At 69.1% G+C, this 55,963-nt stretch carries 54 protein-coding genes and 1 pseudogene; 32 read left to right on the top strand and 23 right to left on the bottom strand.

All coding sequences use genetic code 11. The annotated features are described in order from the left end of the window. The first annotated feature begins 49 nt into the window (after positions 1-49). From OPU66_RS06065 to rsmA, 3 genes are read left to right on the top strand one after another with little or no spacing between them, the layout of a single operon-like run. Positions 50-1,396 carry a peptidylprolyl isomerase gene (locus tag OPU66_RS06065; protein WP_498552731.1) on the top strand — a complete coding sequence of 449 codons (1,347 nt, stop codon included), beginning with the start codon at positions 50-52 and terminating at the stop codon, positions 1,394-1,396. Between the two features lie 7 nt (positions 1,397-1,403). Next, the gene (pdxA, locus tag OPU66_RS06060; protein ID WP_498552712.1) at positions 1,404-2,408 is read left to right on the top strand and encodes a 4-hydroxythreonine-4-phosphate dehydrogenase PdxA; all 1,005 of its coding nucleotides are present in this window, start codon (positions 1,404-1,406) and stop codon (positions 2,406-2,408) included. Next, on the top strand, positions 2,405-3,226 hold the full coding sequence (gene rsmA, locus OPU66_RS06055; protein ID WP_498552711.1) for a 16S rRNA (adenine(1518)-N(6)/adenine(1519)-N(6))-dimethyltransferase RsmA: 822 nt from the start codon (positions 2,405-2,407) through the stop codon (positions 3,224-3,226). Before pdxA ends, rsmA begins: the two co-directional genes overlap by 4 nt. Before the next feature lie 85 nt (positions 3,227-3,311). Here rsmA and OPU66_RS06050 read toward each other — a convergent pair whose 3' ends face one another. The 3 genes from OPU66_RS06050 to dapA are packed head-to-tail and all read right to left on the bottom strand — an operon-like array spanning position 3,312 to position 5,239. Beyond that, positions 3,312-3,869, bottom strand: coding sequence for a DUF2062 domain-containing protein (locus OPU66_RS06050; RefSeq protein WP_498552710.1), 558 nt, complete (start codon positions 3,867-3,869; stop codon positions 3,312-3,314). Between the two features lie 6 nt (positions 3,870-3,875). After that, the gene (gene smpB, locus OPU66_RS06045; RefSeq protein WP_160593527.1) at positions 3,876-4,358 is read right to left on the bottom strand and encodes an SsrA-binding protein SmpB; all 483 of its coding nucleotides are present in this window, start codon (positions 4,356-4,358) and stop codon (positions 3,876-3,878) included. A 5-nt stretch (positions 4,359-4,363) separates the two neighbouring features. Beyond that, positions 4,364-5,239: a 4-hydroxy-tetrahydrodipicolinate synthase gene (dapA, locus tag OPU66_RS06040; RefSeq protein ID WP_498552709.1), complete on the bottom strand. Its 876-nt coding sequence runs from the start codon at positions 5,237-5,239 to the stop codon at positions 4,364-4,366. A 99-nt stretch (positions 5,240-5,338) separates the two neighbouring features. Here dapA and OPU66_RS06035 point away from each other — a divergent pair, with 99 nt between their 5' ends. Then, a complete protein-coding gene (locus tag OPU66_RS06035) occupies positions 5,339-7,321 on the top strand; it encodes a lytic transglycosylase domain-containing protein (protein WP_498552708.1) in 1,983 nt (660 codons plus the stop codon). Positions 7,322-7,392: 71 nt separating this feature from the next. Further along, positions 7,393-7,878: a GreA/GreB family elongation factor gene (locus OPU66_RS06030; protein ID WP_498552707.1), complete on the top strand. Its 486-nt coding sequence runs from the start codon at positions 7,393-7,395 to the stop codon at positions 7,876-7,878. Positions 7,879-8,126: 248 nt separating this feature from the next. On the opposite strand, the gene OPU66_RS06025 is transcribed toward OPU66_RS06030, so the two are convergent. Further along, positions 8,127-8,900, bottom strand: coding sequence for a polyphosphate kinase 2 family protein (locus OPU66_RS06025; RefSeq protein ID WP_498552706.1), 774 nt, complete (start codon positions 8,898-8,900; stop codon positions 8,127-8,129). 172 nt (positions 8,901-9,072) lie between these two features. After that, positions 9,073-10,872, bottom strand: a complete 1,800-nt coding sequence (aspS, locus tag OPU66_RS06020; protein ID WP_498552705.1) for an aspartate--tRNA ligase — start codon at positions 10,870-10,872, stop codon at positions 9,073-9,075. A 147-nt stretch (positions 10,873-11,019) separates the two neighbouring features. On the opposite strand from aspS, the gene rnd reads away from it, so the two are divergent. Beyond that, on the top strand, positions 11,020-12,207 hold the full coding sequence (gene rnd, locus OPU66_RS06015) for a ribonuclease D (protein ID WP_498552730.1): 1,188 nt from the start codon (positions 11,020-11,022) through the stop codon (positions 12,205-12,207). Beyond that, on the top strand, positions 12,204-12,521 hold the full coding sequence (locus OPU66_RS06010) for an I78 family peptidase inhibitor (protein ID WP_498552704.1): 318 nt from the start codon (positions 12,204-12,206) through the stop codon (positions 12,519-12,521). Before rnd ends, OPU66_RS06010 begins: the two co-directional genes overlap by 4 nt. 22 nt (positions 12,522-12,543) lie before the next feature. On the opposite strand, the gene OPU66_RS06005 is transcribed toward OPU66_RS06010, so the two are convergent. Genes OPU66_RS06005 through OPU66_RS05990 form a run of 4 tightly spaced genes read right to left on the bottom strand, consistent with a single transcriptional unit; the run spans position 12,544 to position 18,075 of the window. Next, complete coding sequence (locus OPU66_RS06005; protein WP_498552703.1) at positions 12,544-14,040, bottom strand: Ppx/GppA phosphatase family protein; 1,497 nt, start codon at positions 14,038-14,040, stop codon at positions 12,544-12,546. Beyond that, the gene (locus OPU66_RS06000) at positions 14,037-16,187 is read right to left on the bottom strand and encodes an RNA degradosome polyphosphate kinase (RefSeq protein WP_498552702.1); all 2,151 of its coding nucleotides are present in this window, start codon (positions 16,185-16,187) and stop codon (positions 14,037-14,039) included. The genes OPU66_RS06005 and OPU66_RS06000 overlap by 4 nt, the downstream gene beginning before the upstream one ends. Then, positions 16,187-16,792: a P-loop NTPase family protein gene (locus OPU66_RS05995; RefSeq protein ID WP_498552701.1), complete on the bottom strand. Its 606-nt coding sequence runs from the start codon at positions 16,790-16,792 to the stop codon at positions 16,187-16,189. Before OPU66_RS05995 ends, OPU66_RS06000 begins: the two co-directional genes overlap by 1 nt. Continuing rightward, positions 16,789-18,075: a heavy-metal-associated domain-containing protein gene (locus OPU66_RS05990; RefSeq protein ID WP_498552729.1), complete on the bottom strand. Its 1,287-nt coding sequence runs from the start codon at positions 18,073-18,075 to the stop codon at positions 16,789-16,791. The genes OPU66_RS05995 and OPU66_RS05990 overlap by 4 nt, the downstream gene beginning before the upstream one ends. A gap of 66 nt (positions 18,076-18,141) precedes the next feature. On the opposite strand from OPU66_RS05990, the gene purM reads away from it, so the two are divergent. Then, positions 18,142-19,236 (top strand): phosphoribosylformylglycinamidine cyclo-ligase, encoded by a 1,095-nt coding sequence (gene purM / locus OPU66_RS05985; RefSeq protein WP_498552700.1) that lies wholly within the window; start codon positions 18,142-18,144, stop codon positions 19,234-19,236. Positions 19,237-19,258: 22 nt separating this feature from the next. Beyond that, positions 19,259-19,831, top strand: a pseudogene (gene purN, locus OPU66_RS05980) (phosphoribosylglycinamide formyltransferase); the annotation flags it as partial. 63 nt (positions 19,832-19,894) lie between these two features. Here the strand turns inward: purN and OPU66_RS05975 are convergent. Continuing rightward, on the bottom strand, positions 19,895-22,876 hold the full coding sequence (locus OPU66_RS05975; RefSeq protein WP_498552699.1) for an L-glutamate gamma-semialdehyde dehydrogenase: 2,982 nt from the start codon (positions 22,874-22,876) through the stop codon (positions 19,895-19,897). A 129-nt stretch (positions 22,877-23,005) separates the two neighbouring features. On the opposite strand from OPU66_RS05975, the gene OPU66_RS05970 reads away from it, so the two are divergent. The 3 genes from OPU66_RS05970 to OPU66_RS05960 all read left to right on the top strand — a co-directional run bounded on the left by OPU66_RS05970 (position 23,006) and on the right by OPU66_RS05960 (position 25,694). Further along, positions 23,006-23,464, top strand: a complete 459-nt coding sequence (locus OPU66_RS05970; protein ID WP_498552698.1) for a MaoC family dehydratase — start codon at positions 23,006-23,008, stop codon at positions 23,462-23,464. A gap of 88 nt (positions 23,465-23,552) precedes the next feature. Further along, entirely contained in the window at positions 23,553-24,731 is a 1,179-nt protein-coding gene (locus tag OPU66_RS05965; protein ID WP_160593555.1) for an acetyl-CoA C-acyltransferase, read from the top strand. A gap of 141 nt (positions 24,732-24,872) precedes the next feature. Next, complete coding sequence (locus tag OPU66_RS05960; RefSeq protein ID WP_498552697.1) at positions 24,873-25,694, top strand: Rossmann-fold NAD(P)-binding domain-containing protein; 822 nt, start codon at positions 24,873-24,875, stop codon at positions 25,692-25,694. Here the strand turns inward: OPU66_RS05960 and OPU66_RS05955 are convergent. After that, positions 25,604-26,539, bottom strand: coding sequence for a DMT family transporter (locus OPU66_RS05955; protein ID WP_498552696.1), 936 nt, complete (start codon positions 26,537-26,539; stop codon positions 25,604-25,606). The genes OPU66_RS05960 and OPU66_RS05955 overlap by 91 nt on opposite strands. Beyond that, complete coding sequence (locus tag OPU66_RS05950) at positions 26,536-27,537, bottom strand: threonine aldolase family protein (RefSeq protein WP_498552695.1); 1,002 nt, start codon at positions 27,535-27,537, stop codon at positions 26,536-26,538. The genes OPU66_RS05955 and OPU66_RS05950 overlap by 4 nt, the downstream gene beginning before the upstream one ends. A gap of 144 nt (positions 27,538-27,681) precedes the next feature. Between OPU66_RS05950 and OPU66_RS05945 the strand changes: the two genes are divergently transcribed. From OPU66_RS05945 to cysN, 7 genes are all read left to right on the top strand, one after another. Next, positions 27,682-29,100 (top strand): circularly permuted type 2 ATP-grasp protein, encoded by a 1,419-nt coding sequence (locus tag OPU66_RS05945; protein ID WP_498552694.1) that lies wholly within the window; start codon positions 27,682-27,684, stop codon positions 29,098-29,100. A gap of 33 nt (positions 29,101-29,133) precedes the next feature. Next, the gene (locus tag OPU66_RS05940) at positions 29,134-30,075 is read left to right on the top strand and encodes an alpha-E domain-containing protein (RefSeq protein ID WP_498552693.1); all 942 of its coding nucleotides are present in this window, start codon (positions 29,134-29,136) and stop codon (positions 30,073-30,075) included. Further along, positions 30,075-30,887 carry a transglutaminase family protein gene (locus OPU66_RS05935; RefSeq protein ID WP_498552692.1) on the top strand — a complete coding sequence of 271 codons (813 nt, stop codon included), beginning with the start codon at positions 30,075-30,077 and terminating at the stop codon, positions 30,885-30,887. Before OPU66_RS05940 ends, OPU66_RS05935 begins: the two co-directional genes overlap by 1 nt. A 6-nt stretch (positions 30,888-30,893) precedes the next feature. Next, positions 30,894-31,625, top strand: coding sequence for a proteasome-type protease (locus tag OPU66_RS05930; protein WP_498552691.1), 732 nt, complete (start codon positions 30,894-30,896; stop codon positions 31,623-31,625). 49 nt (positions 31,626-31,674) lie between these two features. Further along, positions 31,675-32,559 carry an oxygenase MpaB family protein gene (locus tag OPU66_RS05925; RefSeq protein ID WP_498552690.1) on the top strand — a complete coding sequence of 295 codons (885 nt, stop codon included), beginning with the start codon at positions 31,675-31,677 and terminating at the stop codon, positions 32,557-32,559. Between the two features lie 97 nt (positions 32,560-32,656). Then, the gene (cysD, locus tag OPU66_RS05920; RefSeq protein WP_498552728.1) at positions 32,657-33,586 is read left to right on the top strand and encodes a sulfate adenylyltransferase subunit CysD; all 930 of its coding nucleotides are present in this window, start codon (positions 32,657-32,659) and stop codon (positions 33,584-33,586) included. Beyond that, positions 33,586-35,421, top strand: coding sequence for a sulfate adenylyltransferase subunit CysN (gene cysN / locus OPU66_RS05915; RefSeq protein WP_498552689.1), 1,836 nt, complete (start codon positions 33,586-33,588; stop codon positions 35,419-35,421). The genes cysD and cysN overlap by 1 nt, the downstream gene beginning before the upstream one ends. Before the next feature lie 48 nt (positions 35,422-35,469). Here cysN and OPU66_RS05910 read toward each other — a convergent pair whose 3' ends face one another. From OPU66_RS05910 to OPU66_RS05900, 3 genes are all read right to left on the bottom strand, one after another. Then, positions 35,470-35,619 (bottom strand): hypothetical protein, encoded by a 150-nt coding sequence (locus OPU66_RS05910; RefSeq protein ID WP_498552688.1) that lies wholly within the window; start codon positions 35,617-35,619, stop codon positions 35,470-35,472. A 91-nt stretch (positions 35,620-35,710) separates the two neighbouring features. After that, the gene (locus tag OPU66_RS05905; protein ID WP_498552687.1) at positions 35,711-36,025 is read right to left on the bottom strand and encodes a cytochrome c; all 315 of its coding nucleotides are present in this window, start codon (positions 36,023-36,025) and stop codon (positions 35,711-35,713) included. Further along, on the bottom strand, positions 36,022-37,242 hold the full coding sequence (locus OPU66_RS05900) for a molybdopterin-dependent oxidoreductase (RefSeq protein ID WP_498552686.1): 1,221 nt from the start codon (positions 37,240-37,242) through the stop codon (positions 36,022-36,024). Before OPU66_RS05900 ends, OPU66_RS05905 begins: the two co-directional genes overlap by 4 nt. A gap of 175 nt (positions 37,243-37,417) precedes the next feature. Between OPU66_RS05900 and OPU66_RS05895 the strand changes: the two genes are divergently transcribed. The 4 genes from OPU66_RS05895 (at position 37,418) to OPU66_RS05880 (ending at position 39,411) form a co-directional block, all read left to right on the top strand. Beyond that, entirely contained in the window at positions 37,418-37,987 is a 570-nt protein-coding gene (locus OPU66_RS05895; RefSeq protein WP_498552685.1) for a response regulator transcription factor, read from the top strand. A 62-nt stretch (positions 37,988-38,049) separates the two neighbouring features. After that, a complete protein-coding gene (locus tag OPU66_RS05890; RefSeq protein ID WP_498552684.1) occupies positions 38,050-38,406 on the top strand; it encodes a hypothetical protein in 357 nt (118 codons plus the stop codon). 51 nt (positions 38,407-38,457) lie between these two features. Continuing rightward, complete coding sequence (locus OPU66_RS05885) at positions 38,458-38,937, top strand: hypothetical protein (RefSeq protein WP_498552683.1); 480 nt, start codon at positions 38,458-38,460, stop codon at positions 38,935-38,937. Positions 38,938-38,976: 39 nt separating this feature from the next. Then, complete coding sequence (locus OPU66_RS05880) at positions 38,977-39,411, top strand: winged helix DNA-binding protein (RefSeq protein ID WP_498552682.1); 435 nt, start codon at positions 38,977-38,979, stop codon at positions 39,409-39,411. Here the strand turns inward: OPU66_RS05880 and OPU66_RS05875 are convergent. Next, the gene (locus tag OPU66_RS05875) at positions 39,362-39,559 is read right to left on the bottom strand and encodes a hypothetical protein (protein WP_498552681.1); all 198 of its coding nucleotides are present in this window, start codon (positions 39,557-39,559) and stop codon (positions 39,362-39,364) included. The genes OPU66_RS05880 and OPU66_RS05875 overlap by 50 nt on opposite strands. Before the next feature lie 257 nt (positions 39,560-39,816). Here OPU66_RS05875 and OPU66_RS05870 point away from each other — a divergent pair, with 257 nt between their 5' ends. Then, positions 39,817-41,325, top strand: coding sequence for a YifB family Mg chelatase-like AAA ATPase (locus OPU66_RS05870; protein ID WP_498552727.1), 1,509 nt, complete (start codon positions 39,817-39,819; stop codon positions 41,323-41,325). Between the two features lie 66 nt (positions 41,326-41,391). On the opposite strand, the gene ahpD is transcribed toward OPU66_RS05870, so the two are convergent. Both ahpD and OPU66_RS05860 read right to left on the bottom strand, forming a co-directional pair. Then, positions 41,392-41,913: an alkylhydroperoxidase, AhpD family gene (gene ahpD / locus OPU66_RS05865; RefSeq protein WP_498552680.1), complete on the bottom strand. Its 522-nt coding sequence runs from the start codon at positions 41,911-41,913 to the stop codon at positions 41,392-41,394. Positions 41,914-42,105: 192 nt separating this feature from the next. Further along, positions 42,106-42,648: a peroxiredoxin gene (locus tag OPU66_RS05860; RefSeq protein ID WP_498552679.1), complete on the bottom strand. Its 543-nt coding sequence runs from the start codon at positions 42,646-42,648 to the stop codon at positions 42,106-42,108. 156 nt (positions 42,649-42,804) lie between these two features. On the opposite strand from OPU66_RS05860, the gene OPU66_RS05855 reads away from it, so the two are divergent. Then, complete coding sequence (locus OPU66_RS05855; RefSeq protein WP_498552678.1) at positions 42,805-43,722, top strand: hydrogen peroxide-inducible genes activator; 918 nt, start codon at positions 42,805-42,807, stop codon at positions 43,720-43,722. On the opposite strand, the gene OPU66_RS05850 is transcribed toward OPU66_RS05855, so the two are convergent. The 3 genes from OPU66_RS05850 to pgsA are packed head-to-tail and all read right to left on the bottom strand — an operon-like array spanning position 43,698 to position 44,978. Continuing rightward, positions 43,698-44,138 (bottom strand): molybdenum cofactor biosynthesis protein MoaE, encoded by a 441-nt coding sequence (locus OPU66_RS05850; RefSeq protein WP_498552677.1) that lies wholly within the window; start codon positions 44,136-44,138, stop codon positions 43,698-43,700. The two genes, OPU66_RS05855 and OPU66_RS05850, sit on opposite strands and share 25 nt — an antisense overlap. Beyond that, positions 44,135-44,401, bottom strand: a complete 267-nt coding sequence (locus tag OPU66_RS05845) for a MoaD/ThiS family protein (protein ID WP_498552676.1) — start codon at positions 44,399-44,401, stop codon at positions 44,135-44,137. The genes OPU66_RS05850 and OPU66_RS05845 overlap by 4 nt, the downstream gene beginning before the upstream one ends. Before the next feature lie 4 nt (positions 44,402-44,405). Then, entirely contained in the window at positions 44,406-44,978 is a 573-nt protein-coding gene (pgsA, locus tag OPU66_RS05840; protein ID WP_498552726.1) for a CDP-diacylglycerol--glycerol-3-phosphate 3-phosphatidyltransferase, read from the bottom strand. 141 nt (positions 44,979-45,119) lie between these two features. On the opposite strand from pgsA, the gene OPU66_RS05835 reads away from it, so the two are divergent. Next, positions 45,120-46,385 (top strand): MFS transporter, encoded by a 1,266-nt coding sequence (locus tag OPU66_RS05835; RefSeq protein WP_498552675.1) that lies wholly within the window; start codon positions 45,120-45,122, stop codon positions 46,383-46,385. A 25-nt stretch (positions 46,386-46,410) separates the two neighbouring features. Here OPU66_RS05835 and OPU66_RS05830 read toward each other — a convergent pair whose 3' ends face one another. Further along, entirely contained in the window at positions 46,411-46,584 is a 174-nt protein-coding gene (locus tag OPU66_RS05830) for a hypothetical protein (RefSeq protein ID WP_498552674.1), read from the bottom strand. Positions 46,585-46,719: 135 nt separating this feature from the next. On the opposite strand from OPU66_RS05830, the gene OPU66_RS05825 reads away from it, so the two are divergent. Both OPU66_RS05825 and OPU66_RS05820 read left to right on the top strand, forming a co-directional pair. Beyond that, positions 46,720-47,820 carry a CaiB/BaiF CoA transferase family protein gene (locus OPU66_RS05825; RefSeq protein ID WP_498552673.1) on the top strand — a complete coding sequence of 367 codons (1,101 nt, stop codon included), beginning with the start codon at positions 46,720-46,722 and terminating at the stop codon, positions 47,818-47,820. Continuing rightward, entirely contained in the window at positions 47,817-48,578 is a 762-nt protein-coding gene (locus OPU66_RS05820) for an enoyl-CoA hydratase/isomerase family protein (protein WP_498552672.1), read from the top strand. Before OPU66_RS05825 ends, OPU66_RS05820 begins: the two co-directional genes overlap by 4 nt. Positions 48,579-48,591: 13 nt before the next feature. Here OPU66_RS05820 and OPU66_RS05815 read toward each other — a convergent pair whose 3' ends face one another. After that, complete coding sequence (locus OPU66_RS05815; protein WP_498552671.1) at positions 48,592-49,581, bottom strand: quinone oxidoreductase family protein; 990 nt, start codon at positions 49,579-49,581, stop codon at positions 48,592-48,594. Positions 49,582-49,673: 92 nt separating this feature from the next. On the opposite strand from OPU66_RS05815, the gene OPU66_RS05810 reads away from it, so the two are divergent. The 4 genes from OPU66_RS05810 to OPU66_RS05795 all read left to right on the top strand — a co-directional run bounded on the left by OPU66_RS05810 (position 49,674) and on the right by OPU66_RS05795 (position 55,872). Further along, positions 49,674-50,684: a LacI family DNA-binding transcriptional regulator gene (locus OPU66_RS05810; RefSeq protein ID WP_498552670.1), complete on the top strand. Its 1,011-nt coding sequence runs from the start codon at positions 49,674-49,676 to the stop codon at positions 50,682-50,684. A gap of 38 nt (positions 50,685-50,722) precedes the next feature. Beyond that, positions 50,723-51,940, top strand: a complete 1,218-nt coding sequence (locus tag OPU66_RS05805) for an MFS transporter (RefSeq protein WP_498552669.1) — start codon at positions 50,723-50,725, stop codon at positions 51,938-51,940. Between the two features lie 136 nt (positions 51,941-52,076). Beyond that, positions 52,077-54,413, top strand: coding sequence for a TonB-dependent receptor (locus OPU66_RS05800; protein ID WP_498552668.1), 2,337 nt, complete (start codon positions 52,077-52,079; stop codon positions 54,411-54,413). Between the two features lie 166 nt (positions 54,414-54,579). After that, complete coding sequence (locus tag OPU66_RS05795; protein WP_498552667.1) at positions 54,580-55,872, top strand: M24 family metallopeptidase; 1,293 nt, start codon at positions 54,580-54,582, stop codon at positions 55,870-55,872. Positions 55,873-55,963 lie beyond the last annotated feature (91 nt).

Genomic DNA, 55,963 nt, shown 5'->3' with positions numbered 1-55,963 from the left:
CGACGTGACTTTCTTCTCGACTGGATTTTCGCCGCTGAAACCCGCCCGCATGCTCGGCGGCGTCGCCCTGCTCGCGCTGGCGGCACTCGCCGCGCCGCTCGCCTGGGCGCAGGATGCGCAGGGCGATGCCGCCCAGCCCGCGTCGTCGGGCGCGGCGGGCCTCGACATTCCCGCCGATGTGATCGTGTTCGGCCGCAACGATCCGACCTTGCGCAAGCCGACCGCGATCGTGAACGGCGACATCATCACCCGCACCGATATCGAGCAGCGCCTTGCGCTGATCGTCGCGGCCAATGGCGCGGCCAATGTGCCGCCCGAAGAGCTGGAGCGGCTGCGCGCGCAGGTGCTGCGCAACCTGATCGACGAAACGCTGCAGATCCAGGAAGCCGCGGGCAACGAGATCAAGGTCGCCCAGAGCGAAATCCAGCAAAGCTATGAGCGGGTGGCGACCAACTTCAAGCGCAACCCGCAGCAGATGACTGAATATCTGGCGAGCATCGGCTCGTCCGAAGGGTCGATCAAGCGCCAGATCGAAGGCGAGCTGGCATGGAGCCGGCTGCTGCGCCGCCGGGTCGAGCCGTTCGTCAATGTCGGCCAGGAAGAGGTGCAGTCGATCATGGCCCGGCTGGAAGCGGCCAAGGGCGCGCAGGAAGTGCGCGTCGGCGAAATCTTCCTGTCGGCCACCCCCGAAACCGCGCAGGACGTGGCGCTCAACGCCCGGCGGATCATCGAACAGATCCGCCAGGGCGGCTCGTTCGCGGCCTATGCGCGGCAATTCTCGGAAGCCTCGACGGCGGCAGTCGGCGGCGATCTCGGCTGGCTGCGCCCCGAACAGCTGCCCGATGCGCTGGCCGATGCCGCGCGCGGGATGCAGATCGGCACGCTGGCCGGGCCGATCCAGATTCCGGGCGGCTTTTCGATCCTCTACATGACCGACAAGCGCCAGGTGCTGACCGCCGATCCGCGCGATGCGGTGCTGAGCCTGAGGCAGCTGGCCATCCGCTTCCCCGCCGGCCTGAGCGAAAGCCAGGCGGCGGCGCGCACCGCCGAGTTCGCGACCGCGACCCGCGCCATCCAGGGCTGCGGCGCGGCGCAGGAGGTCGCGCAGAAGCTCGGCGCCGAGGTGGTCGACAACGACCAGATCAAGGTGCGCGATCTGCCGCTCCAGCTGCAGGAGCTGATGATCAACCTGCAGATCGGCCAGGCGACGCCGCCCTTCGGATCGCGCACCGACGGGGTGCGCGTGCTGGTGCTGTGCGGGCGCGACGAAGCCGAAAGCGCGCAGGCCCCGTCGTTCGACCGCATCATGGCGCAGCTGGAAGAGCAGCGCGTCAATCTGCGCGCGCGCCGCTATCTGCGCGACCTGCGCCGCGACGCCATCATCGATTATCGCTGAGGCGCGGGTGACGGCTCCGCTTGCCATCGCGCTCGGCGATCCGGCCGGGATCGGCCCGGAAATCACCGCCAAAGCCTGGGCGCGGCGCGGCGACTATGCGCTGCCGCCCTTTTTCGCGGTTGGCGACATCCGCTCGGTCGCGGCGGTGTGGGACGGCCCGGTCGAACGGATCGCCGAGCCCGGCGATGCCGTGCGGGTGTTCGACCATGCGCTGCCGCTGATCATGGTCGACGATGCCGGCGACATCCGCCCCGGCGACCCCAATCTGGAAGGCGCGCGCTGCTCGCTCGATTCGCTCGAGGTGGCGACCGGCCTCACCCGCTCGGGCGCGGCGGCGGCGCTCGTCACCGGGCCGGTGTCCAAGGCGCAGCTTTACGCCATCGGCTTCACCCATCCGGGCCAGACCGAGTTCGTCGCCGAACGCTGCGGCGTGTCGCGCGAGAATGTGGCGATGATGCTTGCCGGGCCGGATCTGCGCGTCGTGCCCGTCACCACCCATATGGCGCTGGTCGATGTCGCCCCCCAGCTGTCGGTCGAGCTGATCGTCGCCAAGGCACGCACCACGGTCCGCGCGCTGCGGCGCAAATTCGGCATTGCCGAACCGCGCCTCGCCTTTGCCGGGTTCAACCCCCATGCCGGCGAGGATGGCGCGCTGGGGCGCGAGGAAATCGACATCATCCGCCCGGCCATCGCCCAGCTGCGCGACGAGGGCGTGGACGCCATCGGCCCTCTTGCCGCCGACACCATGTTCCATCCCCGCGCCCGCGCCCAATATGATGCGGCGATCTGCATGTATCATGATCAGGCGCTGATCCCGCTCAAGACGCTGTATTTCGATATCGGGGTCAACATCACCCTCGGCCTGCCCATCGTCCGCACCTCGCCCGATCACGGCACCGCCTTTGCGATTGCCGGGCAGGACCGGGCCGATCCGGGCGCGATGATCGCGGCGATCCGCATGGCGGGCGAAACGTCCGAACGCCGCCGCCGCTTCGAAGCGGAGAGCGCTTGAGCGACCTGCCGCCGCTGCGCGAGGTGATCGCGCGTCACGGGCTGAGCGCGTTGAAGGCGCTGGGCCAGAATTTCCTGTTCGACGAACAATTGCTCGACCGCATCGCGCGGGTGCCCGGCCCGCTTACCGGCGAGGCGGTGTTCGAAGTCGGCCCCGGTCCCGGCGGGCTGACCCGCGCCCTGCTGCGCGCCGGGGCCGAGGTGGTCGCGGTCGAACATGATGCGCGCTGCCTGCCGGCGCTCGAAGAGCTGGCGGCCTGGGCGCCCGGCCGGCTGCGGGTGATTGCCGGCGATGCGCTGCGCATCGATGGCGCGGCCGCGCTCGGCCGCCCCGGCCATGTCGTCGCCAACCTGCCCTATAATGTCGGCACCGCGCTGCTCGTCGGCTGGCTGACCCTGGCGGACTGGCCGCCCTGGTGGCGGTCGCTGACGCTGATGTTCCAGAAAGAGGTGGCCGAACGCATCGTCGCCCGGCCCGACACCGACGCCTATGGCCGGCTGGCGGTGCTTGCCCAGTGGCGGGCACAGGCGCGGATCGCGCTGCCGGTCCACCGGTCCGCTTTCACCCCGCCGCCCAAGGTGATGTCGGCAGTCGTCCATATCGTCCCCGGCGAGGCGCCGGCCGGGGTGTCGGTGCGGCGCATAGAGGCGCTGACCGCCGCCGCGTTCGGCCAGCGGCGCAAGATGCTGCGCCAGAGCCTGAAGGGCGTGCCGGGCGCGCTCGATGCGCTGGCGACGCTCGGCATCGATCCGACTCGCCGGGCGGAGACGGTGACGGTGGCGGAGTTCGTCGCGCTGGCGCGGGCGCTGGACAGCTAAAGCATTTTCGAGCCGGGTTGAAACACCCGGCGGCTCGGAAAATGCGGCAAATCAGAGACCTGGAGCACTTGTAAGCCGGGCCGGATCAGCCGGCGCGGCCGCGGCCATGCCCCCGGCCGCGCCATTTGCGCACCAGCACCAGCCGCCAGATCCACACTGCGAGCACATAGCCGATCAGCGCCGCGCCGACGGCGATCACCAGCAGCCCGACCAGCAGCGACGGCGCGGCATCCGAGGCCAGCCAGGCAAACCAGTCGCTGAGGCTGGCCCCCCGGTCATACAGCGCCCAGAAGGCGGGCAGATCGGCATGCCAGCCCAGCCGGTTGCCGATCATGATCGCGCCGATCAGGATGAACGGCGTGGTCGCGGGCATCGACAGGAACGTCATCGCGGCCGCCAGCGGGATGTTGCCGCGCACCGGCACGCACATCAGCGCCGCGCCGACGATCTGGAGGCCCGGGATCATCAGGAAAATGCCGACCAGCAGCCCGACGGCAACGCCGCGCGGCACCGACCGGCGGGTGAAGCGCCACAGTTCGGACCGCAGCACATGGCCGCCGAACGGCCCCAGCCAGCGGCTCGACGCCAGCGCCTCGCGGTCCGGGGTGTTGGCGCGCATCCATGCGCCCAGCCGCTTCACCACCCGATGCTATCCATGGTTGCGCAGCAGCCGCGACTGTTCGCGCTTCCAGTCCCGCTCGCGGATGGTGTCGCGCTTGTCATGCGCCTTCTTGCCGCGCGCGAGCGCCAGCTCGACCTTGGCCCGGCCCTTGCCGTTGAAATAGACCGACAGGGGGACAAGCGTCATCCCCTCGCGCGCCACCGCGCCGTGCATCTTGTTGATCTGCCGTTCCTTGAGCAGCAGCTTGCGCGGGCGTTTCGGCTCATGGTTGAAGCGGTTGCCATGGCTGAACTCGGGCACGTTGGAGTTGACCAGCCACACCTCGCCGTCCTTCACCTCGGCATAGCTCTCCGCGATCGATCCCTCGCCGAAGCGCAGCGACTTGACCTCGGTGCCGGTGAGCACGATGCCCGCCTCGAACACCTCATCGATGAAATAGTCGAAGCGCGCGCGCCGGTTCTCGGCGACGATCTTTTTCTTGTCGAACTCGGCGGGACGCGGACGGGCCATGATCGTCAGATAAGACCGGCATGGCTTAATGCCAGATCAACCGCGCGCCGCGACGCTTCGCCCGGCGGGGTCATCGGCAGGCGCAGCTCGGCCGACCAGTCGGGGCGCAGCCGCGCCAGCGCATATTTGACCGGCCCCGGCGACGCATCGCTGAACAGCGCGGCATGGAGCGGATAGAGCCGGTCCTGAAGCCGGAGCGCCTCGGCCCAGTCGCCGCGCAGGCAGGCATTCTGGAACTCAGCGCACAGCCGCGGCGCGACATTGGCGGTGACCGAGATGCAGCCGACGCCGCCCATCGCCATGAAGCCGAGCGCCATGTCGTCATTGCCCGACAGCTGGACGAAATCCGCCCCGCAGGCGAGCCGCTGGGCAGAGACACGGGCGACATTGCCGGTCGCATCCTTGATGCCGATGATGGTCGGGATCTCGGCCAGCCGCGCCATCGTTTCGACCGTCATGTCGGCAACGGTGCGGCCTGGCACGTTGTAAAGGATGATCGGCAGGTCGCTCGCCTCGGCCAGCGCGGCGAAATGGGCATAAAGCCCGTCCTGATTGGGCCGGTTGTAATAGGGCACGACGACGAGCGCGGCGGCCGCCCCGGCGGCCTTGGCATGGGCCATATGACGCCTGGCGGTCGCGGTGTCGTTGGAGCCGCAACCGGCAATCACCGGCACGCGGCCATCGGCGGCGGCGATGCACAGATCGATCACCCGGTAATGCTCGTCATGGTCGAGCGTGGCCGATTCGCCGGTCGTCCCGCAGGGCACCAGCGCGTGACTTCCCTCGCGCACCTGCCAGTCGACAAAGGCGCGATAGCCGGCCTCGTCGATCGATCCGTCGCGGAAAAGAGTCACCAAGGCCGGAATCGACCCTGAAAACATGGCTGTCTCCTTCACCTGAGCCCGGCAATGGGGCATATTGCCGCCAGTGGCGAGGTGCACATGGCGCGTTCACGGCCAGATAAGGATCAGGGGCCTAGCATGTCCAGCATGGTCTCACGCATTCTTCCCCTGATGCTGCTGTTCGGGGCATCGGCCTCGATCGCCGACCAGCGGCTGGTGCCCGCCGATCAGGGCGTGGCCCCCGCGCCCTATGACGCCAATGACCCGCTGCTGGGCGCGGTCGCGCAGTGGAATGCGCTGCGCCAGACGGTGGATCTGCCGTTCGACAGCTATGCCGGCTTCCTGATCGCCCATCCCGGCTGGCCGGGCGAGACGGCGCTGCGCTGCCGGGCCGAACAGGCGCTGGTTCCGGGGCGGGTGCCGCCGGCGCGGATCGCCGCCTATTTCGACCGGTTCCCGCCGCTCACCAACCAGGGTCAGGCGCGCCATGCCGAGGCGCTGGCCGCGCTCGGCCGCCGGGCCGAGGCGCTGGCCGTCGCGCGCAAGGCATGGACATCGGGATCGCTCAGCCCCGCCGACGAGGCGCTGGTGCTCGGCCAGTTCGGCGCATCCTTCACCGCCGCCGATCAGGACGAGCGGATGGACCGGCTGCTCTGGGGGGGCAAGACCAGCGCGGCGACCCGCCAGCTGGCGCTGACCAGCCCGGCGCGGCGCGCGCTGTTCACGGCGCGGCTGGCACTGCGCACCAACGCCGCCGATGCAGCGGCGCTGGCCGCGCAGATGGCGGGCGCGGGCAATGCCGATGCCGGCTTCGTCGCCGACATGGCGGTCTGGCGTCGTCACAATGGCGATCTGGCAGGGATGCGCGCGCTGCTCACCGAACAGCGCAGCTATCAGGCCCGGCCGGTGGATCCGGAAAAATGGCTGGAGTTCATGCTCGCCGCCGCCCGCACGGCAGCGGCCGAGGGTGACTGGGCCAGCGCGCACGCCATTGCCCGGCAGCTCGATCAGGCCTTTGCCCCCGGCACCGACGTGCAGGGCCGCAGCAATGGCGAGCGTGACGATTATACCAGCCTGGCCTGGCTGGCCGGGACGGCGGCGCTCAACCGGCTCGGGCGGCCCGCCGATGCGGTGCCGATGTTCGACCGTTATGCCCGTGCCGCCAAATCGCCCCAGACCCAGGCCAAGGGCCATTACTGGGCCGGCCGTGCCGCTCAGGCGGCGGGCCGCACCGCCGATGCCAGCCGCTATTTCGCGCTGTCCGCCGCCCATCCCGACCAATTTTACGGCCAGCTGGCGCTCGAACGGCTGGGCCGTCCGATCCCCGCCCCCGGCACGCCGGGCGCGACCCGCGTTCCCGCCGAAGAACGCGTCGCCTTCAACCGGCGCGAGATCGTGCGCGTGGCCCGGCTGCTGGGCGCGGCGGGCCGCTGGCAGGAACAGACCCAGTTTGTGCGCGCGATTTCGGCGGCCGTCGAAAGCGATGCCGAACATGCGCTGGCGGCCGAGCTGGCACAGGGCATTGGCCGCCCCGATCTGGCGGTGATGGTCGGCCGTTCGGCGCGGGTCAATGGCGCGAGCGACTATGTCCGCACCGGCTATCCGCTGGTCAAGGTGCCGGTCGGCCAGGAGGCATGGACGACGATCATCCACGCCATCGCCCGGCAGGAAAGCCAGTTCGACCGTGCCGCGATCAGCCATGCCGGCGCGCGCGGGCTGATGCAGCTGATGCCGCGCACAGCGGAGGAACAGGCCGGCAAGATCGGGCTGAGCTATGACGCGCCGGCGCTGACCGAGAATACCGATTACAACATCCAGCTCGGCTCATCCTATTTCCAGCGGATGCTGAGCTATTATGGCGGCAGCTATCCGCTGGCGATTGCGGCCTATAATGCCGGGCCGGGCAATGTGAACAAATGGCTGAAGGCCAATGGCGACCCGCGCCTGCCGGGGCAGGATATGATCCGCTGGATCGAGGACATTCCGGTGTTCGAAACGCGCAATTACGTCCAGCGGGTGCTGGAAAACGCCGTCGTCTATGACACGCTGCACCCGGCCCGGGCGCACAAAAGCGGCCCCAATCTGCTGAGCGCCTATCTGGGCAAGGCCATTCCGGGCTGATCTCCGTTTCGGCTTGCGCGGCGCGCCGGGGCCCCTCGACTTGCGCGGCGCGCCGGGGATAGACGGCGGCGGTGAGCACACGTCCCAATTACATCACCCCGGCCGGCTATGCCGCGCTCAAGGCCGAATATGACCGGCTGCTCGGCAGCGAGCGCCCGGCGCTGGTCGAAACGATCAGCTGGGCGGCGGGCAATGGCGACCGGTCCGAAAATGGCGACTATATCTATGGCCGCAAAAAGCTGCGCGAGATCGACCGCACGCTCGGGCGGCTGGCGGCGCGGATGAAGGCGGCCAAGGTCGTCGATCCGGCGCAGCAGCCCGACCGGTCGCGCGTCTATTTCGGCGCCACCGTGACCATCGCCGATGAAGACGACACGCAGCGCACCCTGACCATCATCGGCAATGACGAGGCCGATGCCGGGCGCGGCCGCGTGGGCTGGGACAGCCCCATCGCCCGCGCGCTGCGCGGCGCGGCGGTCGGCGATCTGCGGCGCATCGCCCTGCCCGGCGGCGAGGTGGAATATGAGGTGGTGGCGATCAGCTATCCCGGCGACTGACGCGGGGGAATGGCGCTGTCTGTGCTGCGCCTATCGGCGCAGGGGCGGGGTTGTCTGTTGCGCGCCTCGCGGCGCGGGGGCGGCGTTGTCTGTGCCGCGCCTCGCGGCGCGGGGGCGGCACCGGCCCGCACCCCCACCCGGCCTCCCAACGGCAGGGTACGCTATGGGAGGCCGGGTGGGGGTGCGGGCCGGTGCCGTTCTTCCCAAACAACAACCCCCGGTGCCGTTCTTCCCAACGAAATCTCCTCTCACCCGCCCAGATGCGTGCGCACCAGATTTTCCAGTTCGGGGTCGAGCGGCGGCGGCGTCATCGGGACGGCGGCTTCCAGCTGGTCGGCAATCGCGGTCAGCGCGTGGATGCGCGCCGCCGGCTTGTCATTGCCGTCGATCACCGTCCACGGTGCCCAGCGCGTGTCGGTGAGGCGGAACATGTCGGCAAGCGCGGCCAGATAATCGTCGCGGCGGGCGCGGTTGCGATAATCCTCGGCCCCGGTCTTCCACCTTTTCCACGGATCCTCGAACCGCCGCTTCAACCGCCGGTCCTGTTCCGCCTGCGTGACATGGACGAACAGCTTGACCAGCGTGGTGTTGCAGTCGCGCTGCTGCGCCTCGAACTCGTTGATCTCGTCATAGGCGCGCTTCCATTCGGCCTCGCGCGCAAAGCCCTCGACCCGCTCCACCAGCACACGGCCATACCAGCTGCGGTCGAACACCGCGATGTCGCCCGACAGCGGCAGGCGTGGCCAGAAACGCCACAGGAAATGCCGGTCCTTTTCCTCGGGCGTCGGCGCGGAAATCGGCCAGACGCTGAAATAGCGCGGGTCCCAGCGCGCGGTCAGCCGCTGGATGATCCCGCCCTTGCCGGCGGCGTCCCACCCCTCGAGCAGGATGATCGCCCGCCTTTTGTGCACGATATGCGCCACCTGGATCCGGGCCAGCCGCTCCTGCAGCGCGGCCAGAGCGGCGGCGGCGTCGCCGGCATAGGGCGTGCCCTGTTCATGATCCTGAAGGTCGATCCGCATGGCGCGGAGTTAAGCGCGCCCGGGCCGCCAAGTCGAGCCGGGCGAAGCCGATCCCCGCCCGACGCACGAAAATGGGACAGAGGCAGCGTTCACCGTGCCGCGACGCGCGCATGCGCCACAAACACTCGCGACCGCATCCGCGCGCCCCGCGCGCGGATGCGGTCCGAACGACTTACGCCTTGGGCGCGGCGTCCTTGGTGCCCGGCCCGTCGACCGTGCGGATGTGCAGTTCGCGCAGCTGCTTGGCGGTCACCGTGCTCGGCGCGCCCATCATCAGGTCTTCCGCCTTCTGGTTCATCGGGAACAGGATGACCTCGCGGATGTTCGGCTCGTCGGCCAGCAGCATGACGATGCGGTCGATGCCGGGGGCCGAGCCGCCATGCGGCGGCGCGCCATATTTGAACGCATTGATCATGCCGGCAAAGTTGGTGTCGACATCTTCTTTCGAATAGCCGGCGATTTCGAACGCCTTGTACATGATCTCCGGCCGGTGGTTCCGGATCGCGCCCGAGCTCAGCTCCACGCCGTTGCAGACGATGTCATACTGATAGGCAAGGATGTCGAGCGGATCCTTGGTCTCCAGCGCCTCCAGCTCGCCCTGCGGCATCGAGAACGGATTGTGCGAGAAATCGACCTTCTTCGCGTCCTCGTCATATTCATACATCGGGAAATCGACGATCCAGCAGAACTCGAACCGGTTGCGGTCGATCAGGTCCAGCTGCTCGCCCAGCCGGGTGCGCGCGGCCCCGGCGAGCTTGGCCGCCTGCCCTTCCTTGCCGGCGGCAAAGAAGATGCCGTCATCCGGGCCAAGGCCGAGCTCGGCGATCAGCTTGCGGGTCGCCTCTTCGCCATGGTTCTTGGCGATCGGACCGCCCAGCTCGCCGCCCTTCTGGGTGATATAGCCAAGGCCGGCATGGCCCTCGGCACGCGCCCAGTCGTTCATGTCGTCGAAGAATTTGCGGCTGTGGCCGGCGGTGTTCGGCGCCGGGATGGCGCGGACGACGCCGCCGCCCTCGACGATGCGCGCGAACAGGCCGAAGCCCGAGCCCCGGAAATGCGCCGACACGTCCGAAATCACGATCGGGTTGCGCAGATCGGGCTTGTCCGACCCGTATTTCAGCATCGATTCGCGGTAGGGGATGCGCGGGAACGGCGCGGCGCTGACCTGACGGCCATTGGCGAATTCCTCGAACACGCCGTGCAGCACCGGTTCGATCGCGGCGAACACATCGTCCTGGGTGACGAAGCTCATTTCGAAATCGAGCTGGTAGAACTCGCCCGGCGACCGGTCGGCGCGGGCGTCTTCGTCGCGGAAGCAGGGCGCGATCTGGAAATAGCGGTCGAAGCCCGCGACCATGATCAGCTGCTTGAACATCTGCGGCGCCTGGGGGAGCGCGTAGAATTTGCCCGGATGCACGCGGCTGGGCACCAGATAGTCGCGCGCGCCCTCGGGCGACGACGCGGTCAGGATCGGGGTCTGGAACTCGGTAAAGCCCTGGCCGATCATGCGCTGGCGGATCGACGCGATCACCTGGCTGCGCAGCACGATATTGGCGTGCAGCCGCTCGCGCCGCAGATCGAGGAAGCGGTAGCGCAGGCGGATATCCTCGGGATAATCGGCCTCGCCGGCCACCGGCATCGGCAGCTCCTGCGCCGCCGACTGGACGGTGACGCCGCGCGCGAACACCTCGATCTCGCCGGTCGGCAGCTGCGCATTGACGGTCGCGCCGGCGCGCGCCTTCACCACCCCGTCGATGGTGACGACCGATTCCGCGCGCAGCCCGTCAAGCACCGGCAGCGCCGGGGAATCGGCGTCGGCGACGATCTGGGTCATGCCATGATGGTCGCGCAGATCGACGAACAGCACGCCGCCATGGTCGCGCTTGCGGTGGATCCAGCCCGACAGACGGACGGTTTCGCCGACATTGGCGGCGCGCAGCGCGCCGCAGCTGTGCGTACGGTAGATATGCATGCCGGCCTAACAGGCGCTCGCACCGCGCTTGTCAAGCGCGCCATGCGGTTCGGCCTGCCCGGCCGCCGCCGCGATGGGGGTTCGGGGGCACGGATGCGGGAAAGGCGCGGGTCTGGATGATCGCGCCCGGCGATGCTACCGGGCACCATGCACATCCATCCGCTGATTACCGACACTGCCAGCTTGACCGATCTGTGCGCGCGCCTGTCGCGGTCGCGCTTCGTCGCGGTCGATACCGAGTTCATGCGCGAAAACACCTATTGGCCCGATCTGTGCCTGATCCAGATCGCCGATGAGCGCGAGGCGGCGGCGATCGATCCCAAGGCCGACGGGCTGGACCTGACGCCGCTGCTCGACCTGCTGGTCGCCAATGAAGATGTGCTCAAGGTGTTTCACGCCGGCGGACAGGATGTCGAGATCATCCACAACCTGACCGGGCGGACCCCGCATCCGATCTTCGACACCCAGATCGCGGCGATGGCGCTCGGCCAGGGGGACCAGATCGGCTATGGCAATCTGGTCGACAGCTGGCTGGGCATCCAGCTCGACAAGGGTGCGCGCTTCACCGACTGGGCGCGCCGCCCGCTCGACCAGCGCCAGATCGACTATGCGATTGGCGATGTCACCCATCTGGTGAAGATTTTCCCGATGATCCTTGCCAAACTGGTGAAGAAAGGGCGCGGCGACTGGCTGGACGAGGAAATGGAGCGGCTGGCCGACCCCGACAACTATGTCAACGAGCCGGATCAGGCCTGGCAGCGGGTGAAGGTGCCCAGCCGCAAGGCCGAAGTGCTTGGCCGCTTGAAGGCGCTCGCCGCCTGGCGCGAGCGCGAGGCGCAGGGCAAGAACCTGCCGCGCGGCCGCATCGTCAAGGACGAGACGCTGGCCGATCTCGCCGCCCATCCCCCGCGCCAGCAGAGCGACCTGACGCGTGTGCGCGGCCTGTCGGCCAGCTGGGGCGGCAATGACATTGGCGGGCGGCTGATGAAGGCGCTGGCCGAGGCGCAGCCGCTGCCCGCCGCCGAAATGCCGCGCGACGAGCGGCGGCCGGGGCTGGGCAAGGATGGCGGGCTGGTCGCGGACCTGCTCAAGCTGCTGCTCAAGATCCGCGCCCGCGACATCGATGTCGCGCCCCGGCTGCTCGCCCGCACCGACGAGCTGGAGCTGCTGGCCGCCGGACGGCGCGACGGGCTGTCGATCCTGACCGGCTGGCGGTTCGACCAATTCGGCAAGGATGCGCTCGATCTGGTCGAGGGACGGCTTGCCTTTGCCGTGCGCGGCGGCAAGCTGGACATGGCCCGCACCGAACAGCCGGCCGGGGAGAGTGGCGGATGAAGAGTTTTGGCCATGCCGCGCTGGCCGCGGCGCTGCTCGGCGGGCTGGCGCTGTCGGCCTGTGGCGGCAAGCCGCGCCCGCCGCGCACCCCCGCCGCCACCCCGCCCTGGGCCGGGTGCAGCACCGCCTCGCTGGAGGATCTGGTGGGCCGCGAGGCATCGGAACAGACCGTCGCCGAAGCACGCAAGCGCGCCAAGGCCGCGCTCGTCCGGCTGAAACCGCCGGGGGCGATGGTGACGATGGATTACCGGCCCGACCGGCTGAACCTGACGCTCGACGCGCAGAACCGGATCACCGCGCTTAACTGCGGCTGATCGGGCACCGCGCGGCCGCCGGTCAGGCCGCACCGAGGGCCGGTTCCAGTCCCAGTGCCTGGGCAAGCTGGCGGTGCCGTTTTTCCACGGCATCGCCATAATAATCGCCCGCGCCGGGGGCAAAGCGCAGCATCAGCCGCCCGTCCTCGATGCCCAGCGATGTCGCGCCCAGCGGCCCGGCGACCCCGCCGCTCAGCCGCTGGCCAAGCCGGATCGCCAGCCCCCATTCGGCGGCGCGGCGCAGCTCGGCAGCGCTCGCCAGCCGGTCGAAGCCGGGGATCGGGGCGACGCCGCCGCCAAAGGCGGTGAACAGCGCCTGCCCCATCATCGCCCGCCCGCGAGCATCAACGCCCACCCAGGCCCCGTGCACGGCGGTTTCGAGCGCGCGTTCGGCGCGGAATTCGGGATTGGCGCGCCAGCCGACATCGCCGAGCAGGCACGAGGCAAGCCGCAGCCGCGCATCGGGTTCCGCCCCGAACACCGGCGCGATCCAGCGGTCGAGCAGGTCGCCATGCTCGCGGAACCGGCCCTGCACCTCGGCTTCGGCGCGGCAGGCGGCGATCAGCGGATCTTCGGCGCGGACATCGCCGTCGAGCAGATCGTAAAGCAGCCCTTCGCGCAGGCCGTAGGCCGAGACGACCAGTTCGCTGGTGCCGAGCAGGTCGACCAGCACCGCGAGCAGCAGCGCCGCCTCGCCCAGTGTCGCGATGCGCCCGCCCGACAGCGAGGGGATGGCGCGCAGCCGTGCCCGGTCGGCCTGCGCCACCGTCTGCACCAGCCGCTCGGCGGCCGCGGCCGGCATCCGATATTGGTGGATGATCGGCAGCGGATAGTCGCTGAACGCCATGTCCACCCGCGCCAGCGCGCGCCACGACCCGCCGACCAGATGCAGCGGCAGGCCGCGCGCGCCCGCCAGCCACGGCGCGCGCGCCAGCTGATCGGCCACCGCCCGCTCGACCGCCGCGCGCGGCTCACCACGCAGCGCCGCCAGCCGCAGCACGCCGAGCGGGAAGGAGGCGCAATCGCCGACCGTGCCGCCGCCCAGCCGGGTCAGTTCCAGGCTGCCGCCGCCCAGATCGCCGACCAGCCCCTCCGCCCCCGGAATGGCCGACAGCACACCCAGCGCCGCCGCCCGCGCCTCTTCAACGCCGGACAACAGCTCGACCTCAAGGCCGAGCGCCGCCGCGCGCGCGAGCAGCGCGGTGCCGTTCGAGGCATCGCGCACCGCCGCCGTCGCCACGGTGCGCAGCCGGGTGACGCCCATCGCGTCGACCAGCCGGCGGAACCGCGCCAGCGCCCGCCCCGCCGCGTCCAGCGCATCGGGGGCGATCTGGCCGGTTTCGGCCAGATGTTCGCCCAGCCCCGCCGTCACCTTTTCATTGAACAGGATCGCCGGCACCCGCGCCGGCCCGCCATAAACGACCAGCCGGATCGAGTTCGAGCCGATATCGATGATCGCCGCGCGCGCGGCCAGCGGTTCGGCCGCCGGCCCGCGCAGCTGGACTGCCGCTGCCGTCATGCCCGGCGCCCGACGCTCAGCTTGGGCACCTGATCGCTGTTGGCGAGCGCGGTGCCGCGCCCGGACAGCGACGGATTGGTCATGAAATAGCGGTGCAGGTTGAACGGCCGCTCGCCCGGCTGGGTGCGGACATAGCTGCCGTCCGCGCCCAGCTCCCAGCTCTGCTCATTGTCGATGAGATTGGCGACCAGCACCTGATCGAGCACCTGATCATGCACGGTCTTGTTGGTGATCGGCAGCATATATTCGACCCGGCGGTCGAAGTTGCGCGGCATCCAGTCGGCCGAGGAGATGAACAGCTTCGCCCGGTCATTGGGCAGGTCGCGCCCGCCGCCGAACGCGAAGATGCGGCTGTGCTCAAGGAACCGCCCGACGACCGATTTGACGCGGATATTGTCCGACAGGCCCGGCACGCCGGGGCGCAGGCAGCAGATGCCGCGCACGATCAGCTCAATCACGACGCCCGCGGCGCTTGCTTCGTAAAGCTTGTCGATCATCGCCGGATCGACGAGCGAGTTCATCTTGGCCCAGATGCCGGCCGGGCGGCCGGCACGGGCATGGGCGATTTCCTCGTCGATCAGCGCCGCGATCCGCGCCCGAAGGTCGAGCGGCGACATGGCAAGCAGTTCCAGCTCGGTCGGCTCGACATAGCCGGTGATGTAGTTGAACAGCTGCGCGGCATCGCGCCCGGCGCGCGGATCGGCGGTAAAATAGCTGAGATCGGTATAGATGCGCGCCGTCACCGGATGATAATTGCCGGTGCCGAAATGGCAGTAGGTGCGATAGCCCTCACCCTCGCGGCGGACGACCATCGACACCTTGGCATGGGTCTTCCACTCGATAAAGCCATAGACGACCTGCACGCCCGCCCGCTCCAGCGCCGACGCCCAGAGCAGATTCTGCTCTTCATCGAACCGCGCCTTCAGCTCGACCACCGCCGTCACTGACTTGCCGGCCTCGGCCGCCGCGATCAGCGCCTGAATGACCGCCGACTGCTTGCCCGCGCGGTAGAGCGTCTGCTTGATGGCGACCACATCGGGATCGGCCGCCGCCTGTTGCAGGAAGGCGAGCACGACGTCGAACGTTTCATAGGGATGGTGGACGACGATGTCCTTGGCGCGGATGGCGGCGAAACAATCGCCGCCATATTCGCGGATGCGCTCGGGAAAGCGCGGGCTGAACGGCACCCACTTCAGGTCCGGCCGGTCTTCCTCGACCAGCGCCTCGAGGTCGCCGATGCCGAGCAGCCCGTCGGCCTCGGTCAGGATCGCGTCGGCGGCCAGCTCGCCGCGCACCAGCGTTTCGAGCGCGGCGGGCATGCTCGCCTCCAGCTCCAGCCGGATCACCCGGCCGCGCCGGCGGCGCTTGATCGCGCTGCGGAAGTAACGGACCAGATCCTCGGCCTCTTCCTCCAGCTCGATATCGCTGTCGCGGATGATGCGGAACGCCCCCGCCCCCAGCACCCGATAACCGGGGAAGAGCAGATCGGTGAAGCAGCGCAGCACCGATTCCATCGCGATGTAACGCGCCGGTTCGCCGGGAATGCGCACGAAGCGCGGCAGCGTCGGCGGCAGCATCACCAGCTCGCGGATCGGTTCCTTGTCCGACAGGCGGACAAGGTCGAAGATCAGCGTCAGCCCCTTGTTGGGGATGAACGGGAACGGATGCGCCGGATCGAGCGCCTGGGGGGTGATGATCGGGAAAATCTGGTTGCGGAAATGCGCCTCCAGCCAGGCGCGGTCGGCGGCCGGCAGATCGTCGCCGCGCACGACGCTGATCCCGGCACCCTGCAGGGCATCGCGCAGATCGGCCCAGACGCGCTGCTGGCTCGCCATCAGCGCTTCGGACCCGTCGGTGACGGCGGCCAGCTGCTGGATGACGGTCAGCCCGTCGAACGCGCGTTCCTCGACGCCCTGCATCTGCTGGCCCTTCAGCCCGGCGACGCGGACCATGAAGAACTCATCGAGGTTCGATCCGGAAATCGACAGGAAGCGCAGCCGCTCGAGCAGCGGATGGGCGGGGTTGCATGCCTCTTCCAGCACCCGGCGGTTGAACGCCAGCCACGACATTTCGCGGTTGAAATAACGCTGATCGCCGGCGGATGCCGGGCGGTCGTCGGCGGGGTCGAGCGGCCGGGGGCGCGCCATCAGAACAGATCCTCCTGCTTGTGACCGAACAGGTCACGCGCCAGCCTTACCGAAATCCGCACGCGCTTGGCGAGGGCCGCTTCATCGAGAAGATCGACCGCGCGCAGAATGCCGACATAGCTGCGCTCGATCCGCGCGCCGAGCCAGGGCGCAAGATCGGGCGGACAGGCCAGCCCGCGCTGGGCGAGCAGCTTGTCGATCAGCGCGGCGGTCATCGCCTCGTCGGGCTCGCCGATGCGCACCACCGGGGTGGCCGACAGGCGCGAGCGCAAATCGGGCAGCCGCACCCGCCAGGCCGGGGGCGGCTGATCGGCGATGATCAGCAGCGGGCGACGGTCGGTCTGGGCGGCGTTCCAGGCGTGGAACAGCTCATCCTCGGGCCGGCGTTCGGCATCGTCGAACAGCCGCCCGCCGCTCGACCGGGCGAACAGCCGGCCGAGCAGACTGCGCCCCGATTTGCGCGGCCCGACCAGGAGCGTCGCCATCACCGGCCAGGTGCCCCAATGATCGAGATGGCGCACCGCCTGCGCATTCACCTCGCCCACGATAAAATCTTCCTGCCGCTCCTCGGCCGGCCAGCCCAGCGGCAGCGCCATCTGGCTCATCTGGGCGGCTGCGCCCCGGCGGGCGCGGCGGGCGTGCCGCGCCGGATGCGCAGCGCGCCCGCGCCCTCCTGCACCTGCCAGCCACGCGCGGCGAGCGCGGTGCGCAGCGCCGCCTGATCGCCCTCGAACGTCACCCGCATCACCGACACGCCGCCCAGCGCGAGGCTGGACGTCGCCGCCGCGCGCACGCCCGGCACTGCGCGCAGCGCCGCTTCGGCCGCGCTGACGGCGGCGGCATCGGGGGTGTCGAACTGGATGGTGATCGCGGTTGCCGCCGGCGGCGGCGCATCGGTCAGCTGCGCCTCGTCGCCGGCCATGTCGGCGGGATCGTCGACCGTCTCGGGCAGCAGCGCCGCCATGTCGATCGCCAGCCCCGGATCGGGGGTCAGCCGCCCGGCCTGAAGCGCCGCGGCGTAAAGCGCGTCCATCCGCTTCACGCCTTCATCCATCAGCCGGGGGAGCGCCTCGCTCGACCCGACGCGCAGCACGAACCCGCCCAGATACTGGCGGTCCGGCCCGTGATAGGCGGCAAAGCGCCCGATCACCGGCCCGCCCGGCCATTCGCGCATCAGCCGCACTTCGGGGATCAGCACATCGGCCGCGCCATAGCTGTCGAGCAGCAGCCGCCACCAATTGCGCCCCGGCCTCAGGCTCTGCCCGGCATTGAGCACCAGCGGATCGACGCCGGTGCCGGTCGGGCGGACATAATCGACCGGGCTGGAGCCGGTGCGGAAACGCGCCCAGGCCTGTTGCCACAGGCTGCGCGCCTCAAGCGCCTGCGCCGTGCCGCCGGACCATTCGATCGGCAGCACCAGCATCGGCGCGGACCGCCTCAGCCCGCCGGTCGCGCCGAGGATCTGGCCGGTGCGGGCACGGTCGAACAGCACGCCCAGCCGCGCGACATAGCGGCGCGGGCCGATCTGTTCTTCCTCGACGACGATCCCGGCAACCATCTGATCGAGCGCCGAATCGGACAGGCCGGGGCCGGGCGTGCCGCCATGGGTGCGCGCCCACAGCGCCTTCCAGCCGCGCCGCTGCGCCTCGCGCCAGCCGCCCAGCCGCGCCGCTTCGGCGTTCGGCCCGACGACATCGACCTCGATTCCGCCGACCTCGAAACTCGATGAGCTGTCGATGGGCGGCACCCCGCGCTCGCCCTCGATCTGCGCGCGCAGCCCCGCGCCCGACAGCGTCCAGCCAAGCGCGGCAAGCGCACAGGCCGCAGCGCCCAGCACCGGCACGGCACCGGCCGGCACCGGCGGCAGGAAACGGAAACGGGCAAGCACGGTCACGCCGCCCTTCTGGCGTGTCGGCGGTGGAAATCCAAGCATGTTGTCGCTAGGGCCGACGACATGACGGACAACAAGCCCTATACCTATGCCCAGGCCGGCGTCTCGATCGCGGCGGGCAATGCGCTGGTCAAGGCCATCGCCCCGCTGGCACGCGCGACCCGGCGGCCCGGCGCGGACGCCGATCTGGGCGGCTTTGGCGGGTTTTTCGACCTGAAGGCGGCGGGCTATACCGATCCGCTGCTGGTCGCCGCCAATGACGGGGTGGGCACCAAGCTCAAGCTTGCCATCGAGCATGACCGGCATGACGGGGTGGGTATCGATCTGGTCGCGATGTGCGCCAACGATCTGATCGTGCAGGGTGCGGAGCCTTTGTTCTTCCTTGATTATTATGCGACCGGCCGGCTGGAACCGGGGGTCGCCGAACGGGTGATCGCCGGCATTGCCGAGGGGTGCCGCCAGGCCGGCTGCGCGCTGATCGGCGGCGAAACCGCCGAGATGCCGGGCATGTATGCGCCCGGCGACTATGACCTTGCCGGCTTCTGCGTCGGCGCGGTCGAGCGCGATCAGGCGCTGACCGGCAACCGCGTGCAGGCGGGCGACCTGATCCTCGGCATCGCGTCGTCGGGCGTGCATTCCAACGGCTATTCGCTGGTCCGGCGGCTGGCCGCCGACCGGGGGTGGAAGCTCGACCGGCCGGCGCTGTTCGACAATGAAGTGCTGCTGATCGACGCGCTGATGGCCCCGACCCGCATCTATGTCCGCGCGCTGCTGCCCGAAGTGCGCGCCGGGCGCATCCATGCGCTCGCCCACATCACCGGCGGCGGGCTGCTGGAAAATATCCCCCGCGTGCTGCCTGCCGATCTGCACGCGCATATCGACGCCGATGCCTGGCCGCAGCCGCGGCTGATGGCGTTTCTGCAGGCGCAGGGCGCGATCGAGCCGGCGGAAATGGCGCGCACCTTCAACTGCGGGATCGGCATGGCGGTGATCGTGTCGCCCGACATGGCCGCGCAGGTGACCGCCGCGCTGACCGCGGCGGGCGAGCAGCTGTTCACGATCGGCCGGGTCGAGCCGGGCGCGCGCGGCTGCACGGTCGCCGGGTCGGCCGAGGCCTGGAGCGCACGCGCCAGCTGGGACGCCGTGCACCTTGGCTGATCCGCTCCCTCCTGCGTCTCCCGTGGCCAGGGCACGCATCGGCGTGCTGATTTCCGGCCGGGGATCGAACATGGCGGCCTTGCTCTATGCCTCGCGCCTCGCCGGGGCCGGCTATGAGATCGTGCTCGTTGCCGCCAATGATCCCGATGCGCCGGGGCTGGCGCTTGCCCGGGCGGAAGGGATTGCGACCTTCGCGCACAGCCATGTCGGCATGGGCCGGGCGGCATTCGATGCGCTGATCGATGAGCAACTGCGCGCAGCAGGCGTCGAATATGTCGCGCTTGCCGGCTATATGCGCCTGTTATCGCGCGATTTTGTCGTGAAATGGCAGGGCCGGATCATCAACGTCCACCCCTCGCTGCTGCCGCTCTACAAGGGGCTGGACACGCATGAACGGGCACTTGCTGCCGGTGACCGCGAGGCGGGCTGCTCGGTCCATATAGTCACGCCCGAGCTGGATGACGGGCCGGTGCTCGGCCAGGCGCGGGTGGCGATCCTGCCCGGCGACACGCCCGACAGCCTTGCCGCACGGGTGCTGATCGCCGAGCATCAGCTTTACCCGCGCGTGCTGAACGCATTTGTGACCGGGCAGCGCTGAACCGCCGCCCGCCCAAGCGCCCGTGCGGGCGCAGGCCCTATGGCCCGCGCCCGGCCCGGATCAGATGCCGATATCGTCGAGCGACAACAGCGTCGCATTGCCGCCGGCGCTGGTGGTGTCGGTGCTCGTCACCCGCTCGGCACAGAAGCGCGGCAGGTAATGCGGGCCGCCGGCCTTGGGACCGGTGCCCGAATGCCCCTCGCCGCCAAAAGGCTGGCTGCCGACGATCGCGCCGATCATCGAGCGGTTGACATAGAGATTGCCGACCCGCGCCAGCGCCTCGACCGTCTCCGCCGCCCGCGCGATGCGGCTGTGCAGCCCCATGGTCAGGCCGAAGCCCTTGGCGTTCACCCGCGCGACCACCTCTTCAAGCGTCCCCGCCTTCCAGGTCGCGACGTGCAGCAGCGGCCCGAACCATTCGGCCTGCAGATCGTCAATGTCATCGAGGCGGATGATCGTCGGCGGCACGAAATGCCCGCCCTCCGGCACCGCAAGGCTGTGGACGATCCGCCCGGCCATCGCGGTGCGGTGCGCCATCAGCCGGTCATGGGCGGCAGCATCGATCACCGGGCCGACATCGGTCGCCGGGTCGGCGGGATCGCCGATCACCAGCGTGTTCATCGCGCCCTTGAGCATTTCGATCGTGTGATCGGCGATATCTTCCTGCAGCAGCAGCAGGCGCAGCGCCGAACAACGCTGCCCGGCCGAGCGGAAGGCCGAGGTGACGACATCCTGCACCACCTGTTCGGCAAGTGCTGTCGAATCGACGATCATCGCATTGATGCCGCCGGTTTCGGCGATCAGCGGCACCAGCGGGCGGCTGTCATCGGCCAGCAGCGCGCGGGCGATGCGCCGCGCCGTGGCGGTCGATCCGGTAAAGGCGACCCCGGCCACCCGCGCATCGGCGACCAGCGCCGCCCCGGTGTCCGGCCCGCCGGCGGCGAGGATCAGCACATCGGCCGGCACCCCCGCCTGATGGGCAAGCTCGACGGCGCGCGCGGCGATGCGCGGCGTCTGCGGCGCGGGCTTGGCGACCACGGCATTGCCGGTGACGAGTGCCGCCACCGTCTGGCCGAGGAAGATCGCGAGCGGGAAGTTCCACGGCGCGATCGTCACCCAGACGCCGCGGCCTTCCATGCGCAGGATGTTGCGCTCGCCGGTCGGCCCGGGCAGCTCGACGGGCTGGAGATGGGCGCGCGCCTGATCGGCGTAGTAACGACAGAAATCGACCGCCTCGCGCACTTCGGCAAGCGCGTCGGGAATGGTCTTGCGCGCTTCATGCACGCAGATCGCCATCAGCTCGGCCCGGTGCTCTTCCAGCAGATCGGCCAGCCGGTCGAGACAGGCGGCGCGCGCCTCCACGGGCCGCGCCGACCACGCATCGGCGGCGGCGCGGGCGCGCGCCACGGCCGCAGCCGGATCGGCCAGCGCGGCCGGGGCGGACGGCAGGCCGTGCCGGCCGATTTCGGCGGCGATTGCCGCCAGAGTGTCACTGTCTTGCAGGTCGATGCCCTCGCTGTTGCGCCGCTCCGGCGCGAACAGGTCGCGCGGCAGGGCGATTCCGGGATGACGGCTGCCGCCCACCGCCTCGATCCGGGCGACCGGATCGGCGAGCAGCACCTCGTCGCTCAGCCGCTCATCGGCGAGCTGATGCACGAAACTGGAGTTCGCGCCGTTTTCGAGCAGCCGCCGGACCAGATAGGCAAGCAGGTCGCGGTGGCCGCCGACGGGCGCGTAGATGCGGCAATGATAGCCCTGTTCGCGCACCAGCCGCTCATACAGCCCCTCGCCCATGCCGTGCAGGCGCTGGAACTCGAAATCGCGGCGGCCGCCCGCCCATTCGACGATGGTGGCGACGGTCAGCGCATTGTGGCTGGCAAAGGCGGGCGCGATGCCCGGCGCATCGAGCATGTCGCGCGCACAGGCCAGATAGGACACATCGGTCGCCGCCTTGCGGGTGAACAGCGGATAATCGCTCAGCCCCGCTTCCTGGGTGCGCTTGATCTCGCTGTCCCAATAGGCGCCCTTGACCAGCCGGACATTCATCCGCCGCCCGGTCTCGCGCGCCAGCTCATCGGCCCAGCCAATGACCGCGCGGGCGCGTTTGCCATAGGCCTGCACCGCCATGCCATAGCCGTCCCAGCCCTTGAGCGCGGGCATGCGGGCGACGCCGGCGATGATGTCGAGGCTCATTTCCAGCCGCTCGGATTCCTCGGCATCGACGGTCAGCGCGATGCCGCGACGCGACGCTTCGAGCGCAAGCGTGGCGAGCATTTCGGTGAGCGCCGGCACGCAATCGGCGCGGTGCGCGACCTCGTAACGCGGGTGCAGCGCCGACAGCTTGACCGACACCGAATGGCCCGCCGCCGGATCGCTGCCGACAGCTGCAATCGCCGCCATATAGCTGTCGAAATAACGCTGCCCGTCGGGATAGGTGCGCGCCGCTTCGCCCAGCATGTCGAAACTGGCGGTGAAGCCCTTGTTTTCGGGCTTTTTCATCCGGCGGGTCGCTTCATCGATGGTGCGGCCCATGACGAAGATTTCGCCCATCATCCGCATCGCCGCGCCCACCGCCTGGCGGACGAACGGCTCGCCCGCGCGCGCGATCAGCCGCCGCAGCACCCCGCCCTGCCCCGCGTCATGGACAAGCGCCTTGCCCATCACCAGCCCCCAGGTGGCCGAGTTGACCAGCGCCGACGCGCTGCGCCCGGCATGGGCGCGCCAATCGGCCTCGCCCAGCTTGTCGGCGATCAGCAGATCGGCGGTTGCGGGATCGGGCACGCGCAGAAACGCCTCGGCGAGCGACAGCAGGGCGACGCCTTCCGACGTGTTCAGCCGATATTCCTGCAGGAACTGGTTGACCCAGCCGGTCGTCTGCGCGGCGCGCAGATCGGCGAGCAGCCCCAGCGCCACGCGCACCGCCCCCTCGCGCTCTTCGGGCGCGAGTCGGGCGCGTTCGAGCAGCGGTTTCAGCACCTCCGGCTCGGGCGCGCGGTGGAGCGATTTGAGCGGCAAAAGCGTGCGTGACGTTGCGGAATCCATGGGCTCCCCTTCGCAGGGCTTGGCCCGGTCTTGCAAGGGGGAAAGTGGGATGCGTAGGGATGCACGCACAGCACCGCTAAGGCAGCAGCCGGGCGGGCAAGAACAGACATTATGCGGGAGAGTTGCACCATGCCCACCGTCAGCCTTGATGAGCTGAAAGCCAAGGTCGGACAGCCGCTCGGCACGTCGGACTGGCTGACCGTCGATCAGGCGATGATCGACAAATTCGCCGATGCGACCGGCGATCACCAGTTCATCCATGTCGATCCCGACAAGGCGAAGCTGACCCCGTTTGGCGGCACCATCGCGCACGGCTTCCTGTCGCTGTCGCTGATGCCGGTTTTGACCCAGATGACCGACATGCCGCGCCCGGCCGGGATCAAGATGGGCGTCAATTATGGCGGCAACAAAACCCGTTTCCTCGCCCCGGTGCGTTCGGGCAAGCGGGTGCGCGGCCATTTCAAGCTGCTCGAGCTGGAGGAAAAGCGCCCCGGCCAGTGGCAGCAGACCGTTGAATACACACTCGAGATCGAGGGTGAGGACAAGCCGGCGCTGATCGCCGAATGGATCAGCCAGTTCTTCCTGTAACCCGCTCGGCCCGCCCGCCTGCGCCCGGGCCGGGGGCCTGCAACCCGACACAGTGATTTGCCGAACAGCGCATTCAAGGAGAGACAAGATGCGTGACGCCGTTATCGTTTCCACCGCCCGCACGCCGATCGGCCGTGCCTATCGCGGCGCGTTCAACAACCTGCCGTCGCCGACGCTGGCGGGCCATGCGATCAGCGCCGCCGTCGCGCGCGCCGGCATCGACCCGGCCGAGGTGCAGGACGTGGTATTCGGTGCCGCGCTCCAGCAGGGCCATCAGGCCGGCAACATCGCCCGCACCGCGCTGCTGCGCGCCGGGCTGCCGGTCACCGTTTCGGGCATGTCGGTCGACCGCCAGTGCGCGTCGGGCCTGATGGCGATCGCGACCGCCGCCAAGCAGATCATCGACGATCAGATGGACGTGGCGATCGGCGGCGGCGTCGAGAGCATCTCGCTCGTCCAGACACCGCAGATGCGCGTCGCCCCCGATCCCGAGCTGCTGGCGATGCACAACGCCATCTACATGCCGATGCTCCAGACCGCCGAAGTCGTCGCCAAGCGTTACGGCATCAGCCGCGACGCGCAGGATGAATATGCGCTCCAGTCGCAGCAGCGCACCGCCGCCGCCCAGGCCGCCGGCAAGTTCGACGACGAAATCGTGCCGGTGACCGCGACCATGGCCGTCACCAACAAGGAAACCAAGGAAGTCACCTACAAGGAGGTGACGCTGGCCAAGGACGAGGGCAACCGCGCCGACACCACGCTTGACGGGCTGAAGTCGCTCCAGCCGGTGATGGGCCCGGACATGAACATCACCGCCGGCAATGCCTCGCAGCTGTCGGACGGCGCGGCGGCATCGGTGCTGATGGAAGCGCGGCTTGCCGAACAGCGCGGCCTGACCCCGCTTGGCCGCTATGTCGGCATGGCGGTCGCGGGCACCGAGCCCGATGAAATGGGCATCGGCCCGGTGTTCGCCATCCCCAAGCTGCTCGACCGGTTCGGCCTGAAGATGGACGATATCGGCCTGTGGGAGCTGAACGAGGCGTTCGCCGTGCAGGTGCTTTACTGCCGCGACAAGCTGGGCATCCCCAATGAGCTGCTGAACGTCAATGGCGGCGCGATTTCGATCGGCCATCCTTACGGCATGTCGGGTGCGCGCATGGTTGGGCATGCGCTGATCGAGGGCAAGCGCCGCGGCGCGCGCCATGTCGTCATCACCATGTGCGTCGGCGGCGGCATGGGCGCTGCCGGCCTGTTCGAAGTCCTCTGATCCGCACTGCCGGCCGGGCCTCCGCGCCCGGCCGGCACGCATCGCCCCGGTTTTGACAAAGCGGCGCCGGCCGGGGCAGTCAGGGGCGATGGCAACGCCCCCTTCCCGCTTTCCCCTTCCCGTCCGGCGGCCGGTCCGCCGATGAACCGCCTGCTCGTCTTCGGGCCGGGCTATACGGCGTCGCGGCTGATCGCGGCGGCACAGGCGCAGGGCTGGGCGGTCGAGGCGGTGACGCGCGCGATCCTCGATGACCCCGCACAGGTCGCCGCGATGGTCGCCCGCGCCACCCATATCCTGTCGAGCGTGCCGCCCGCGGGCGAGGAGGATCCGGTGCTCGCCCGCCACGGGCCGCTGCTCGCCGGGTGCGGGGCGTGGCTGGGCTATCTGTCGTCGACCGGCGTTTATGGCGATGCCGGCGGGGCGTGGGTCGATGAAACCGCGCCGACCGGCAGCGGCCGCCGCTCGGCCCGGGCGCGGGCCGATGGCGACTGGCTGGCACTTGGCGCGCGGGTGTTCCGCCTGCCGGGGATTTACGGGCCGGGACGCAGCGCGCTCGACCGGGTGATGGCGGGCAGCGCCCACCGGGTCGACATGCCCGGCCAGATTTTCAGCCGCGTCCATGTCGACGATATCGTCAGCGGGGTAATCGCCGGCTTCGCCGCCCCTGCCGGGGCCTATAATCTGGCCGATGACGAGCCTGCGCCGCAGAATGATGTCGTCTGCCATGCCGCACGGCTGCTCGACCTGCCCGATCCGCCCTTTGTCGCGCTTGAGACGCTATCGCCGATGGCGCGCGGCTTTTATGCCGAAAACCGCCGGGTGGCGAACGGCAAGGCGCGGCGCGTGCTCGGCTGGACGCCCGCTTATCCCGATTACCGCGCCGGGCTGCGCGCGCTCAGCGCCAGCACCAGCCCGATCAGCGCCAGCCCCCCGCCCGCCATTGCCGTCGGCGTCCAGCGATAGCCTTCGAACAGCGTCGACAGCGCCATCGCAATCACCGGGATGATCACCCCCGAATAGGCCGCGCGCGCCGCGCCGATCCGCCGGATCAGCGGGTAATAGAGCATGAACGCCACCGCCGAGGCGGCGACGCCCAGATAGACGATGCCCGCCAGATAGGCGGGGCGCGGATCCCAGGCAGGCGGGCCGCTGGTGATCCATGCCCAGAGCGCATTGCCGATGGTGCCGGTGATCATGCTCCAGCACATCACGCTGACCAGCGGGGCCTGCTGGACACGCGGCAGCGCCTGCAGGATGTTGGCCGACGATGCCGACAGCACGGCGAGCAGCGACAGGGCGATGCCCAGCCCGGTGCGCGCGCCGGCGGCACCCCCCGCCCCCCATTCATGCGCGAACAGCAGCCCGATCCCGGCGAGCGCGACCGCCGACCCGGCGATGAAGCCACGCGACAGCTGCTGACCCAGAAAGATGCGGCCGAGCAGCGCATTGGGGATGACGAGCAGCGCGAAGATGACCGCGACCAGCCCCGATGTGATGTGCGCTTCCGCCCGGTAGACAAGGTTGAAGTTGACGACGAACTGCGCCAGCCCGAGCAGCAGAGTGATCCCCCAGACCGGCCGGGGCAGCGCGAGCGACGTGCGCGTCGCCAGCGCATAGCCGGCCATGGCAATGCTGCCGGCGGCAAAACGGTACGTGACCGACCAGCTGGGCGGCACCGCGGCCAGCTGATCGCGGATGACCAGCCAGGTCGATCCCCAGATCAGCGTGACGATGGCGAACGGCACCACGACGCCCCATGCGCCGCCAGACCGCCGATCCGCACCGCCGATGTTCGCCGCGCCGCTCACAGCGCTGCAATCGCCGCGGCGAGCGGGGCGATCGCCGCCTCGTCCTGATCCCAGCTGACCACCAGCCGCGCCGCGCCCACGCCCCAGTCGTAGAAATCAAAGCCCTGGGCGCGCAGCGCCGCCGCCTCATCGGCGCTCAGCGCCACGAACACCTCATTGGCCTGAACCGGGTGGAGCAGCCGGCCGCCCGCCGCCGCGCCGAGGCGCGCCGCCCCGGCATTGGCGGCCCGCGCATTGGCGAGCCACAGGTCATTGTCGAGCATCGCGAGGATCTGCGCGGCCAGATAGCGCCCCTTGGACAGCAAATGGCCCGAACGCTTGCGGCGGATGCGGGTGGCGGCGGCAAGATCGGGGCGGAACAGGATCAGAGCCTCGGCGCACAGCCCGCCATTTTTGACGAAGCCGAAGCTGAGCGCATCGACCCCGGCCCGCCAGGTCAGGTCGGCGGGCGAACAGCCGAGATGCGCGACCGCATTGGCAAAGCGCGCCCCGTCCATATGCAGGCCCCAGCCGCGCGCGCGGGCAAGCGCGCCCAGCGCCGCAACCTCGTCGGGCGTATAGACCAACCCATATTCGGTCGCATTGGTGATCGACAGCGCATGGGGCTGCACCTGATGCACATCGGGCCGGATCTGGTCGGCAAAACCGGCGACGGTCGCGGGATCGAGCTTCGCGCCCGCGCCGTCGATCAGCATCAGCTGCGCGCCGCCGGTGAAGAACGCCGGCGCGCCCGCTTCATCGACCTGGATATGCGCCTCGCGGTGGCAGAGCACGCCGCCATAAGGCGGGCAGAGCGCGGCCAGCGCGAGGCAATTGGCCGCCGTCCCCGTCGTCACCCACAGAGCCGCGACCTCGGTGCCGAACAGCTGCGAAAACGCATCGTCGAGGCGCGCGGACCAGCCATCGCCGTCATAAGCGGTGTCGAGCCGGTCGGCGGCGGCGATCGCCGCCATGACGGCCGGATGAGCGGGCGCGGCATTGTCGGAAAAAAAGCGCATGGCCTGCATCTGCGGGGCTTTGCCCGGCCGGTCAATCCGGCGCGGCGGGCGCATTGCCGGCCATGGGCGGACCGGCGGCATTTTTGGTCTTGCGCGCCGCTGCTGCACCGCACAAACTCCCTGTCTCAGGGGGAAAGGGCACGGGTGGCGCGAAAACCGGCTTTTGACGAAATGGGGGCGGATCCGGTCCGGTCGCCCTATGCTGCGGTCCGCGCCTGGCTGGACGAAACCCCGCCCGAATATCTGCACACCCGCCGCGCTCAGGCAGAGCTGTTCTTCCGCCGCATCGGCATCACCTTTGCCGTTTATGGCGACGCCCAGGCCGATGAACGGCTGATCCCGTTCGACATCATCCCGCGCATCCTGTCGCGCAGCGAATGGACGAAGCTGGAGGCCGGGCTGATCCAGCGCGTCACCGCGCTCAACGCCTTTCTGAGCGACATTTACGGCCCGCGCGAGATTCTGAAGGCTGGGCTGATCCCGCCCGAACTGGTGCTGCGCAACCCGCAATTCTGCCTCGCCGCGATCGAGCGGCAGCCGCCGCACGGCATCTACACCCATATCGCGGGCATCGACATCGTGCGCACCGGCGCCGACGAGTTCCATGTGCTGGAAGACAATGCCCGCACCCCTTCGGGCGTGTCCTATATGCTCGAAAACCGCGAAGTGATGATGCGGCTGCTGCCCGAGCTGTTCGACCGGCACCGGGTCGCGCCGGTCGAGACCTATGCCGACATGCTGCTTGGCACGTTGCGCTCGGTCGCGCCGCCGCATTGCGAGGGCGAGCCGACGGTGGTGGTGCTCACCCCCGGATTTCACAACTCGGCCTATTACGAGCACAGCTTTCTGGCCGACAAACTAGGGGTCGAGCTGGTCGAGGGCAGCGACCTGTTCGTGCGCGACGATGTGCTCTACATGCGCACGACCGAAGGGCCGCGCCGGGTCGATGTCGTCTATCGCCGGGTCGATGATGCGTTTCTGGACCCTTTGGTGTTCCGGCCGGATTCGCTGCTCGGCGCGCCGGGGATGATGAGCGCCTACAAGATGGGCAATCTCGCCATCGCCAATGCCATCGGCACCGGCATTGCCGATGACAAGGCGATTTACAGCTACATGCCCGAAATCGTCCGCTTCTATACGGGCGAGGAGCCGATCCTGCGCAACGTGCCGACCTGGCGCTGCCGCGAGGCGGACTCGCTCGCCTATGTGCTCGATCATCTGGACGAGCTGGTGGTCAAGGAGGTCGATGGCTCGGGCGGCTATGGGATGCTGGTCGGCCCGCATGCGAGCAGCGCCGAGCGCGCCGCCTATGCCCAGCGGCTGCGCGCCGATCCGGCGCGGTTCATCGCCCAGCCGACGCTCGCTCTGTCGACCTGCCCGACGCTGGTCGAGGCCGGGATCGCGCCCCGCCATGTCGATCTGCGCCCGTTCGTGCTGACCGGCCGTGACGGCGTGCAGATCGTGCCCGGCGGGCTGACGCGGGTGGCGCTTGCCGACGGGTCGCTGGTCGTCAACTCCAGCCAGGGCGGCGGGACCAAGGACACATGGGTGCTCGATGACTGAACCGGCCCTCCGCCCGCTTATGGAGCCGCGCTGATGCTGTCGCGCACCGCCGGCGATCTGTTCTGGACCGGGCGCTATGTCGAGCGCGCCGATTTCACCTCACGGCTGATCGATGCGACGCTCAGGCTTGCCGCCCTGTCCTCGACCTATGGCGGCGATGTCGGGGCCTGGTCGGGCGCGCTGGCGGCGGCGGGCGTGGCCCAGGGCTATGCCGAACAGCACCCGCAGCTGAGCGAGGCGTCGGCGCTGCAATATCTGTCGCTCGACACCGCCAACGCCTCGTCGATGCGCTGCTGCATCGAACGGGCGCGCACCAATGCCCGCGCGGTGCGCACGGCGCTCACCGTCGAGGTGTGGGAAGCGATCAACACCGCCTGGCTGGACATTCAGCGCTTCGGCCTGACGCTGGAAAACCGCCCGGCGCTGACCCGGCTGGTTGAAAATGTGAAGGCCTCGGCGCTTGCCTTTGACGGCGCGACCCATCGCACGATGCTGCGCGACAAGAGCTACTGGTTCCTGCGCCTCGGCGCGGCGCTGGAGCGCGCCGACAACACGGCACGGCTGCTCGACGTCAAATATCATCTGCTGCTGCCGCGCGACGAGCCGGTGGGCGGCAGCCTCGATTATTTCCAGTGGACGACGATCCTGAGGACCGTGTCCGCGCTCACCGCCTATCGCCATGTCTATCGCGACAGCCTGAAACCCTGGCTGGTCGCCGATCTACTGATCCTCAACCGGCGGATGCCGCGTTCGCTCGCTGCGTGCATGAACGATGCGGTCCGCTATCTTGATCTGCTGGCGCAGGACAGCGGGCGGCGCGGCCCGGCGCAGCGCGCGGCGGTCGCGCTGTCGGGGCGGCTGATGCGCGGCGACATGGATGCGATCTTCCGCGCCGGCCTGCATGAATATATCACCGCCTTCCTGGCCGAGAACAACGCGCTCGCGGCGATGGTGATGGAGCAATACCAGTTCTGATGCGCATCCAGGTCGACCATCACACCCGCTACAGCTACGAACTGCCGGCCAGCGGGATCGTGCAGGCGCTGCGCGTCACCCCGCGCAACAGCGACGCGCAATATGTCCGCCACTGGCGCGTCGATGCCGATGTCGACGGCACGATGCGCGAGGGCGTGGATGCGTTCGGCAACCATGTCATCATGTTCTATGTCGAGGGTCAGGTGACCGAGCTGACGCTGACCGTGACCGGCGAGGCCGATGTCACCGACATGGCGGGCATCGTCCGCGCGGCCGAACGCCTGCCCGCCGATGTGTATCTGCGCACGACCGAGCTGACCCAGCCCGATGCCGCGATCCTCGACTGGGTGCGCACGCTTGATTCGGGCAATGTGCTGGCGACGCTGCATGCGCTGACCGCGTCGCTCAACCGGCATATGAGCTTCGACGTCACCGAAACCGATGTGGCGACGCCCGCCGCCACCGCCTTTGCCGCCACGCGCGGCGTGTGCCAGGATTTCGCGCACATTTTCTGCGCCGCCGCGCGCAGCCTGGGGGTGCCGGCGCGCTATGTTTCCGGCCATCTCGCCCGGCCGGGGCATGAGGCGATGGAGGCCGCCCATGCCTGGGTGGAGGCGCTGGTCCCCGATCTCGGCTGGGTGGCGTTCGATCCCGCCAACGGCATCTGCGCGACCGATGCCTATCTGCGCGTCGCCATCGGCCTCGACTATCGCGACGCCGCCCCGGTGCGCGGCGCGCGGCGCGGCGGCGGGGCCGAGGCGATGCACGTCCATGTCCGCGCCGGCCATGCCGGCGAACAGCAGCAGGGCTGAGCGGCGATGACCTATTGCATCGGCATGCTGGTCCGCGACGGGCTGGTGATGATGGCCGACACCCGCACCAATGCCGGGGTCGACAACATCTCCTGCTACCGCAAGCTGCGCATCGCCGCCGACCGACCTGACCGGATGATCATCGTCTGTTCGGCGGGCAATCTGTCGACCAGCCAGCAGGCGATGCAGCGGATGCGCCGCGGCACCCCCAATGAGGAAAGCGGCGAGCCCGACAGCTGGGACAGCGTGCCCGGCATCTATGAAGCCGCGCTCGCCGCCGGCCGGGCGCTGCGCCTGTCGCGCAACGACAATGACAGCCTCAATCAGGGCAGCGTGGTGTTCGATGCGACGCTGCTCGTCGGCGGATCGGTGGGGGGCGAGCCGCACCGGCTGTTCCTCGTCTATCCCGAAGGCAATATCATCGAATGCGGGCCGGACACGCCCTATCTGCAGATTGGCGAGGCCAAATATGGCAAGCCGATCCTCGATCGCGCGCTCCATTTCGACACGCCGCTCGATCAGGCGCTGAAGCTTGGCCTGATCTCGTTCGATTCGACGATGCGGGCGAACATCGCCGTCGGCCTGCCGATCGATCTGATCGCGCTGCGCAACGGCGCGCCGCGCCCGGTCGTCCAGCACCGGATCGAGGCCGATGATCCCTATTTCAGCGCCCTGTCGCGCGGCTGGTCCGACGCGATCGCCCGCGCGGTCGACGGCATCGAGCCGCCGCCTTACTGATCGCCCGGCCGGGGGTTGAACCCGGGCGCGGACATCCCAGACTCTGGCCATGGCCTCACGCCGCGCGCCCGATCCCGCCTCTGCCCCGCCGCTGCTGGCGGCCCTGCCCTTTGCCGGGCGCGCGCGCCAGCGTCTGGCGGCGGCGGTGACGGAGCTGTTCGCCGATCCGCAGTCGCCCGATCCGCCCGTGATCCGGCGCGAGGACGGGCTGTTCGGCCCGCACGCGGCGGCGTGGCGCGTGCACGGCGACGTGACGACAATGATGGTCGGCGGCATCGCCGCTTTGATGCTGCAGATGCTCCATCCCGGCGCGCTGGCGGGCGTCTGGGATCATTCGGCGTTCCGCACCGACATGGCCGGGCGGCTGCGCCGCACCGCGCGCTTCATTGCGCTCACCACCTATGGCGGGGCGGACGAGGCGCAGGCGGCGATCGACCGGGTGGCGCGCATCCACCGCGCGGTCAGCGGCGTGACGGCGGACGGCACGCCTTACCGCGCCGATGATCCGCATCTGCTCGGCTGGGTCCATGTCACCGAATGCTGGGCGTTCCTTGCCGCCTGGACGCGCTATGGCGACCCGCGCATGCCCGCCGCCGACCGCGACCGCTATTTTGCCGAAATGGCCCGGCTGGGCGCACTGATGGGCGTGATCGACCCGCCGGCAAGCCAGATCGCGGCGCTGGCGCTGATCGACCGGTTCCGGCCCGAGCTGCGCCACGATGCCCGCACCGCCGAGGTTGCGGACTGCCTGATCGGCGGCGGATCGGGCGGCGCAGCCGGGGCGGCGCGGACGCTGGCGATCCGCGCGGCGGTCGACCTGCTGCCGCCATGGGCGCAGGCGATGCACGGCCTCACCCCGTCCGGCCCCCTCGCCCCTCTGGTCCGCGCCGGCACGCGCGAGCTGCAACGCACACTGCGCTGGGCGCTGGAATAAGGGGCGGTCGTTCGCGCGGCTCCCCCTGACAAGCTGTCTCCCCGGATAGGCCTGCTTTTGCCGCCACAGGGGTTTTTTGCTTCAGTCGCGGCCCGGCATTCCGCATGGACGCGCAACCATGGACCAGACGACGCTCACCCATCTCCAGCGGCTCGAGGCCGAAAGCATCCACATCATGCGCGAGGTGGTGGCCGAATGCGCGCGGCCGGTGTTCCTCTATTCGATCGGCAAGGACAGCTCGGTGATGCTGCACCTGGCGATGAAGGCCTTTTATCCGGCGCGGCCGCCCTTTCCGTTTCTGCACATTGCCAGTGGCTGGGATTTCGCCGCGATGATCGCCCATCGCGACCGGATGGCGGCCGAACTGGGGATCGAGCTGATCGTCCATCACAATGACGCCGGGGCGGCCGCCGGGATCAACCCGTTCGACACCCCCACCCCCGTCTATACCCGCGCAATGCTGACCGAGGCGCTGACCACGGCCCTCGACGCCCATGGCTTTGACGCGGCGTTCGGCGGGGCGCGGCGCGACGAGGAAAAGGCCCGCGCCAAGGAACGCGTGTTCAGCTTCCGCGCCGCCGGCCATCGCTGGGACCCGCAGAACCAGCGGCCGGAGCTGTGGCGACTCTACAATGCCCGCAAGGCCAAGGGCGAGACGATCCGCGTCTTCCCTTTGTCCAACTGGACCGAAATCGACATCTGGAACTACATCCGGCTGGAAAATGTGCCGCTGGTGCCGCTCTATCTCGCCGCACCCCGCCCGACCGTGGTGCGCGACGGCATGATCCTGATGGTCGATGATGCGCGCTTCCGATTCCTGCCCGGCGAGACGGCGGTCGAACGCACGATCCGGTTCCGCACGCTCGGCTGCTATCCGCTGACCGGCGCGCTCGAGAGCGAGGCCGACACGCTCGACGCGGTGATCCGCGAAACGCTGAGCGCGACCGGGTCCGAACGCCAGGGCCGCGCGGTCGACAAGGATGCCTCCGCCTCGATGGAGAAAAAGAAGCAGGAGGGCTATTTCTGATGACCGACACCAGCCTGCTGCGCTTCATCACCTGCGGCTCGGTCGACGACGGCAAGTCGACGCTGATCGGCCGGCTGCTCCATGACACGCGCCAGATCCTCGACGACCAGCTGGCGACCCTGACGGCGGAGTCGCGCCGCATCGGCACGCAGGGCGATGAGATTGATTTCGCCCTGCTGGTCGACGGGCTGGATGCGGAGCGCGAACAGGGCATCACCATCGATGTCGCCTATCGCTTCTTTGCGACCGCGCGGCGCAAATATATCGTCGCGGACTGCCCGGGGCATGAACAATATACCCGCAACATGGTGACCGGCGCATCGACCGCCGATGCCGCCGTCATCCTGGTCGATGCGCGCAAGGGGCTGCTCACCCAGACGCGGCGTCATTCCTTCCTCGTCCGGCTGATCGGGCTCGACCATGTCGTGCTTGCGGTCAACAAAATGGATCTGGTCGGGCATGACCAGACTGTGTTCGACGCCATCGTCGCCGATTACCGCGCCTTTGCCGCGCGGATCGGGATCAGCGATGTGCGCGCCATCCCGGTGTCGGGGCTGCGCGGCGACAATGTCTCCACGCGCTCGCCGGCCATGCCCTGGTATGACGGGCCCAGCCTGATCGAGACGCTCGACGCGCTGCCCGTCGATCAGGACCGCGCGGCGCGGCGGCCGTTCCGCATGCCCGTGCAATGGGTGAACCGGCCCGATCAGGATTTTCGCGGCTTTGCCGGGCTGATCGCCGCCGGCACCGTGCGGCCGGGGGACGATGTCCGCGTGCTGCCGGGCGGCGGGATCAGCCGGATCGCGCGCATCGTGACTGCGAATGGCGATCTGCCGGTCGCGGTCGCCGGCCAGTCGGTCACGCTGACGCTGACCGATGAAATCGACTGTCCGCGCGGCGCGGTGATCGCGGCGGCGGGCGACCCGCCCCAGGCCGCCGACCAGTTCGAGGCGATGGTCGTGTGGATGGCGGCGGAGCCGTTGCTGCCCGGGCGCGGCTATTGGCTGAAGCTTGGCACCCAGACGGTGTCGGCCACGCTCCAGCCGCCCAAATATCAGATCAACGTCAACACGCTCGAACAGCTGGCGGCCAAGACGCTCGACCTCAATGCCATCGGCGCGGTGCAGCTGGCGACCGACCGGCCGCTGACCTTTGAACCCTATCAGGACAGCCGCGATCTGGGCGGCTTCATCCTGATCGACAAGACCAGCAATGCGACGGTTGCCGCCGGCATGATCCGGTTCGCGCTGCGCCGCAGCCAGAATGTCCATTGGCAGGCGCTCGACGTGACGCGCGAACGCCGCGCCGCGCTCAAGAACCAGAAACCGGCGGTGCTGTGGCTGACCGGCCTGTCGGGGGCGGGCAAATCGACCATCGCCAATCTGGTCGAACAGAAGCTGGCGCGGATGAACCGCCACACCTTCCTGCTTGACGGCGACAATGTCCGCCACGGGCTGAACCGCGATCTCGGCTTTACCGAGGCCGACCGGATCGAGAATATCCGCCGCGTCGGCGAGGTCGCAAAGCTGATGACCGATGCCGGGCTGATCGTCATCACCGCCTTCATCTCGCCGTTCCGCGCGGAACGGCAGATGGTGCGGCAGATGATGGCCGAGGGCGAGTTTGTCGAAGTGTTCATCGACACGCCGCTGGCGCTGGCCGAGGCGCGCGACGTCAAGGGCCTTTACGCCAAGGCGCGGGCGGGCGAGATCCTGAACTTCACCGGGATCGACAGCCCCTATGAGCCGCCCGAGGCCCCGGAACTGGTGATCGACACCACCCGGATGAGCGCCGAAGAGGCCGCGGACGCGATCATCGCCCGCATCATCCCCTGATCATGGCCGCCGCCCGGCTGCCGCGACCGCGGCGGCCGGGCGGGCCGGTCACATCTTGCGGTCGACGGTGTCGGCGGCGGACTTCAGATCGTCGCCCACCCCGCGCACGGTGTTGCAGCCGGCGAGCGCAATGCCGGCCAGAGCGAGCGCGGCCAGCGCGCGGATCGCGACACCCCGGTTGCGGTTCATCTGCATCATATCCTCTCTCCCTAGCCCGGCCGGCGACCTGCCGCGCGGCCCTGTCAGCGCCCCTCAAGCGCAGCGGAGCTTAATCGCGCCTGACCCGATTTCACTCCCGTTTCAGCGCCGCCAGCGCGGCGACCAGCTGCGGCACATCGTCGTCCGCGACCGGGGCCTTGTAGACGGTCCGCATCTTGGCGACGGTTGCCGACCATTGTGCCGCCGTCATCGGCGGTTGCACCATCACCATGCCGGCATCGTGACATGCGGCGCAATTGGCGTTGAGCAGATCGGCATCGGGGCCGTCGAACAGCCGGTCCTCGGCGGGCAGCTCGACCGCGACCGGCGCAGGCGGGCCACCGGCGGCAAGCGGAACCGCAGCCGCACCGGCGGCGACGAGCAGAAGCAAGCGAAAGCGCATCATCCGACGATCAGATCCAGACGTTCGACGACGCCGCGCATATAGCCGGCCCCGTTCCAATTGGGGGCAAGCGGCTGCACCTCGCCCCCGGTGTTGGTCGCGCGCACCAACAGGCTGAGCGGTCCCGGCGGCAGCGGCGGCAGATCGGCATCGAAGCGGCGAAAGCTGTAGCGCCCGGCATCGCGGCCCAGCCGCGCCTCCTGCCAGCTCGCGCCGCCATCGCGCGACAGCTCGACCCGCGCGACGCCCTGATCGCCGCCCATCGCGATCCCGCCCACCGCCACGGGCTGGCCGGCGGCGATGCGCGCGCCATGCTGATGGCTGGTGATCCACGACCGCGTGACCATGCGGGTGATCGGCACCGTCTCGCCCGGCGGCGCGCCCGGCACGGCATCGCCGGTCGCATTGGCGGGAATGCGATAGGCCTTGGCCATCCAATAGCCGTCATCGGCCCGGTCCAGCACCTCGATGTCGGACAGCATCTTGATCCAGTAGGTCGAATACCAGCCCGGCACCACCAGCCGCAGCGGATAGCCGTTCAACAGCGGCAGGCGCGCGCCATTCTGGGCATGGGCGATCATCACCTCGCCATCCATCGCATGATCGATGGCAAGCGACTTCACGAACCTGGGCGCGTCGGGGACCGCCGGTTCGTCCAGCCCGGCAAAGCGCACCGCCACCGCGCCGGGCAGCACGCCGGCACGGCTGAGCACGTCGCGCAGCGCCACGCCGGTCCATAGCGCATTGCCCATCGCGCCATGCCGCCACTGCGCCCCCGGCACGCGCGGCTCGAACAGCCCGCGCGAATTGCCCGCGCACTGGTTGACCGCCGCATATTCAAGCGCGGGCATCGCCAGCAGCTCGGCCAGCGACAGCTCGACCGGCCGGGCGACATGGCCATGAACCTTGAGCCGGAATGCGGCGGGATCGATCCCGGTCGGGAAATCGCCCCAGTGCCAGCGCACGAAAAACCGGTCATTGGGGGTGAAAATGCCCTGATCGAACACCTCGAACGGCGTCTCGAGCAGCGGCGGCCGCCCGCGCTGGAGGATCATTTCGCCCTTTTCGGGGAAATCGCGGGTCAGCGACCGGAGCGACGGACCGCCCGGCAGGCGCAGATCGGCCTGCTGCGCGGCGAGCCGCTCCAGCGGCCCGCCGGCAAGGCCCAGTCCGGCCACCCCGGCGAGCAGCTGCCGGCGCCCGATCATGCCGTTCGTCATGTCGTCATCCTTATGGCCTGGCCGTGCGGGGGGCAACGCCGGCCGCGTCCCTGCGATCAATAAAAGTCATCACGGCGCAACAGCTTCGCATCTCGACAGCCCCGCCGCCGCCGCCTAACTGGACGATGATGGTCGGCCCGGCGACGGGCGCGACGGGGGCAGGATGGGCAAGCGGGTGGACCCGACAGCTTTCAATCGCCTGACGGCGCGGCAGCAGCAATGCCTGAGACTGGTGGCCGCGCCCGCGACATCCAAGCAGATCGCGCGCGAGCTGGGCATTTCCAGCCACACGGTCGACCAGCATATCCGCGAGGCGCTGGCGACGCTCGGCCTGTCCGACCGGATGGAGGCGGCGCGCCGGTTCGTGGCGCATGAACGCGCAGCCGCCGGCGCACCCGCCGCCCCGCCCGGCACCTCACCCGCCGCGGCACCTTTCCTGTCCCCCGCCCCCGCCCTCGCCCTCGCCGCGCAGGATGGCGCTCCCCCGACAGCATGGGAGGCACCTCCCCAAAGCTTGACTACTCAAGCAGCCGGGATGGCCGGTAATGCGGCATCCGGGCCAATGCTCTCTCCATCGGAACGGGCAGCACCCAATCTCGCGCTGCCCTTTCCGACGAAGGACCGGCCGCGCAACGAGCTTGACCGCACCTCCAGACTGATCTGGATCGCAGCGGTGATGACCGGCCTGATCCTCGCCGCCAGCCTGTTCATCGGCCTGGCGGCACGGATCAGCGGCGCGACCTAGGCCCTTCCCGCGACCATCAGATTGGTGCGTGCCGGACCCCGTCCGGCGCGGAGGAGAGAGCCATGCAACACGAACGGATCGAAGCCGCCCGCGAGATCACCGCGGGGCTGATCGAGCTTGAGCAGCAGATCGATTTCGCGATCATCAGCGGCGGTCGCCTGCCCGGCACCATGGCGCAGGCGCGGCTGAAGGCGCGGCTGCCCGCCGCCACCGGACAGGAAGCCTTTCTGCACGCCGCCAAGGCATTCGAGATGCTCGTCCAGGCGCGCAAGCACATCGTCCAGGCCCATGCCAGCCTGGCGGCGGCGGGCGATGCGCTCGCCCTGCCCCCGGCCGCATATGGCGACTGGCACGAATGTCCGAAGCCCCAGGCCATCGATGCGGGCGAACCGCATCTGCGGCTCGCGGTGTCCCAGTGATCCTCCAATACAGGCTTGACCGTGCCCGATCCGTCATGATCGGGTGGCGGCATGTGGCACGTGATGACCTTCACGATCCTTTTTGCACTGACCATCGGCTTTGCGCTGTGGCGCGGCGGCGCGCCGGAACGGCTGGCGGCACTTACGCTTCTGGTCGCGTCGGTGGCGACGATGATGGTTGCACCGGCCTGGCACTGGGTATCGAACGGCGTCGACTACGGCGTGTTCGTCGTCGATCTGGCGACATTTGCCGCGCTGGTGGCGATCGCGCTCAACGCCAACCGCTTCTGGCCGATCTGGCTCAGCGCCACGCACGGCCTGTCGCTGCTCGGCCATGTCTCGGTGCTGTTCGCGCCGGACATCAAGCAGATCTTCTATGCCGCGATGGTGATGGCATCCGCCTGGCCGGGGCTCGCCCTGCTGGCGGTCGGCACCTACCGGCACCACCGGCGCATCAGCGCGGGCCAGCCCGATCCGGCCTGGACGCGCTTTACCGACATCAACGAGCGGCCCACCCTCGCCATCGGCTGAGCGTGCGGATGCGGCCGCAACCTCAAGGGGAGGCGGCCAATGGCTGACATGAACAGGATCGATCAGGGCGGAAAATGCCCGGGCAATGACCGGCAGCTGCGCAACCTGTGCTCGCACGAGGCATCGGCGCTGGCCGGGCCCAATGTGTCGGCGGTCGAACGGGCGGAGACGCTCTACGAACTGCGCCGCGCGCGCGACGTGTTCTTCGGCAAGAATGCCGATCTGTTCTGCGAACCGGCCTGGGACATGCTGCTCGATGTGTTCATCGCCCAGACGCGGGGGCGCAAGCTGTCGGTCAGCGATGCCTGTCTCGGCTCCGGCGTGCCGACGACGACGGCGCTGCGCTGGCTGACCCTGCTCGAGGAACGCACGCTGATCGAACGGCACAAGGACCCGCATGACCGGCGGCGGTCATTCGTGCGGCTTACCGCTCAGGGTTATGAGAGCCTGAGGCTGTATCTCGAAGCCTGCTGAGCTTCTCCGCCGCGGCAAGCTCGGCGCGCAGCATCTCGATCCCCAGCGACAGGTGCGGCGCGGCGAGCGACCCGGGCAGCCGGTCAGCGAGCGCGATCAATTCGTCGCCCAGCTGGACGGCCCGGTGCAGCAGCTCGGTCCTGGTCATCGGCACGGCCTTTCCATCCTCGGCCCCCTCCATCCGCCCGTCGCGCCGGTCACGTGCCGGCGGCACAATGCCGCCACAGTCCGGGCCCGGTTCCTGCCTGACGAAACGAACCGCGCGCACGGCTCGCCGCACACGGCCGTCCCGCAACCGTCGCAATAGATTTTCATAGCACGACTATCGTGCCTTCCGGGGGCATACAACCGTTCCGGATGCAGTTCCCGCTGCACGAACCGCCCCGGCCATGGTCTGACGGGCACATGGTCGCCACCATCACCACCGTCGCCTTTCTCGGCCTCGACGCGCGCAGCGTCGAAGTGCAGGTCCAGCTGGCCGCCGGGGTGCCCGGCTTCGTCATCGTCGGCCTGCCCGACAAGGCGGTGGCCGAAAGCCGCGAGCGGGTGCGCGCCGCCCTCGCCTCGATCGGCCTTGCGCTGCCGCCGCGGCGGATCACCGTCAACCTGTCGCCCGCCGATCTGCCCAAGGAAGGCTCGCATTACGACCTGCCGATCGCGCTGGCGCTGCTCGCGGCGATGGGCGTCGCCGATGCCGAAAGCCTGAGCGAGCATCTGGCGGTCGGCGAACTGGGTCTGGACGGGCGGATCGCGCCGGTGCCGGGCGTGCTGCTGGCGGCGCTGCATGCCGCCGAACAGGGGCTTGGCCTGATCTGCCCGGCCGCGCAGGGCAGCGAGGCGGCATGGGCCGGGCGCACGGCGGTGGTCGCCGCGCCCGATCTGATCGCGCTCGTCAACCATCTGCGCGGCACCAGCCCGCTGCCGCCCCCGCCGCCCGGGCTTGCCGAACCGCCCCGGCCGGGGCCGGACCTGCGCCAGGTCAAGGGCCAGGAAAGCGCGCGCCGGGCGCTGGAGATCGCGGCGGCAGGCGGGCATAATCTGCTGATGATCGGCCCGCCGGGCGCGGGCAAATCGCTGATGGCGGCCTGCCTGCCCGGCATATTGCCCGAACTGACCGCGACCGAGGCGCTGGAGGCGTCGATGGTCGCAAGCGTTGCCGGGACGCTCGATGGCGGCCGCATCGCGCGCAGCCGCCCGTTCCGCGCGCCGCATCATTCCGCGTCGATGGCGGCTCTGGTCGGCGGCGGGCTGAAGGCCCGGCCCGGCGAGGTCAGCCTGGCGCATCTGGGCGTGCTGTTTCTGGACGAGCTGCCCGAGTTTCAGCGCGCGGTGCTCGATTCGCTGCGCCAGCCGCTGGAAACCGGCACGGTGATGGTCGCGCGCGCCAATGCCCATGTCACCTATCCGGCGCGGGTGCAGCTGATTGCGGCGATGAACCCGTGCCGCTGCGGCCATCTGGGCGATCCGGCGCTGGCCTGTGCGCGCGCGCCGCGCTGCGCTGCCGATTATCAGGCGCGCGTCTCCGGCCCGCTGCTCGACCGCATCGACCTGCATGTCGAGGTTGCAGCACTGAGCGCGGCCGATCTGGTGCTGCCCGCCCCGGCGGAAGGATCGGCAGAGGTGGCGGCGCGGGTCAGGGCGGCGCGCGACGTGCAGACCGCACGCTACCGCGATGCCGGCATCCGCACCAATGCCGAGGCCGATGGCGACTGGCTGGACAATGCGGCGCGGCCCGACGAGGCCGGGCGGGCGCTGCTCGCCCAGGCGGCGGCGACGATGCACATGTCGGCGCGCGGCTATGGCCGGGTGCTGCGCGTCGCGCGCACCATCGCCGATCTTGCCGGGGCAGAGACGGTCGGCCGCAGCCATGTCGCCGAAGCGCTCAGCTATCGCCGCCAGCCGCCGCGCAACTGACCCCGGCTGCAAAAAAGGCGGCGGGAGCCGTCGCCCCCGCCGCCCATTTGGGGTCGGTACCCGCGATCAGTTCAGCGCGGCATGGACGGTCGCGACCGCCGTCATCACCGCGCCGATGCGCGCCGCCGCCTGGATCGTCTCGGCATTGACGCCGTGCTGGCGCAGCACCTTTTCATGGCTGTCGATGCACATGCCGCAGCCATTCTGGGCCGACACGGCAAGGCTGAACAGTTCGAAATCGGCCTTGTCGATGCCCGGATTGGCGATGACGTTCATGCGCAGCTTGGCCGGCATCGTCTGATATTCATGGTTCGAGGCAAGGTGGGTGAAGCGATAATAGACATTGTTCATCGCCATCACCGCAGCGGCCGCGCGCGCGCCATTGGCGGCTTCGGGGCTGAGCTTGCCGTCGATCTCCGCCTCGACCGCGACGACGATCGGGCGATAGCCGGTGCCATGCGCGGTCGCGAGCAGCAGACCGTATTTGCGCTGGTCGCCCAGCAGCTGGTCGTTGAGGATCGAGCTGATGTTCAGCCGCAGATCCTTGGCGAAATCGGGCAGCGTGTCGGCAAATTCCTTGAGCGACATGGTCGGTTTCCTTGTCGGGAGTGAGGGGGATCGGGGAGCCAAAAAGCGTGCGCGGCGCGGCGCGCAGGGCGGCAGGCGGTCGGGGCACGATCACCGCAGGCCGGCGGGGCAGCCGGAAGGGAACAACAGGAGAGAGGAAGTGGCCGGGCGCAGCGGAAGGGGGGGAGGCGCTGCGCCCGGCCGGGCCGGGGCTTAGGCCGCCGGCTTGAGCACGTCCTCGCCCTTGCTCCAGTTGCACGGGCAGAGTTCATCGGTCTGGAGCGCATCGAGCACGCGCAGGGTTTCCTGCGGGTTGCGGCCGACGTTCAGGCCGTTCACCGTCACGTGCTGGATCACATTGTCCGGATCGATGATGAAGGTGGCGCGGAACGCGACATGCTCGTTCTTGTCGAGGATGCCGAGCGCGCCGGCCAGCTGGGCGCCATTGTCGGCGATCCAGGGGAAATCGGCTTCGGCCAGTTCGGCGTCCGAACGGCGCCACGCGAAATGGACATGGGCGGTGTCGGTCGACGCGCCGATCAGCACGGCGTCACGGTCGGCGAACTCGCCCTTCAGCTTGCCATAGCCGACGATTTCGGTCGGGCAGACAAAGGTGAAGTCCTTGGGCCAGTAGAACAGCACCTTCCACTTGCCGCCAGTGTCGGCGAGGTTGATCGTCTCGCCGGCCGGCAGGGCCGAGGTGCCTTGCTGCACGGGCAGGGTGAGTTCGGGAAGCTTGTCGCCGACGGTGAGCATGGTGCGTTCCTTAAGCTGAGGCCCGTGGCCGGGCCCGGATGAAAAAACCTGGCCGGAGCAGCGACTCGTTGCCCGGCACCGGCCCCGAATAGCGCTCTGGAAATCATCGATCAAATAGATTATTCCTGATCCATTGATCGACAGAGGCGATAAAAAATGACGGTCTTCCTGCCGACCATCAAGCAGCTGCAATATCTGGTGGCGCTGCACGACCATGGCCATTTCGGGCGGGCGGCGGACGCCTGTTTCGTCACCCAGTCGACGCTGTCGGCGGGGCTGCGCGAGCTGGAATCGCTGATCGGCATGACGCTGGTTGAACGCACGCGCCGCGTCGTCCGCTTCACCCCCACCGGCGACCGCATCGCGCAGAAAGCGCGGCGCGTGCTGCGCGAAGCCGAGGAGCTGGCCGATCTCGCCCGCGCGGCGGGCAAGCCGCTGTCGGGCGAAATGCGGATGAGCGTCATCCCCACCATCGCGCCGTTCCTGCTGCCGCGCATCCTGCCGCAGATCCGCGCCGAACGGCCCGAACTGCGCCTGTTCCTGCGCGAGGAGCCGAGCGCGGCGGCCTGCGAATCGCTGCACCGGGGCACCGCCGATTGCGTGCTGCTGGCCCTGCCCTTTGCCTGTGGCGAGGTGGAGGCCGAGCCGCTGTTCGACGACCGGCTGTTCATCGCCTATCCGGGCGGCGGCGGCGAGCTGCCGGCGCAGATAGCGCCCGACGCCATTGATCCCGACGAGCTGCTGCTGCTCGAAGACGGGCATTGCCTGCGCGACCATGCGCTTGCCGCCTGCAACCGGCCCGAACTGCGCGCCCAGGCGACGATGCTCGGCACGTCGCTGCACACGCTCGTCCAGATGGTCGACAATGGCCTGGGGGTGACGATGCTGCCCGAAATGGCGATCGAGGCGGGGATTCTCGACCATACCGGCGTCATCGCCCGGCCGCTCGATTCCAGCCATGCGTCGCGCAAGATCGCGCTGCTATGGCGCAAGGGGAGCCCGCGCGACCGCGATTTCCACCTGCTTGCCGATCTGCTGCGCGCCGCCGGTCAGTCCCAGCGCGCGGCGGCCTGATCGTCGCCAGCGCGCGGCTCCACCCAGCGCGTCGTGCCATCGGCCAGCAGCTCGCGTTTCCAGAACGGTGCGCCGGTCTTCAGCCGGTCGATCAGGAACGCGCACGCATCAAGCGCGGCATGGCGGTGGCGGGCGGCGGCGGCGGCGATCATGATGCGCTCGCCCACCGGCACCGCGCCGATGCGGTGGCGGATGACGACCCCCGACAGGGCGAAGCGCGCCATCGCCTCCCCGGCCAGCCGGACGAGCGCCGCCTCGGTCATGCCCGGATAATGTTCAAGCACGAGCGCGGTGACGCCGTCATCGGCGCGGGCGATGCCGGCAAAGCTGGCCACCGCCCCCGCCCCCAGCCGGTCGAGCGGGGCGAGCGCGGCCTCGGCGTCGAACGGCCCGTCGGTCAGTGCGGTATCGATCATCCGCCGGTCATTGGCGGGAAAAAGGCGATTTCCGCCGCCCCGTCCGCCAGCGCACCGAGCGGCGTGTCGAGCGGCACCGCGTGCTGGTCGATCGCCGCGCGGATCCGCGTCCGGTCGGCAAAGGCCGCGGCATGGCCCGGCCCCGTCTGTGCCAGCCAGTCGATCAGCGCGTTCAGGTCCGCGAGGCCGGGGGGCAGGTCGCGCCATTCTTCGGCCAGGCCGATCCGTTCCCGGACCCAGGCAAAATAAAGCAGCCTTGCCAAAGCCCTAGTCCATATGCCTGATGCCGACGCGCAGATAATCCCACCCCGTCACCAGCGTCAGTGCCGCGGCGGCCCACAGGCTCGCCAGCCCGGCGGTGAAGATCAGCGGACTGTCCGGCACCGCGCCCGACAGGATCAGCGCGCCCAGCGCCACCATCTGGAACGCGGTCTTCCATTTGGCGAGCCGGCTGACCGGCACCGACACGCTCAGCTGCGCCAGAAACTCGCGCAGGCCCGACACGGCGATTTCGCGCAGCAGGATGATGAGCGCGGGGATGACGTGCCAGCCATGGACGATGGCATGCCCCTCCGCCCCCGCCCCGGTCGACAGCAGCATCACGATCACCGCCGCGACCATGATCTTGTCGGCAATCGGATCGAGAAAGATGCCGAGCTTGGACACCGTGCCCTGCGCGCGCGCCAGATAGCCGTCGAGATAATCGGTGACGCCGACCACGCAGTAGAGCGCAAAGGCGAGCGCAAAGCCCAGCCGCCAGGCCGGATACCAGAGCAGGAAGACGAGAAACGGCACCGCGAAGATGCGCGACAGCGTCAGCAGATTGGGCAGGGTCAGCATCACGCCACCGCTTAGCCCAGCCGCGCCCGACATTGAAGCCGGGGACGAGGCACCGCCGCTCCGTCGCGCCCATCGCCCTTTCACAACCCGCCATGACCGGCTAGAGCCGCGGCGGGCAGCAACGGGGCCGACCACGGGATCATGCAAAGTTCGATGGGGCTTCTCACGCGGCGGCGTTTCCTGCCGCTGTTCGTCACCCAGTTTCTCGGGGCGTTCAACGACAATCTGTTCAAGAACGCGATGGTGCTGTTCGCGGTCTACAACGTCTATTCGGACCCCAAGCAGGAAACCTGGTTTTCGGGGCTGGCGACCGGGCTGTTCATCCTGCCCTTCTTCCTGCTGTCGGCAACGTCGGGCCAGCTGGCTGACGCGACCGACAAGGCGCGCATCATCCGGCTGGTCAAGCTGGCCGAAATCCTGATCATGGCCGTGGGCGCGATCGGGCTGCTGCTGCCGTCGATCCCGCTGATGCTGGCCGCCCTGCTGGCGATGGGCGTGCATTCGACCTTTTTCGGGCCGATCAAATACGCGATCCTGCCCCAGCATCTGGAACGGGACGAGGTGCTGGCCGGCACCGGGCTGGTCGAGGCGGGCACCTATATCTCGATCCTTGCCGGCACGATCATCGCCGGCGTCATCCCGGTCAAGGCGGCGGCGGCGATGGTCGTGATCGTCGCGGTGCTCGGCTATCTGGCCGGGCGGCAGGTGCCGCCTGCCCCGCCGACCGGGGAGCTGGATCATGTCGACCATAACCCGCTGACCGCGTCCTACCGGCTGGTCGCCTCGACGATGCACATCCGCAAGCTGTTCCTCGCGATCCTGTCGATCAGCTTTTTCTGGATGATCGGCGCGGTGCTGTTCGTGCAATTCCCGCCGCTCGTCAAAAACGTGCTGACCGCGGACAAGGCGGTCGCCAGCCTGTTCCTCGCCGTCTTCTCGGTCGGCGTCGCCATCGGCTCGGTGATCATCAACCGGCTGCTCAAGGGCGAGGTGTCGGCGCGCTATTCGCCCCCGGCGGTGATCGTGATGGGCGGGTTCGTGCTCGCTTTCTATCTGATCGCGCGCAGCTGGGTGCCCGACGGGCGCGATCTGTATGACGTGATGGAGTTCATCGCCCATCCCGGTGCCCCAGCGCTGCTCGGCGCGCTGCTGGGGGTCGCGATCGCGGGCGGGGTGTTCGTCGTGCCGCTCTATGCGTTCCTCACCACCACCGTGTCGCAGGGCGAGACGGCGCGCACGGTTGCCGCCAACAACATCGTCAACTCGGGCGCGATGGTGATCGGATCGGTCTGCGCGCTGGGGCTGAGCTTTATCGGCGTGTCGGCGGTCGACCAGTTTCTGATGACGGCGGGCATGTGCCTGATCTCCGCCGCGCTCGCCTGGCAGCTGCATAAGGCCTGCGACTGAACCGGGCCTGCGCCCGGGCCGGCGATCAGGCGATGAAGCTGTAGATCGCCACGAAAAAGGCGGTGAAACTCAGCGCGAACAGCCGCAGATCGTTGCGGTCGTCGGGCAGCGCCTCGATCAGCGCGGTGGCGGGACGCGGCAGCCGGCGGCGAAACGGATGGCCGGCACCTTCATTGGTCAGGACAAGTCTGCGTTTCATGGGCGAGAGGTTAACGCGCCGTTTACGATTCCGTCTCGCGCCGAATATGGTTAACGCCGTCCCGAAAACGGACGGCAATGCAACCGGTTCGCGCACAGCGCCCGGCGGCGCACACATGGGGGAAAGAGGACGCGGATGGGCAAGCTTTCAGGCATCAAGGTGGTCGACCTGACCCAGTTCCTGCCCGGCCCGATGCTGACCCTGATGATGGCCGATCAGGGGGCCGATGTCGTCAAGATCGAACCGCCGGGCGGCGATCCCGCGCGCACCCAGGCACCGATGGACGGCGACCAGTCGGTCTGGTTCCGCTCGCTCAACCGCGGCAAGACCAGCATGACGCTCGACCTGAAAAGCGCCGCCGGGCGGGCAAGGCTGTGGCACGAACTGGCCGATGCCGATGTGCTGGTCGAAGGGTTCCGGCCCGGCGTGATGGCGCGGCTGGGCTTTGACTATGCGACAGTCGCCGCCCGCCATCCCGGCATCGTCTATTGCTCGGTCACCGCCTTTGGCCAGCATGGGCCGCTGGCCGATCATCCGGCGCACGACATGGCGGTGCAGGCGCTGGCGGGATTTCTGTCGGTCAATGACGGGCCGGACGGGACGCCGGTGGTGCCGGGTGTCGCGGCATCGGATGTCGCCGCCGGGCTGACCGGGCTGGCGGGCGTGCTGATGGCGCTGATCGGCCGGCAGCGGACCGGGCGCGGCGATTATCTGGACATTGCGATGTTCGACAGCCTGCTGCCCTGGTGCGCGCACACGGCGGGCGGGGCGATCATCGGCGGCCCTGCCCCGCGCTCGGCCGAACAGCGTTCGCTGGGCGGGGCGGCATTCTACCAGATCTACCGCACCGCCTGTGGCCGCCATGTCGCGCTGGGCGGGCGCGAGGAAAAGTTCGTGCGCAATCTGCTGGGCGCGCTCGGGCGGCCCGACCTGATCGACGCCGCGCTCGGCCCGGCGGGCGCGGGGCAGGAACCGGTGCGCGCGTTTCTGGCCGCGACCTTTGCCGCGCATGACCGCGATCACTGGATCCGGTGGTTTGCCGACAAGGATGTCGCCTTCGCCCCGGTGCTCGATTTCCGCGAGGCGCTCGACCAACCGCATGTCGCGGGGCGCGGATTGCTGGTCGAAGCGGGCGGCGGCCGCCAGATCGGCCCGGCGATCCGCTTTGCCGACAGCGGCCCGCCCGACCGGCCGGCCCCGCCGCTCGGCCCGGTCAATGGCGGGGAGGCACTGTGATGCTGAGGCTCGTGATCGACGGTCCCTGTGCCGAACTGCGGATCGACCGGCCGGAACGGCGCGGCGCGTTCGATCTGGCGATGTGGCGGGCGCTGCCCGGCCTGCTTGCCGAGGCGGCGGCGACGCCCGGGGTCAGGCTGCTCCTCCTGCGCTCCGCCGTGCCGGGGATGTTTTCGGCCGGGGCCGACATTGCCGAGCTGCTTGCCCGCTCGGGCGATCCGGCGTGGCGGGCGGACAATCAGGCAGCGCTGTTCGCCGCCCAGCACGCGCTGACGCGCACGCCGCTACCCAGCATCGCCTTTGTCGATGGCGACTGTATCGGCGGCGGCTGCGGGCTGGCGCTGGCCTGCGACCTGCGGGTGGCGACGCCGCGCGCGCGCTTCGGCATCACCCCGGCGCGGCTGGGCCTTGTCTATCCGTTTCACGACACCAAGCTGCTGGTCGATCTGGTCGGCCCGGCGCGGGCCAAGCGGCTGCTGTTCACCGGCCAGCTGATCGACGCGGCGGCGGCGGAGCGGATCGGCCTTGTCGATCTGGTCGCCGACACGCCCGACGCGCTGACCGCGCCGATCCTCGCCGCCTCGCCGCACAGCGTGCGCGAGGCCAAGGCGATGGTGCGCCGGGTGCTGGACGGCCAGGTGGACGAGGATGCGGCGACCGGCGCGATCTTTGCTGAGGCCTTCACCCTGCCCGATTTCGCCGAGGGCACCGCCGCCTTTGCCCAGAAACGCCCGCCGCGCTTCACCTCAAACGGCTGAAGCGTCCTCCCGGTCAGGGGATCAGCAGGGTCGATCCGCTGGTGCGCCGCGCCTCAAGGTCGCGGTGCGCGGTCACGACATCGGCAAGGGCATAACGCTGGCCGATGGTCACGCTGACGCGGCCGCTGCCGATCATCTCCCACAGCCGGGCGACGCCGGCCGCGCGCTCGTCCGGCGCGGCATAATAGTCGAACAGCGTCGGCCGGGTGACGAACAGCGATCCGGCGCGGGCCAGCACGCCCAGATCGACGCCGCTGACCGGGCCGGAGGCGTTGCCGAAGCTGACGATCAGCCCGCGCCGCCCGGTCGCCGCCAGCGACAGCGCCCAGCTGGCCGCGCCGACCCCGTCAAAGCTCACCCGCACCCCGGCCCCGCCGGTCAGCGCCCGCACCTGCCGCGCAGCATCGGGATCATCGGCCAGCAGCATGTGATCGGCCCCCGCCGCCGTCGCGGCCGCGCATTTGGCTGCACTCGATGCGGTGCCGATCACGGTCGCGCCCAGCGCCTTCAGCCACTGGGTCAGGATCAGCCCGACGCCGCCCGCCGCGGCATGGACGAGCACGGCATCGCCCGGCGCGACCGCAGCCGCCCGTTCGGCCAGAAACTCGGCGGTGCAGCCCTTGAGCAGGGCTGCCGCCGCGTCCTCGTCGCTGATCCCGGCGGGCACACGAAACAGGCTGGCGGCAGGCACGTTGCGCGCCGCCGCATAGGCCCCGCGCGCCGGGCCGAAGGTCGCCACCCGGTCGCCGGGTGCCAGCCCCTCCACCCCCGGCCCGACCGCCTCGACCAGCCCGGCGGCCTCCATCCCCAGCCCGCCGGGCAGATCGACGGGATACAGGCCGGAGCGGTGATAGGTGTCGATATAGTTCAGCCCGATCGCGGTGTTGCGCATCCGGACCTCGCCCGGCCCCGGCGGCGGCAGCGGCGCATCGACCAGCGCCATCACTTCCGGCCCGCCCGTCCGTTCGATCACCACCGTCTGCGCCATCGCTCTCCCCCGCATCTGCCCGCACGGCCGCCCAGGGCCGTGCGATTGCAACCGGATCGGTTCTGACATGGCTGGACAATAATCGGAAGCTTGGCGACAACCCCAAAATGGCCACCAACATCAAGGATGTGTCGCGCGTCGCCGGCGTGTCGATCAAGACGGTGTCGCGGGTGCTCAACAATGAGCGCTATGTGCGGCCCGCGACGCGCGCCAAGGTCGAGGAGGCGATGGCCATGCTCGGCTTCCGGCCCAGCGCCGCCGCCCGCGCGCTGGCCGGCGGGCGGTCGTTCCAGATCGCGCTGATGTGCAGCAATCCGGGGCCTTATTATCTCCACGGGCTGATCGCCGGGCTGCGCGGCCGCTGCGCCGCCGAAGGCGTGCGGCTGATCGTCCATGCCTATGACATTGAAGGCACCGAGCTTGGCGACGATGTCCGCGACATGCTGCGCCAGCTCAGCCCCGACGGGGTGATCCTGACGCCGCCCATCGCCGATCTCGAACCGGTGCTCGACGCGCTGGAGGCGGCGAACACCCCCTATGTGCGCATCTCGCCGGGCATCGCGCCGGAGCGCAGCGCGGCGGTTGCCATCGACAATGAAGCGGCGGCGCGCGCGGTGACGGCCATGATGATCGGGCTTGGCCATCGCCGGATCGGCTTTGTCGTCGGCCACCGCAGCTATGCGGTCAGCAACCAGCGGCTGGCCGGCTATCTGGATGCGCTGCGCGATGCCGGGCTGGGGGTCGATCTGGAACTGGTGCAGCAGGGCTGGTTCGATTTCACCTCGGGTCAGGCGGCGGCCGACCGGCTGCTCGACCTGCGCGACCCGCCGACCGCGATCTTCGCCTCGAGCGACGACATGGCGGCGGGCGTGCTGGCGGCCGCGCACCGGCGGCGGATGGCGGTGCCGGGCGACCTGTCCATCGCCGGGTTCGACGACACCGATCTGGCGCGATCGGTCTGGCCGCCGCTCACCACGGTCCGCCAGCCCATCGCCGTGCTTGCCGAACGGGCCGCAGAGCTGCTGTTCGACCGCGCCGAGCCGGGGCTGAGGCTGGTGCCTTACGAGCTGGTGCGGCGCGAAACCGTCGCCGCGCCCGGCGCTTGCCCTGAGGCCTGACAACGCTATCCTCTGCATCCGATAAAGAGGATGCCCTGATGACCGACCCCCTGGCCGCGCGGCGCTGGCTGCTGATCGCGCTGATCTTCGTCGCGATCGCGCTGAACTATGTCGACCGGCAGGTGCTCGCACTGCTCAAGCCCACGCTCGAGGCAGCATTTTCCTGGTCGAACCGCGATTATGCGCTGCTCGGCTCGGCCTTTCAGGTGACGGCGGCGATCTCGTTCCTGTTCGTCGGCTATATCGTCGACCGGTTCGGCGTGCGCCGTGCGCTTGGCTGGGGCGTGGCGCTGTGGAGCCTTGCCGGCATCGCCCATGCCTTTTCAACCAGCGTCGGCCAGTTCGTCGCCGCGCGCATCGCGCTGGCGGCGGCAGAGACGGTCGGCACGCCGGCCGCGGTCAAATCCGCCGCCGTCTATCTGCCGCTCCGCCAGCGGTCGCTGGCGCTCGGCCTTGGCAACACCGCGCCCAATATCGGCGCGATCCTGACCCCGCTGATGATCCCGCCGCTCGCGCTCGCCTTTGGCTGGCAGGCGGCGTTCATCGTCACCGGCGCGCTCGGCTTTGTCTGGCTGATCTTCTGGATCGGCGGCACGCGCGGCCTGACCCCGGTCGCCGATCAGGGCGCGGCCGAAGGCGCGCGGGTGCCGCTGGGCGAACTGATCCGCGACCGGCGCAGCTGGGCGATCATCGGCGCGAAATTCTTCAGCGATCTGTGCTGGTTCTTCCTGCTGTTCTGGATCCCCGATTTCTTCGGCCGCCAATTCGGGATGAGCCAGGGGACGCTGGGCGGCCCGGTGGCCCTGATCTACAGCCTGGCAGCCCTTGGTGCCCTGTCATCGGGGCTGCTGTTCCCCCGGCTGGTCGCGCGCGGCTTGAGCGTCAATCGCGCGCGCAAAAGCTCGATGCTGTTCTATGCGCTGATGATCCTGCCGATGCCGCTTGCGATCCTCGCCCCCGGCCCCTGGATGGCGGCGTTCGTGATCGGCATCGCGCTGTTCGCGCATCAGGGCTTTTCGACCAACATCTTCGGGCTGGCCGCCGATGCGATCCCGGCCGGGCGGGTGGCGACCGTGATCGGCGCGGGCGCGGTGGCGGGCAATCTGTCGGGCGCCGGAATGATCGAGCTGGCGGGGTGGAGCATCGATAATGGCCTTGGCTATTGGCCGATGTTCGCGGTGTGCGCGAGCGCCTATCTGATCGCCACCCTGTGGGTGCATCTGCTGGTCCCGGTGATCCGCCCGGCCCAGGGCTGATTTCCGGATACAGGCATCCGCGATTTAATGTGAACAATCGACGATCGTCATGATTTCGTAGGAAAATGGCAGCGCCCTCGTCATGTCGGCGCTGCAACGGCGGCGCGCAGTCAATCCTTTTTGGGGGAAGAACAAAATGCGCGCGACCCTTCAGTCCGCCTTGCTGGCGGGCACCATCCTTGCGTCCTTCACCGGTGTGCCGGCCATGGCCGCCCCGGTCGATCCGGCGGCCCCCGCCGACGCGCCGGCAGAAACGGCCGCCGCCGGTGACGATCAGGGCCTGGGCGACATCATCGTCACCGCGCAGAAGATCGAACAGCGGCTGACCGATGTGCCGATCACGATTTCGGCGGTGTCGGGCCAGCGCATCCGCGATCTGGGCGTCACCGATCTCGACGAGCTGTCGAACTATATCCCCGGCCTCAACATTCAGGAACAGAGCGCCAACAATCCGGGCATTGTCATTCGCGGCATCACCTCGGACAGCGGCTCGGCGCAGCAGGGCCCGCGCGTCACGCTCTATTACAACGGCGTCGACATCTCGCGCTCGCGCGGCTCCTATCAGGGCATTTACGATCTGGAGCGCGTCGAGGTGGTGAAGGGGCCGCAGGCGACACTGTTCGGCACCGCCTCGGCCATCGGCGCGATCAGTCTCACCTCGGCGCGCCCGCGCGAGGGCACCGAGGGGATGCTGAGCATCGGCTATGGCAATTTCGACCAGAAGCAGGTGTCGGGCTATTTCAACGCCGGCAATGGCAAGATCGGCGGCCGCGTCGCCTTTGAATGGCGCAAGCGCGACGGCTATGTCGAAAATCTCGCGCCCAATCAGGACGATCTCTACGCGCAGGACAATCTGGGCGTGCGCGGCTCGATCCGCTTCACCCCCAGCGACGTGCTGACCATCGACCTGATCGGCACCTATGACCGGCAGCGCAACAGCGGCACGCCGTTCATCTCGCGCGCGCTGCCGACGACCGACGGGCCGGGCAATCCGTTCGGCCGCGCGTTCCTGGGCGGCTCGCCAGTCTCCGGCCAGGCGCTGGGCAAGGACAAGCTCGGGCTGGACCGCAATGTCTATGACCTCAATCTGAGCGCGACCTATGAGCTGTCGGACGATTGGTCGCTGACCACGGTCAACGGCTATCGCCAGTTCGACAGCCTTGAAGTGTTCGACGCCGACGGCTCGGCCGCCTGGTATCTCGAGTTCGCCGAGGAGGCCAAGGGCTGGCAGTTCAACCATGAACTGCGCCTGTCCTATACCAGCGACACGTTCCGCGGCTTTGCCGGGTGGAATTACTTCCACGAAGACGGCAGCCAGCGTGTTCCCTTCTCGGCCGAAGAAGGCACCTATCTGCAGTGCGCGGCGCGGCTGGTGCCGGGCCTGCCCTGCATCGCGGCCAACGGCACGGTGACGGCAGCGCAGGCGACGTCGATCCTGACCGGCGGTGCGTTCACGCGCATTCCCTACAGCTCGGTGTTCGAGAATCGCGGCCGCAACGACCAATATTCGCTGTTCGCCGATGCGACCTTCATCCCCACCCCGGCGCTCGAAATCACCGCCGGGCTGCGCTATCTGTTCGAACGCCGCCGCTCGGGCTATCTGTCGGTCGTTCCCAACTCGGTCATCAGCCGCGCGCCGCTCATCCCCGGCCAGATCAACACCGGCGGGCAGGAGTTTTCGGCCAGGGACAGCTTCGACGCCTGGCTGCCGCGCGTGAACGTGCTTTACCGCGTCAGCCCGGAGATCAACCTGTTCGCAACCGTGTCCAAGGGCCGGCGCTCGCCGGTGCTGCAGGTCGATGCGCAGCGCGTCGCCGGGGTCGTGCAGCGGCGGCTGCAGAATGTGTCGGAAGAAACCGTCTGGAACTATGAAGCCGGGATCAAGGGTTCGGCCGGCATCTTCTCCGGCGCGCTCGGCGTCTATCTGCAGGAATATCAGGACTTCCAGGTCTCGATCACCGAAAATGGCGTGAACATCACGCGCAGCGCCGGCAATGCGAGCAATCTGGGCGTCGAGCTTGAACTGCAGGCGCGGCCGACCGAATGGCTGACCCTGTTCGGCAATGTCGGCTATATCGATGGCGGGATCGACAATGATCCGGCCAATGGCCGCTTCGCCGGCAACCGCTTCCGCCTCCAGCCCGAATGGCAGGGTGCGGCCGGCTTCACCATCGACGCGCCGATCGCCGAAGGCACGCGCTTCTTCCTGACGCCGAGCGTGACCTATCGCAGCCGCATCTTCTTTGAACTGCCGAACAACCCGGCAATCTCGCAAGGGGCGGTGACGCTGATCAACGCGCGCGGCGGCGTCAGCTTTGCCGACAAGCGTTATGAGGTCGCGGTCTTCATCCGCAACGCGACCAACAAGGACTATCTGCTCGACGCCGGCAATACCGGTGGCGGGTTCGGCATCCCGACCTTCATCCCGGCCGAACCGCGCTTCTACGGCATTCAGGCCACGGCGCGCTTCTGACCGCCCGGCCGGGGGTGTGCCGGACAGCGCATCCCCGGTCCGGCACCTGCCCGGTTTGACGCCGGACCGTTCCCCGCTATGCCATTCGGCAAAGGGGAGGAATGACACGGTGACGAACAGGTTTCTTGCATTTTTGGGGCCGGCGGCCGTGGCTGCCGGCCTTGTCATGTCGGCGCCCGCGGCAGCGGCCGGCGCGGCGCGGACGCCCTATCCGGCGGTGCTGCCGCTGCGCGATCAGGCGACGATCATCAATGGCTGGCTGAAGGAACGGCTCGACACCGTGGTGCCGCGCATCATGCGCGAACGCGGCGTCGACATGTGGGTGCTGGTGGCGCGCGAGAATTTCGAGGAGCCGGTCGTCGCCACCATGCTCGACGCCGAAAGCATGGCGGCGCGGCGGCGGACGATCCTGATCTTCTTCGATCCCGGTCAGGGCAAGCCGGTCGAGCGGCTGACCGTCAGCCGCTACGGGCTGGGGGGGCTGTTCGAGGCGGCGTGGTCGCCCGAGACCCAGCCCGATCAATGGCGGCGGCTGGCCGAGCTGATCGCCGAGCGGTCGCCGCGCCGCATCGCCATCAACTCCTCGCCAACCACCGCCTATGCCGATGGCATGACGCTGAGCGCGCATGACGAGATGATGGCCGCCCTGCCCCCGGCGCTCAGGGCGCGGGTGGTGCGCGACGAGGTGCTGGCCGTACGCTGGCTGGAAACGCGCATCCCGGCCGAGGTCGAACGCTATCGGGAGGTGGTGCGGCTGGCCCATGCGATCATCGGCGAAGGGCTGTCGGACAAGGTCGTCACCCCCGGCGTCACCCGCGCCAGCGATCTGGTGTGGTGGTACCGCGAAAAGATCCGCGCGCTCGGGGTCGACACCTGGTTCCAGCCCTCGGTCGGCATCAACCGGCGCGGCACGCCGGGGATGCTGTCGGGCGATACGGTGATCCAGCCCGGCGACATGATCTGGACCGATTTCGGCATCACCTATTTGCGGCTGGCGACCGATACCCAGCAAAATGCCTATGTGCTGCGCCCCGGCGAGACCGACGCGCCCAAGGGGCTGCGCGACGGGCTGGCGGCGAGCAACCGGGTGCAGGATGCGCTGACCAGCGCCTTTAAGACCGGGATCAGCGGCAACACGGTGCTGGCCCGCGCCCGCGCCGCCGCCATCGCCGCGGGGCTTGAACCCAGCATCTATTCGCACCCGATCGGCTATCACGGCCATGCCGCCGGCCCGTCGATCGGTTTCTGGGACAATCAGAAGCCCGATCCGCGCGGCGACGGCCCGGTCAATGCCGACACCGCCTGGTCGATCGAGCTGAGCGCCACCCACAAGGTGCCCGAATGGGACAATCAGCCGGTCGGTTTCCGCACCGAGGAGGATGCATTTTTCGATGGCCGGACGGTCAGCTATCTCGATGGTCGGCAGACCGCTTATTATCTGATCGGGGGCGCGAAATGAGCGGTGCTGGCCTTCACCTGTCGCGGCGCGCGGCGCTGGGCGGCGCGGCGGCGCTGGGCGTCGGGCTGCTGCCCGGCGGCATCGCCGGCAT

This window comes from Sphingomonas sp. URJC2, assembly GCF_059803575.1.
This window is presented reverse-complemented; position numbering and strand designations above follow the sequence as displayed.

Excerpts from the sequence above, each read along its gene's own strand:
- OPU66_RS06065 (WP_498552731.1), top strand. The coding sequence starts at position 50 with ATGCTCGGCGGCGTCGCCCTGCTCGCGCTGGCGGCACTCGCCGCGCCG.
- smpB (WP_160593527.1), bottom strand. The coding sequence starts at position 4,358 with ATGGCCCGTCCGCGTCCCGCCGAGTTCGACAAGAAAAAGATCGTCGCC.
- dapA (WP_498552709.1), bottom strand. The coding sequence starts at position 5,239 with ATGTTTTCAGGGTCGATTCCGGCCTTGGTGACTCTTTTCCGCGACGGA.
- OPU66_RS06035 (WP_498552708.1), top strand. The coding sequence starts at position 5,339 with ATGTCCAGCATGGTCTCACGCATTCTTCCCCTGATGCTGCTGTTCGGG.
- OPU66_RS06025 (WP_498552706.1), bottom strand. The coding sequence starts at position 8,900 with ATGCGGATCGACCTTCAGGATCATGAACAGGGCACGCCCTATGCCGGC.
- aspS (WP_498552705.1), bottom strand. The coding sequence starts at position 10,872 with ATGCATATCTACCGTACGCACAGCTGCGGCGCGCTGCGCGCCGCCAAT.
- rnd (WP_498552730.1), top strand. The coding sequence starts at position 11,020 with ATGCACATCCATCCGCTGATTACCGACACTGCCAGCTTGACCGATCTG.
- OPU66_RS06010 (WP_498552704.1), top strand. The coding sequence starts at position 12,204 with ATGAAGAGTTTTGGCCATGCCGCGCTGGCCGCGGCGCTGCTCGGCGGG.
- OPU66_RS06005 (WP_498552703.1), bottom strand. The coding sequence starts at position 14,040 with ATGACGGCAGCGGCAGTCCAGCTGCGCGGGCCGGCGGCCGAACCGCTG.
- OPU66_RS06000 (WP_498552702.1), bottom strand. The coding sequence starts at position 16,187 with ATGGCGCGCCCCCGGCCGCTCGACCCCGCCGACGACCGCCCGGCATCC.
- OPU66_RS05995 (WP_498552701.1), bottom strand. The coding sequence starts at position 16,792 with ATGAGCCAGATGGCGCTGCCGCTGGGCTGGCCGGCCGAGGAGCGGCAG.
- purM (WP_498552700.1), top strand. The coding sequence starts at position 18,142 with ATGACGGACAACAAGCCCTATACCTATGCCCAGGCCGGCGTCTCGATC.
- OPU66_RS05975 (WP_498552699.1), bottom strand. The coding sequence starts at position 22,876 with ATGGATTCCGCAACGTCACGCACGCTTTTGCCGCTCAAATCGCTCCAC.
- OPU66_RS05970 (WP_498552698.1), top strand. The coding sequence starts at position 23,006 with ATGCCCACCGTCAGCCTTGATGAGCTGAAAGCCAAGGTCGGACAGCCG.
- OPU66_RS05965 (WP_160593555.1), top strand. The coding sequence starts at position 23,553 with ATGCGTGACGCCGTTATCGTTTCCACCGCCCGCACGCCGATCGGCCGT.
- OPU66_RS05960 (WP_498552697.1), top strand. The coding sequence starts at position 24,873 with ATGAACCGCCTGCTCGTCTTCGGGCCGGGCTATACGGCGTCGCGGCTG.
- OPU66_RS05950 (WP_498552695.1), bottom strand. The coding sequence starts at position 27,537 with ATGCGCTTTTTTTCCGACAATGCCGCGCCCGCTCATCCGGCCGTCATG.
- OPU66_RS05940 (WP_498552693.1), top strand. The coding sequence starts at position 29,134 with ATGCTGTCGCGCACCGCCGGCGATCTGTTCTGGACCGGGCGCTATGTC.
- OPU66_RS05935 (WP_498552692.1), top strand. The coding sequence starts at position 30,075 with ATGCGCATCCAGGTCGACCATCACACCCGCTACAGCTACGAACTGCCG.
- OPU66_RS05930 (WP_498552691.1), top strand. The coding sequence starts at position 30,894 with ATGACCTATTGCATCGGCATGCTGGTCCGCGACGGGCTGGTGATGATG.
- OPU66_RS05925 (WP_498552690.1), top strand. The coding sequence starts at position 31,675 with ATGGCCTCACGCCGCGCGCCCGATCCCGCCTCTGCCCCGCCGCTGCTG.
- cysN (WP_498552689.1), top strand. The coding sequence starts at position 33,586 with ATGACCGACACCAGCCTGCTGCGCTTCATCACCTGCGGCTCGGTCGAC.
- OPU66_RS05910 (WP_498552688.1), bottom strand. The coding sequence starts at position 35,619 with ATGATGCAGATGAACCGCAACCGGGGTGTCGCGATCCGCGCGCTGGCC.
- OPU66_RS05905 (WP_498552687.1), bottom strand. The coding sequence starts at position 36,025 with ATGATGCGCTTTCGCTTGCTTCTGCTCGTCGCCGCCGGTGCGGCTGCG.
- OPU66_RS05900 (WP_498552686.1), bottom strand. The coding sequence starts at position 37,242 with ATGACGAACGGCATGATCGGGCGCCGGCAGCTGCTCGCCGGGGTGGCC.
- OPU66_RS05890 (WP_498552684.1), top strand. The coding sequence starts at position 38,050 with ATGCAACACGAACGGATCGAAGCCGCCCGCGAGATCACCGCGGGGCTG.
- OPU66_RS05885 (WP_498552683.1), top strand. The coding sequence starts at position 38,458 with ATGTGGCACGTGATGACCTTCACGATCCTTTTTGCACTGACCATCGGC.
- OPU66_RS05880 (WP_498552682.1), top strand. The coding sequence starts at position 38,977 with ATGGCTGACATGAACAGGATCGATCAGGGCGGAAAATGCCCGGGCAAT.
- OPU66_RS05875 (WP_498552681.1), bottom strand. The coding sequence starts at position 39,559 with ATGACCAGGACCGAGCTGCTGCACCGGGCCGTCCAGCTGGGCGACGAA.
- OPU66_RS05870 (WP_498552727.1), top strand. The coding sequence starts at position 39,817 with ATGGTCGCCACCATCACCACCGTCGCCTTTCTCGGCCTCGACGCGCGC.
- ahpD (WP_498552680.1), bottom strand. The coding sequence starts at position 41,913 with ATGTCGCTCAAGGAATTTGCCGACACGCTGCCCGATTTCGCCAAGGAT.
- OPU66_RS05860 (WP_498552679.1), bottom strand. The coding sequence starts at position 42,648 with ATGCTCACCGTCGGCGACAAGCTTCCCGAACTCACCCTGCCCGTGCAG.
- OPU66_RS05855 (WP_498552678.1), top strand. The coding sequence starts at position 42,805 with ATGACGGTCTTCCTGCCGACCATCAAGCAGCTGCAATATCTGGTGGCG.
- OPU66_RS05850 (WP_498552677.1), bottom strand. The coding sequence starts at position 44,138 with ATGATCGATACCGCACTGACCGACGGGCCGTTCGACGCCGAGGCCGCG.
- pgsA (WP_498552726.1), bottom strand. The coding sequence starts at position 44,978 with ATGCTGACCCTGCCCAATCTGCTGACGCTGTCGCGCATCTTCGCGGTG.
- OPU66_RS05835 (WP_498552675.1), top strand. The coding sequence starts at position 45,120 with ATGCAAAGTTCGATGGGGCTTCTCACGCGGCGGCGTTTCCTGCCGCTG.
- OPU66_RS05830 (WP_498552674.1), bottom strand. The coding sequence starts at position 46,584 with ATGAAACGCAGACTTGTCCTGACCAATGAAGGTGCCGGCCATCCGTTT.
- OPU66_RS05825 (WP_498552673.1), top strand. The coding sequence starts at position 46,720 with ATGGGCAAGCTTTCAGGCATCAAGGTGGTCGACCTGACCCAGTTCCTG.
- OPU66_RS05815 (WP_498552671.1), bottom strand. The coding sequence starts at position 49,581 with ATGCGGGGGAGAGCGATGGCGCAGACGGTGGTGATCGAACGGACGGGC.
- OPU66_RS05810 (WP_498552670.1), top strand. The coding sequence starts at position 49,674 with ATGGCCACCAACATCAAGGATGTGTCGCGCGTCGCCGGCGTGTCGATC.
- OPU66_RS05805 (WP_498552669.1), top strand. The coding sequence starts at position 50,723 with ATGACCGACCCCCTGGCCGCGCGGCGCTGGCTGCTGATCGCGCTGATC.
- OPU66_RS05800 (WP_498552668.1), top strand. The coding sequence starts at position 52,077 with ATGCGCGCGACCCTTCAGTCCGCCTTGCTGGCGGGCACCATCCTTGCG.
- OPU66_RS05795 (WP_498552667.1), top strand. The coding sequence starts at position 54,580 with ATGTCGGCGCCCGCGGCAGCGGCCGGCGCGGCGCGGACGCCCTATCCG.